This window comes from Aliagarivorans marinus DSM 23064 (assembly GCF_000429485.1).
Classification (GTDB): Bacteria; Pseudomonadota; Gammaproteobacteria; order Enterobacterales; family Celerinatantimonadaceae; genus Aliagarivorans; species Aliagarivorans marinus.
In genome coordinates this window covers 1-51,939 of sequence record NZ_AUBY01000028.1, presented here as the reverse complement: position 1 = coordinate 51,939, position 51,939 = coordinate 1, and the positions used below count along the sequence as shown (strand labels likewise).

The following is a 51,939-nucleotide window of genomic DNA, read 5'->3' as shown; positions in this document are numbered from 1 at the left end:
GTTGGGATGTGAGGTCGTCGAGCTCAGCGTCCAAAGTGACCACGTACACTTGATTGTAAAGGTTCCGCCAAAGCTGAGTGTTTCCAAGCTGATGGGGGCGCTAAAAGGGAAGATAGCTCTGAAGCTATTCAACAAGTTTCCGTACTTGAGGAAGAACAAGCTTTGGGGCAACCACTTTTGGCAGCGAGGGTATTTCGTAGATACTGTGGGTATTAACGAAGAAATCATACGCCGATATGTAAGACATCAAGAGAAAGTTGAGCGTCAAGAGCAAGGTGAGTTGGCGCTGCACTAGACAAAGGCCCCCTTCGAGGGGGCTCATTCAAAGCCACCTTCTTTAGAAGGTGGATATTTACTTCAGCGCAAACTTTCGAAACTAAGAAGCGCTTCACATTGTTTTTATTTTATACGTTTTTGCTAACCTTATGCTGATGTCAAAACGATAGCCCGGAGATGCGTTTTCTCGACACTGGGCTGAAGGAATAGCTTGGATTCAACCGAACACCGAATAGCGTTAGTTGTCGATAATTGTTACGGCAACTACCAAGTCCCACTTAACCGGGAACTGAAAAAAGTAGCGAAACAGCAAGGATGTCAGTTGGTGATATTCGAAGGGCGTCCGCTGTCTTCAGAGCTTCTTAATGAGGAGCGACACAACAAAGTCTACCAGCATATCAATCCTCAGCAGTTCGATGGCATCTTAACCCTTAGTCCCTGTTTGTTTAGCTACTGCTCGAAGTCGATTGCCGAAGCCTTTATGGCGCGCTTATCGGTGGTGCCTGTGGTGAGCTTGTTCCAGCCTTATGCCGGTGCCCACACGGTGCTCATCGACAACCAAAGTGCCATGCAAGCGATGGTTGAGCACTTGATCGTTGAGCATAGTTATCAGCGTATCGCATTCGTCACCGGCCCTGAGGGCAATGTCGAGGCGGAGCTGCGCCTGCAAGCCTATCGCCAAGCGCTTGGCAAACATGGATTGGAGGTGGACAAGCGCTATCTGTTTCGCGGTGATTTCCGCCCAACCAGTGGCGCAAGAGCCTTACAGGACATCGTCGACAGCGGCTTAGTGGTGGATGCCATTGTGTTTGCCAACGATGATATGGCACTGGGCGCTTGGAACTATATGAATAGCCAAGCTCCTAGCTTAATCGGTAAGTACCCAATGGTTGGCTTTGACGATATACCTTCGGCTAGCCTGGTGTCACCGGCGCTGACTACGGTGCGTCAGCCCCGCGCCGAGTTAGCCAAACAGGCCTTTCGTCTGTTACTGGATGACCATCAGGATGCTGAGCAGATCGTAACGCTGCCTGCGGAGCTGGTAATTCGCCAATCATGTGGCTGTCAGGAAGAGCAGCCTTACGATGATATCCATATGCCCTATCTACAATCGTCTTACCATATCTTCGAGAATATCCATGCCTTGGACCGGGAAAGTCTGTTCCGCCAGCTTTCAAGCTCTCTGCCCAGCCTGCACTTGCGGGGTTGTTACCTGTGTCTCTATCCAATGCCGGATTTGCGTTTAGACGACCCGATCCCTGAGCAGTGTGAGCTGGTGTTCGCCCACCAGTCTGGCTCGCGGGTTTACCTGCCTGAGCCGCTCGCCTTTGCCAGCGCTGATCTGCTACCCGCGCGTTTTTATGACGATGTCACCGTCGATTACTGGCTGGTGCGCTCATTGTCGATCAACGACCAGTACATGGGCTATGTGGTGTTCGATATCAGCGAGGGGCAGGAGTCAGAGGTTGAGCTGATCCGCGGCTTTATTAGCCTGAGCCTGAAGGTGATCTTGTCCAACGAAGCCAGAGATATCGCCCAACAAGAAGCCAAGGACTACCTGGCGCAACTCGAGCAGGTGCTAGCCTCGGTGACCGAGCGTAACGCGCAATTGCAAGATCTCTCGGTTACCGATGAGCTAACCGAGTTGGACAACCGCCGCGGATTTAAACAGAAGGTTCGCCAGCGCTTGCAAGGCCTCGCGCCCGGCGAGAGCTTCACCATTGTCAGTATCGACTTTAATGGACTTAAGCCAATCAACGATACCTGGGGACATGCCGAGGGGGATAAAGCCCTAATGGCGATGGCTCAGGTACTCAAGTCCGCGTTTCGTCGCGACGATATCGTCGCCCGCTTGGGGGGCGATGAGTTTGTGGTGTTCCTAGCTCACTGCGATCAAGCACAGCTTGAGTTACTTAACGGGCGCCTAGTCCAAGAGGTTAATCGCTTTAACACCGAGAACGAGCAAGCGTTTAGCATCGACTGCGCCATTGGCTACGTGGGCGATGTGCTGGGAGAACAGCCCGTTGATCTTGACGCGCTGATGCTCGAGTCTGACCGGCAGCTTGCCTACTACAAACGCCAATCACAGCAGATGCGAGAGTGGGTAAAAGGCAGCGGTAAGGCCAAGCCATAACCTGCTTTTCTTGCTTATCCGTCCAATCGTCTATTTTTTGGTTGTTTAGCGCTCAGCTATCCGCTAAAATCGCGCCTCCTAAAACAGTCACCAACAATTTTGTTTCCTTGCCACCAAGGTTTGACTGTACCGAGCGAGTGGCTATTAACCCGTAAGGAGCAATCATGCGTCATTACGAAATCGTATTCATGGTTCACCCGGACCAGAGCGAACAAGTTGCCGGTATGATCGAGCGTTACTCAGCTGTTATCACTGAGAAAGGCGGTCAGATCCACCGTTTGGAAGACTGGGGCCGCCGTCAACTGGCTTACCCAATCGAAAAACTGCACAAAGCGCACTATGTTCTTTTGAACATCGAAGCTACTCAAGAAGTAGTTGACGAGCTGGAAACTGCTTTCCGCTTCAACGATGCCGTTATCCGTAACATGATCATGCGCACCAAAGCTGCTGTAACTGAAGTTTCTCCTATCGCTAAAGCGAAGGATGAGCGTCCAGCACGCCGTGACGACGAGCGTCCAGCACGTCGTGAAGAGCGTCCTGCTGCTGAAGCACCAAAAACTGAAGAAGCTGCAAGCGAAGAGTAAGAATGTCTGACAACCGTCTGGTGTTGACTGGTCGCCTGCTTAGGGCACCAAAACGAAATACCAGTCCGGCGGGTGTTCCTCATTGCCAATTTTGGCTGGAGCACCGCTCAGCTCAAACAGAAGCTGGGCTCAATCGCCAAGCCTATTGCCAAATGGCAGTGGTGCTAAGTGGCGAGGCATTTGAGCAAGATTCATTGCAATTAACAATGGGGTCTGAAGTACGGGTAACTGGGTTTGTATCCAGTCATAAATTGCCCAGCGGCGAATACCGCTTAGTACTGCATGCCCACACTATTGATTTGTTATCACGAGGATAATGTTATGGCACGTTTTTTCCGTCGTCGTAAATTCTGCCGCTTCTCAGCGGAAGGCGTTGTAGAGATCGATTACAAAGATACTGCAACTTTGAAAAACTACATCACTGAAAGCGGCAAGATTGTACCTAGCCGTATCACTGGTACTAGCGCTAAATACCAACGTCAACTAGCACGTGCTATCAAGCGTGCTCGTTACCTGGCTCTGCTGCCTTACACCGACCTACACAAGTAAGTCGAAGGCTCGGCCTAACTCAACCTTTATATTCGAGGAAAGGTAATGGAAATTATTCTACTAGACAAAATCGCTAACCTAGGCGGTTTGGGCGACAAAGTTAACGTAAAAGCTGGCTACGCTCGTAACTTCTTGATCCCTCAGGGTAAAGCAGTTCCTGCGACCAAAGCTAACTTGGAAGTTTTCGAAACTCGCCGCGCTGAGTTGGAAGCTAAACTAGCTGCTGACCTGGGTGCTGCTGAAGCACGTGCTGAGAAGCTGAACGCTCTTGAAGCTGTTGTTATCACTACTAAAGCTGGTGACGAAGGCAAGCTGTTCGGTTCTATCGGTACTCGCGACATCGCTGATGCAGTTTCTGCTGCTGGCGTTGAAATCGCTAAAGCTGAAGTACGTCTACCAAACGGTGCTCTGCGTACCCTGGGCGAATTCGAAATCGCTATCCAGGTTCACTCAGAAGTAACTGCTACCATCAACCTGAACGTTGTTGCTGAAGACTAATCTTCACAATTCGCTTAGTTGATGTAAAACCGCGCTCCGGCGCGGTTTTTTCGTTTTTGTTGAAAGTTTTCACTGTCTTATGCGGTTTTCCTTTAGGGAATTGTTATCATCATGAAGCAAGCTACCGGGAAGGTGGCAAGACTAGACAGGGAGACTTATCGTGCGCGGTCTATTCGCATTCGGGCTATTTACGTTAATCATTAGCATTACAGCGGTGTTGCCGGCTCAGGCAAATTGGCAAGAGATTGAGCAGCGGGCAGACGGTCAAACCGTGTATTTTAATGCCTGGGCAGGCTCAGAGAACATCAACAGCTATATCCGTTGGGTGGCGCAGCGGGTCAAGCAAGAGCATGGCATCGAACTCAAGCACGTTAAGATCAGCGATACTGCCAACGTGGTCAGTCGGATCATTGCTGAACATGCTAGTGGCCGCGAGCAGGGCGGCAGTGTTGATCTGCTATGGGTCAACGGCGAGAACTTTCGCACCCTCAAACAGGCACAGCTACTGTACGGCCCGTTTGCCGAGCTGCTGCCGAATCTGGCGCTGACCGACCAGCAAAGCGCCTCGCTACAATATGATTTCAGCGAGCCGGTAGCCGGGATGGAATCCCCTTGGGGCGGCGCGCAACTGACCTTTTACTACGATAGCGAGCGGATCAATCAGCCCCCTCGTTTGATGGCGCAACTACTGGAGTTTGCCAAACAGCATCCCGGCCAGTTTAGCTATCCAGCGCCACCAGATTTCTATGGCACCACCTTTATCAAACAAGCGCTGTGGGAGTGGATGGACGATCCGGCGCTGTTGCAGCTGCCCGCCAACCCTGAGCGCTTTCAGCAGCACACCGCTGCGCTGTGGCGCTTCCTTGATCAACTACATCCTCTGATGTGGCGCGCCGGCCAGGTTCAGCCTAATGGTGCGGGGCAGATGCAGCAGTTGGTTAACGACGGCGAGCTAACGCTGGCCTTTACCTTTAATCCGAACGAGCCGGCATCGTCGGTGGAGCAGGGGCGTCTGCCGGACTCGGTACGTAGCTATACCTTTGCGGGTGGCACCATTGCCAACACCCATTTTGTGGCGATCCCGTTTAATAGCTCCGTTCCTCAGGCTGCGATGGTGGTGGCTAACTTCTTATTGTCGCCAGAAGCGCAGGCCCGCAAGGCGGATTTGAACCATTGGGGGGACCCGAGCATTCTGGATATGCGCAAGCTCGATGCCGAGCAACGGGCGCTGTTCGTAGCCCAGCAGCATCCAGCTATGCTGAGTGCCGAGGACCGTGCCCGCACACTGGCCGAACCGCATATCTCATGGTTGGAACTGTTAGAAGCAGAGTGGTTACGCCGCTACGGTAAATGACGCGAATTGATGGACGTTGGCTGGGCGTTTTCCCGGCCCTTACCTTGCTGGTGATGCTAGTGCCGCTATTAAGCGGCTTGTGGTACACCCTACTTCCTTCCTTTGGTTATCTGCCAAGTCTCGGTTTTGAGCAATGGAGTCTGCAGGCGTGGCAAGCGCTATTTGCTCACCCGCTTACTCTGCAGGCGAGTGGCTTGAGTGTGCTAAGTGGCGTGCTCTCCAGCGGCTTGGCGCTGATAAGCGCGCTGTACGTGCTCTCTCACTGTTATCACCGCGCCAGTTGGCGCTGGCTGCAGCGGGCCTTCGCGCCAATGCTAGCGGTGCCCCATGTGGCGCTGGCGATAGGCTTGGTATTTCTGCTCGCCCCTAGCGGCTGGGTGCTGCGCTCACTCTCTCCGTGGCTGACCGGCTTTAGTTACCCGCCGCTTTGGCAAAGTGTGCAAGACCCTTATGGCTTGAGCTTGGTACTGGCGCTGTGGCTCAAGGAGCTGCCCTTCTTGCTGTTTATGCTGGCGGTAGCGGCCGGCCAGCTGCCGCTGAACGCAAGCCTTGCTGTGGGGCAAAGCCTGGGCTATAGCCGGGCGCAAGTGTGGTGGCGAGTGATTATTCCGCAGCTGTTGCCGCGGGTGCGTCTGCCGATGTTAGCGGTGTTAGCGTTTGCCTGTTCGGTGGTGGACGTGGCACAGGTGATCGGGCCCACCAAGCCTCCCACCTTAGCGGTGCTGGTATGGCAGTGGTTCTCCCATAGCGATGTCAGCTTTCGCTTGATGGGGGCCGCTGGCGCGCTTTGGCTGTTAGCCTTGATTGGCTCAGTGCTGCTGGTGTACCTATGGCTGGAGCGACACTATCTACGCTGGAGCCTTGATTGGCAGCTCAATGGTCGCCGTCATCGGCCGCGTAGCGATAAGCCCGCGGGCCTGTTAGTTGCTGCCGCGATGCTGCTAGCGGGTCTGGCAATGGTGGTAATGCTTATCTGGTCGTTTGCTTGGCGCTGGCGCTTCCCGGATATGCTGCCGCAAACCTGGCAGTTAGGGACCTGGCAACAAGCGGCCGAGTTTGCCTATTCTCCCTTTAGCCAAAGCTTGCTGTTGGCGCTGTCCTCTGTGCTGCTCAGCCTGCTGCTATGCATCGGTTGTTTGGAGTACGAGCTACACAGTGACCGCGCCCGTGCGCTGCGATGGTCCAAGCTGTTTTACTTGCCACTGTTGGTGCCACAAGTGGCCTTCTTGTTTGGGCTACAGGTGCAGTTGCTGAAGTGGCAGTTAGATGGACGCTGGCTGGGGGTTATTTGGGCGCATACCGTGTTTGTGCTGCCCTATGTGTTTCTCTCCTTGGCCGATAACTATCGCGGCTTTGACCAGCGCTATATGCAGGCGGCGGTGAGCCTCAATCACCGACCGCTGCTAAGCTTCGTGCAAATCAAGCTGGCCATGCTGGCTAAGCCGATAGCGGTGGCCATAGCGGTGGGCTTCTCGGTGAGCATCGCCCAGTATCTGCCGACGCTGTTTATCGGTGCCGGGCGCTTTAGCACCCTAACCACCGAGGCGGTGGCGCTGGCCTCGGGCGGCGATCGAAGGATTACCGCGGTGATGGTGATACTACAGAGCCTGTTGCCACTACTGGTATTTAGTTTGGCGCAACTGACCACACCCAAGCGCGTGTTTAAGCCTTTTAGTTGGACCTTCCATGTTAGAACTTAATCAGCTGAGTATTCGATTTAGCGGCGATGCTCGCCACCTGTTTTCACCCTTGAGCTTTGAGGTAGCCCCCGGTGAGGTGGCTGCGGTGATGGGACCGAGTGGCTGCGGTAAATCGACCCTGCTGGCGGCGATTGCTGGCACCTTGTCGCGTTGCTTTACAGCCTCGGGCGAGATTGTCCTTAATCAACGGCAACTACTTAAGTTGCCACAAGCGCGCCGGCGGGTGGGGATCTTGTTTCAAGACGACCTACTGTTTCCCCACTTTAATGTGGAGCAGAACCTGCGTTTTGCCCTGGGCGATGTGTCTCGAGATGAAGCCGAACGGCGGATTGCCCAGGTGCTAGAACAGGCCGAGCTAAGTGGCTATCAGCAGCGCGATATCGGCCATTTGTCCGGTGGCCAACGGGCGCGAGTGAGTGTGTTGCGCAGCCTGTTGGCAGAGCCAGAACTGCTGCTGCTTGATGAGCCCTTTAGCAAGTTAGATAAAGCGCTACGGGCGCAGTTTCGCGAGTTCGTATTTGCTCAAATCAAGGCGATGAACATCCCGGCCTTGCTGGTCACCCATGATCATGATGATGTGCCTCACGCCGCACAGGTGCACGCGCTGCAGTGATTGGAGAAAAATCAAAGCCTCTGTTAGGCTCAAAGGGCAGTTGGTCCGTAATCAAGGACCTGAGTGATGGAGCGATATAACTAACAATGAGGATGTTTATGAATAAGTCAGTATTGGCACTATGCTTGGTTCTGCCTTCCCTTAGCCTATCTGCAGCGCCCGCCAAAGCGCCACTTTGCCATAGCTGCCATGGCCCTGATGGCATTGCCGTCATTGATGGCTACCCCAATCTGAAAGGGCAGAATGAAAAGTACCTCTACGACTCGTTGGTTGCCTACAAGAACAAGCAGCGTACCGGCACGACCAATGCCACGGTAATGCAGGGACAGGCTGCAATGTTGACCGATGACGAGATGAAAGAGCTGGCCGCTTATTTCTCGGCCCTGTAATACCCTCCGCTTGAGTGGTGCCGATGGGCACCACTTGCCATCCCGCAACTATCAACTTCCTACCCACTCTTGATGCCCCTTGTTTGAGCGACTGAACGCTTTTGTTCACGCAAAACTCGACGCGAACGATAAACAGGCGCTAGCTCAGTAGCGGCTTATCGCGCATAATAGAGGGCCGAATATTTAACGACGTAATTCCATGGCTCCTTCTGCAAACTCAGCTGCCAATAGTAAGCGACCACGCAACAACACCAAAGGTGATGCTCAGGTCGAGCAGCTTAAGGTTCCACCTCACTCCTCGGAAGCGGAGCAAGCCGTACTTGGCGGCTTGATGCTGGACAATAACGCATGGGATGGCGTCGCTGAGAAGGTGGTGGCTCAGGACTTCTATCAACGTCCGCACCAACACATTTTTAACGCGATGGCGCGTTTGGCCGAGAAGGGTTCACCGGTGGATCTGGTTACCGTTTCGGAAGAGCTGGAGCGCCAAGAACAGCTGGAAGACATCGGCGGCTTTGCCTACTTGGGCGAGATCGCCAAAAACACCCCAAGTGCCGCCAACATTCGCGCCTACGCCGATATTGTGCGCGAGCGCGCGGTGACCCGTGAGCTTATCTCGGTGGCCAATGAGATTGCCGACAGTTGCTACGAGCCGCAGGGCCGAGAGAGTGCTGAGCTGCTCGACTTCGCCGAGAGTAAGGTGTTTAAGATTGCTGAGGCACGTACCAATACCAGCGAAGGCCCACAGGAAGTTAAAAGTATCCTCTCAGATACGATTGACCGCATTGAAGAGCTCTATAAATCTCCTGATTCTGGCGGGGTGACGGGGGTATCCAGTGGGTTTAGTGATCTGGATAGAATGACCGCCGGCTTGCAACCCTCCGATTTGATTATTGTTGCTGCGCGTCCTTCCATGGGTAAAACCACCTTCGCCATGAACCTTTGCGAATATGCCGCAATGACCCAAGACAAGCCGGTGCTAATCTTCAGCTTGGAGATGCCCTCTGAGCAGATCATGATGCGTATGCTGGCCTCCTTAGGCCGCATTGACCAAACCAAGGTCAGAACCGGCCGTTTGGATGATGACGATTGGGCTCGCCTGTCGTCAACCATGGGTCTGATGGCCGAAAAATCGAAGATGTATATTGATGACTCTTCGGGTTTGACGCCGACCGAGGTGCGTTCACGTGCTCGCCGGGTTGCCCGCGAACATGGCGGTATTAGCATGATCATGGTCGACTACCTACAGCTGATGCAGGTACCGGGCCTGAGTGAAAACCGTACCCTGGAGATCGCCGAGATCTCGCGCTCGCTTAAAGCGCTGGCCAAAGAGCTTGAGGTGCCGGTGGTGGCACTATCGCAGCTAAACCGTAGCTTGGAGCAACGTGCCGATAAACGCCCGGTAAACTCTGACTTGCGTGAATCGGGCTCTATTGAGCAGGATGCCGACTTGATTATGTTCATCTACCGGGATGAGGTGTACCACGAGGACAGCGCCAACAAAGGTATGGCTGAGATTATCATCGGTAAACAGCGGAACGGTCCTATTGGTAAAGTGCCGCTGACCTTCCAAGGCCAGTTCTCGCGCTTTGATAATTACGCTGGAGAATTCTTCGACGATGAGTAACCGTGTGTAGTGGTATGGATGTAGCACAAGCTCTGGTGTCGCGAGCAGCCCTGCGACACAACCTCAAGCAACTACGAAGCTATTCGCCCCAGTCCAAGATGATGGCGGTGGTGAAAGCCAATGCCTATGGCCATGGCGTTGAGGGGGTGGTTAACACCCTTACCGAGGCCGATGGCTACGGCGTGGCGCGGGCCAGCGAGGCGGTTGCGCTACGTGAGGCGGGGGTGACCAAGCCGCTGCTAGTGCTGGAAGGCTTCTTCAGCGCTGAGGAAGCACTGCAACTATCCCAACATGGTGTCGCAGTAGCCTTGCACAGCGAAGAGCAGCTGCGCTGCTTGGAGCAAAGCCGCCTGCCAGCGCCGCTGGAGGTGTGGGTTAAGATTGATACCGGTATGCATCGCTTGGGTCTGTTACCTGAGCAGTGGCGCGATCTACAGCCACGTATTCAGGCTTGCCGAAACATCCAGCAGCCGGTCAAACTGATGAGCCACTTTGCCTGTGCCGATGAGCCAGAGCATCCGCTCAATCGCCAGCAGCAAGCCTGCTTCGATGAGCAGCAAGGCGAACTGGCGCTTGAAACCTCCTTCGCCAACTCCGCCGGTATTCTATTTCACCCGCAAAGCCACGGCAGCTGGAACCGCCCGGGGATTGCCCTCTATGGGATCTCGCCACAGGTAGATAGCTTCGGCCGCGACTTTAAGCTCATTCCTGCCATGACCATGCAAAGCACCTTGATAGCGGTGCGCGAGCATCCCAAAGGCGGCTCGGTAGGCTACGGCGCGAGCTGGCAGTCTGAGCGTGCAACCCGATTAGGTGTGGTGGCGATGGGCTATGGCGATGGCTATCCGCGTACCGCGCCCAGTGGCACGCCGGTGTGGGTGAATGGGCGTGAGGTACCGATTGTCGGCCGGGTGTCGATGGATATGCTGTGTGTTGAGCTCGGCCCAGAGGCGCAAGACAGACCCGGCGATCGGGTGGTGTTATGGGGCCCTGAACTGCCTGCGGAAAAAGTTGCGGCCAGCATCGGCACGATTGCCTATGAGCTGGTGACCAATCACACCCAGCGAGTGGCACTGCGCTACCTCGACGATTAGCGCGAGCACACTAATCCACTGATTCGCATCAACTAAATCTCATTTAGATGAATTCTGCCTGAGTGCTGTTGCTTTTGTGTGTTAATTGAGCAATGATCTTGTTAATTGATTGTTTGATAGCACTTGCCTATCAAAATAATCGATTTATTCGATTCGCCATCGGCGTGTCGATACCGCATGATTAGCTACGAAACTTAAGCAACTTCTTAAACAAGGAATTTCAAAATGAGTGTACTAGTAGGTCGTCCCGCTCCTGACTTTACCGCTGCAGCTGTTCTTGGTAACGGTGAGATTGTAGATAGCTTTACTCTAAGCGAGCACATCAAAGGTAAGGCAGCAGTTGTATTCTTCTACCCACTGGACTTCACCTTTGTATGCCCTTCAGAGCTGATTGCCTTCGATCACCGCTTCGAAGACTTCCAAGCCAAAGGCGTTGAAGTAATCGGCGTATCTATCGATTCTCAGTTCTCTCACAACGCATGGCGTAACACTGCTATCGAAGATGGCGGTATCGGTCCAGTTAAATACCCACTGGTAGCTGACGTGAAGCACGAAATCTGTCAAGCCTACGACGTTGAGCACCCAGAAGCTGGCGTAGCCTTCCGTGGTTCTTTCCTAATCGACAGCGAAGGTGTTGTACGTCACCAAGTAGTTAACGACCTGCCACTTGGCCGTAACATCGACGAGATGCTGCGTATGGTTGACGCTCTGAACTTCCACGAGAAAAACGGCGAAGTATGCCCAGCTCAGTGGGAAGAAGGTAAAGAAGGTATGGACGCAAGCCCAGAAGGCGTAGCTAAGTACCTGTCTGCTAACGCAGAAGAACTGTAAGACTTAGTTAACCGAGTTCCTAAGTGTTTAGCCCGGCTGATGCCGGGCTTTTTTGTGTCTGCACTACGAGCTGTTGTACGAGAGTGCTGATCAGTGGAAGGGGAACAGGAAGCTCATCCACGACGACATGCGCAGTAGCATACGCCTGATGATCGCCACATGATGGGCGTGCTCGCTGTATACCGCTGCCTGACCAAAGGCACCACCGGGCAGTTGATACGCCTCGAAGCGCGGATCGCTGATGCTAATAATCACCGGTACCCGACCGGCGGTTTCCGCATAGGGGTTTACCGTTATCAGCGTGCCAGAGGGCTTAAGTTGCCCCTCAGCCATCATCGGCAACACCTCTTCCACCTTACCGGTAAACACCTTGCCGGGGATGGCGTCAAAGGCGATTTCCGCCTCTAGCCCCGGCTCAATGCGCAGCACGTTGTTTTGCCAGAAGAAGGCCACATAGCGAGCATCTTGGTCGTGCACGAACACCATGCTCGGCTGTAGCGGCAATGACACCGCGCGCATCCCCGGATGTAAAATCAGCTGGGTTACGTAGCCATGGCCCGGCGCTCGCACGGTGGTCTCCTCGACGTGAAAGCTGGCCACTTCCAGCTCGCCTTCCAGCCGTTCCATCTCGCTGCGGGCGCGGTCTACATCGCGCTCACTGCCCACGCCGCGTTTTCGCAAGGTTTGGGCCCGATCCAGATCTTCCTCAGCGGCGCTGAGCTGGGCGCGTAGGGCATCTCGCTTGGCGACAAACGGAGCGGCGTCGATCTGAAACAGGATCTCACCCGGCTCAAGCGGATGGTTGGCTTTGATTGGTACATCCACCACATGGCCACTGACCTCCGGCACGATTGGGGTGGTCGGGACATACTTGCGGGCCACCTCTGAGTAGGGGTGGTTGTAGTTCATGGTGACCATGATGGCGCCAAGCAAGACGATGCCGCCGAGCACGGCGGTGGGCACCGTCCATTTGTTGAGCGGGAGCTTGAACACCTTAAAGATGCAGATACAGATAGCGCTGTAAGTGAGGATTAACAGTACTTCCATTAGATATCCTCCTTCTGCTCTAGGGCTTCGATGCGCTCGATCAGTGCCTGTAACTGAGGATCGGGCCGACCATGGCTAAAGCCCCAGCCACGATCCTCGCGATACAGGGTCGCCCAGATCCACAGAAACGGCCACAATACATGCAGGGTGAACAGGCTGACCCAGCCAGCGACGTGAATCGCATCTTGATGCGGGTGATTGCGGTGTTGGGCGATTTCGTAAGGGATGTCATGGATGGCGATAATGCCGTAGAAAAAAACCAAGGCGACAAACAGCAGGACGCCCAACGCTAAATATTCCAACATGGCTCACTCCTTGAGCTCGTGAATGACAAAAATAACGCGGTACTTCGGTAGTTTAGTCTAACTATGCTCGTTATTATTCATCCATCAGGATGTGATTTATGGAACATGCAATGGCGACCCTTTCCTCTTTGCCTTCGACCCTAACAGAACTCGCGGATAAGTACTGGCAGCAACTTGTATCGCTCAACCCGGATGTAGAGCAGCTCGATGACGCCCAGCGTAGCGCCACACTGCAGGCATTTGCGATGAGTGACTTTATCGCGAAGTCCTGTATTGCCGAGCCGCAACTGCTGTTGGATCTATGGCAGCAGCAAGAATTAAGCTCCCCCTTCGATGCCAAGGCGCTTGCCAGCGAGCTACAGCAGCGTTTAGCCACGCAAATCAATGATGTGGCCGCGCAAAAGGTGCTGCGCCAGTGCCGTCGTAAACAGATGGTACGGATTGCCTGGAAAGAGCTGTGCTTGGGCCAAGCGGCGGAGCAGAGCATTGTGCAGTTGAGCGAACTGGCCGATCTGCTGGTGCAGCAGGCCAATCACTGGCTTTATCAGCAATGCAGCAAGGAGTGGGGCACGCCGGTTAACGCGGCGGGCGAGGCTCAGCCCTTGGTGGTAATTGGCATGGGCAAACTGGGCGGGCATGAGCTTAATTTCTCCTCGGATATCGACCTTATCTTTTGTTTTCCCGAGAACGGCGAAACCGAAGGTGCACGTCGTAGTATTGCTAACCAGCAGTTCTTTATTCGCATGGGCCAACGGCTGATCCAGCTGCTCGACCAGCGCACCCGCGATGGCTTTGTGTTCCGGGTGGATATGCGGCTGCGTCCGTTTGGCGACTCTGGCCCGCTGGCGATCAGCTTCTCCGCCTTCGAGGATTACTACCAGCACCACGGGCGTGACTGGGAGCGCTACGCGATGGTTAAGGCGCGGGTACTCAATGGCCAGCATGAGCTGGATGACGAGTTGAAACAGATGCTTCGCCCTTATGTGTACCGCCGCTACATCGATTTCAGTGCTGTACAGTCGCTACGCTCAATGAAGGCGATGATTAATTCAGAAATCCGCCGCAAGGGTTTGAAAGATAACATCAAGCTCGGCAGTGGTGGGATCCGCGAAATTGAGTTTGTGGTGCAGGCCTTCCAACTTATCCGCGGTGGTCGTGAACCCAGCCTGCAAACCCGTTCGCTACTGCAAGCGCTGGAGCAGCTGGCACAATTGGGGGTGTTTACTGACGAAGAAGCGCAGATGCTACGTCGCAACTACCTCTACCTGCGCAGAGTTGAAAACGCCCTGCAGCAGTTCGATGATCAGCAAACCCAGACCCTACCCACCGACGAGATTAATCAGCAGCGATTAGTCGTGGCGATGCAGCAAAACGATTGGGACAGCTTCTACGAACAGCTACAAACGGTGCATCAAGAAGTTAATGACTTCTTCCAGCAAGCGATTGGTGAGGAAGAGCAGCAGGCCGGTAAAGCTGAACCGGTGTATGAAGACCTCTGGCACTGCGGCGCTAAACGCGAGGAGCTGACGCAGGTAATGGCGTCGCTGGTGGATGAGCAAGAACGGATAAATCCGAGGGTAGAGGCGCTCTATCACTTTATGCATGCCTTGGAGCGCCGCCAGATCGGCCAACGTGGCCGCCAGACCCTCGAGCGCTTGATGCCATGCTTACTGCAACAACTGCTGACCCATGAACAGGTGGACTTGGTGCTGCCGCGGGTGATGCAGCTGCTGGAGCGGATCGTCCAGCGTACCGCTTATCTAGAGCTGTTAGCTGAGAACCCCGGCGCGCTGCAGCAGCTGCTGCGTTTGTGTGCCGGCAGCGCCATGTTGGCGGATATGTTGGCTAACTATCCGATCCTGCTCGATGAGTTGCTCGATCCCAAGTTGCTGTTTAGTCCGGTGGAGCCGGAGAGCTATCGCTCCCAGCTGCGCGAGTTTATGCTGCGCATTCCCCCAGAGGATATGGAGCAGCAGATGGAGGCGCTGCGCCAGTTCAAGCAGATCCAAACTCTGCGCATTACGGCTGCCGATATCGCCGGGGCATTGCCGCTGATGAAGGTGAGCGATCACCTGACTGCGGTGGCCGAGGTAATTGTTGAAGCGGTGGTCGAGCAGGCCTGGCTGCAGATCACCGAGCGCTTTGGCAAGCCATCGCACCTTGAGCAAGGAGAGCGCGGCTTTGCGGTGATTGGCTATGGCAAGATTGGCGGCATTGAAACCGGCTACGGCTCGGATCTGGACTTGGTGTTCCTGCACAACAGCGAGAGCAGCCACTATACCGATGGCGAGAAGAGCATCGATGCCAAGCAGTTCTACCTAAAGCTGGCACAGCGGATTATGTTCTTGTTCAACACCCGCACTGCATCGGGGGTGCTGTATGAGCTGGATATGCGCTTGCGCCCATCGGGCAGCTCCGGCCTGTTGGTCTCCTCTTTGGAAGCTTATGCCGATTACCAGCGCCAGCAGGCCTGGACCTGGGAGCATCAGGCCTTGGTGCGGGCTCGGCCGATTTACGGCGATAGCGATCTGTGCGAAGGCTTTGGCAAGGTGCGTGAGGAGATCTTAAGTCGCCCCCGTCAGAGTGCGGAGCTGCAAGCCCAGGTTATCGAGATGCGCGACAAGATGAAGGGGCACCTGAGCCGCGAAAGCGAGCATATCTTCGATCTCAAGCAAAGCGCCGGAGGAATGGTCGATATCGAGTTTCTGGCTCAGTATCTTGTGTTGGCCAATGCGGCCGAGTCTAAGGAGCTAATGCGCTGGAGCGACAATGTGCGGATCTTTGAGGTGGCAGGCGAGTTAGGGCTGCTCACTGCGGAGCAGACCTTGGGCTTGATTCAGGCTTACTTAGATATCCGCGATGAAGGCCACCGCCAGTCGCTGCAGGGCCAGCCAAGGCTGGTGGAGCGGCAGCGCTTTGATTTGGATTTATCGGTGGTGTGTCAGGCGTGGCAGCAGTTTTTGCCACGCGCTAACGCCGATTCGGCGCCCTAGTACAAGCTGTCCTGCCCGTCTGGACGGGACTTGAAGCGCCGGTGGATCCACATGTATTGCTCTGGCGCTTTGGCGATGGCTTGTTCGATATGGCCGTTGATGGTGCGAGCGTCTTGCTCGTCATTACCCACCGGATAGTTCTCGATAGGCGGCTCGATGATCAAGGTGTAGCCGCCTTTGGGTTTGCGCAGGGCGTAGGTGACCAGCAAGTTGGTGTTCTTTACCTTGGCCAGTGTTGCGGTGCCGGTAATGGTCGCCGCTTGCGGCTGGGCGAAGAATGGCACAAACACCGAGGCGTGGTGACCATAGTCGTGGTCCGGTGCGTACCACACCGCGTTTTCTTGGCGCAGTGCTTTAATAATACTGCGCACATCTTTGCGCTCTACCAGGTATTTATTGTTCTTGGTGCGACCATGGTACTGAAAGTACTCGTAAACCGGGTTCTTGTTGGGGCGGTAGATGCCGACCCCCGGGTCAAACAAGCCATAGGCGCGGGCGTGGCTCTCGAGCGTCCAAAAATGCATGCTGACGAGTAAGATACCGCCGGGGTGTTGGCGAAGCTTCTCGATATGCTCCAGGCCCTGTACGTCAACCACGGCTTCAAAGCGCTTAGTCGACCAGAACCAGGCATTCGCGGTGCCTATGACCGCATGGCCCATATTGTCAAAGCAACCGTGCAGGATCTGCTCGCGCTGTTGCTCGGTTTTCTCTGGAAAGCAGAGTGCTAAGTTGCGCCGGGCGATGCGTACCCGTGACTTCAACAGCTTCTTGCCCAGACGGCCGATCCCTAGCCCGAGGTAGTGTTGGGCAACCATCGGCAGCACGCTGATACTGAACATCAAGCCGATCAGCAGCCATGCGCCCCAGTTACGAGGATGAAAGTAGTGGGCCTGTAGTTTTGGCGATGAATTATTAGTCATATTTTGAATTATTGGTTGCCAGATTTCCTGAAGATACGATCAATCCCGGTATTCCTGAGAGCCATCCCGCTATTCCTGAAAGCAATCTAGGGCAATACTAAGGGCGACTATGATAAACTCTCCGGGTTTTTTTTTCGACGAGGCAGAACAATGCGCGTGATCCTTCCTGAATTCTCGCAAGCGAAGGTCTTGGTAGTGGGCGATATTATGCTCGATCGCTACTGGCATGGACCCACTGGCCGTATCTCTCCCGAGGCGCCGGTACCGGTAGTTAAAGTTGAGCAAATTGAGGAGCGCCCGGGCGGTGCTGCCAACGTTGCGCTTAACTCGGTGGCTCTGGGGGCGCAGTCGACCCTGCTGGGTATGAGTGGACAGGACGAAGCGGCGGATGCGCTGCGTGGCAGCCTGGAAGCGATTGGCGTGAACTGCCAGTTTGCTGCCTACGAAGATTATCCGACCATTACCAAGCTGCGGGTGCTAAGCCGTCACCAGCAACTGATCCGCTTGGACTTCGAGGAAGGTTTCCATGGTGTGGATGCCAGCCAGCTACTTAGCCACTTTGATAAGCAGATTGCTGAGCATCAGGTGGTGATCCTGTCAGATTACAACAAAGGTGCTCTGTCGCAGGTGCAGTCTTTGATTAGCAAAGCGCGCGAGCACAAGGTGCCAGTGCTGGTCGACCCGAAAGGCAGCGACTTCAGCAAGTACCGCGGCGCCACCCTGCTCACCCCTAACTTTGGTGAGTTTGAAGCGGTTGTTGGTAAGTGTGTCGATGAAGCCGACATTGTGGCCCGTGGCCTGAAGCTTATCGAAGATCTGGACCTGCAAGCGCTGTTGGTGACCCGTAGCGAAAACGGTATGACCCTGATCCGTAGAGGTCAGGACGAGCTACACCTGCCAGCTCAGGCGCAAGAGGTGTACGATGTCACCGGTGCTGGCGATACTGTAATTTCAACCTTGGCGAGTGCGCTGGCCGCTGGTGCCGAACTGGATGAGGCCTGTGCGATTGCTAACGCCGCAGCGGGTATCGTGGTTGGCAAGCTGGGTACCTCTACTGTGTCGACCATTGAGTTGGCCAATGCTATTCATGGTAGCCAAGAGACCGGCTTTGGTGTACTGACCGAGCAACAACTTAAGTTTGCGGTGGATGCCGCCAAGCGCCGCGGTGAGAAGGTAGTGATGACCAACGGCTGTTTCGATATCCTGCACGCCGGTCATGTGAGCTACCTCAACCACGCTAAAAAGCTCGGCCAACGACTGATTGTGGCAGTTAATGATGACGACTCAGTGCGTCGCCTCAAAGGCGATGGCCGCCCGGTTAACCCGGTGGATCGCCGGATGGCGGTATTGGCAGGCCTGGGCGCGGTAGACTGGGTAGTAAGCTTCTCAGAAGACACGCCACAGCGTTTGATTGGCGGCGTACTGCCGGACCTGCTGGTAAAAGGCGGTGACTACAAGCCAGAAGAGATCGCTGGTGGCAAGGAAGTGATTGCCAATGGCGGCGAGGTCAAAGTCCTTAACTTTGAAGATGGCTGTTCGACCTCTGAGATCATCAATGTGATCCGCCAGCAAAACTGAGCCGAATCAGTAACTGCAGGCAATAAAAAAGGAGAAGCTTAGCTTCTCCTTTTTTGCATCTGATTGCCGCGATTACTGAGGCATCAGACCGTTGTTTACTGCAATCAGGTCTTCTTCACTCAGGGTACCGGCCGCTTGCTTAAGCGCCAGCATATTCAAGATGTAGTCGTAGCGTGCATCGGCCAGCTGTTGCTTGGCAGAGAACAGGTTACGGGTGGCATCTTGTACGTCAACGATGGTACGGGTACCTACCTCAAAGCCGGCTTCAGTCGCCTCTAGTGCACTGTTAGACGACACTACTGTCTGCTCGAAGGCACGTACTGAACCGATGCTGGCACTGACGTTGTTAACTACCGAGCTTACGGTGCTCTGTACAGAGCGGTAGCTTTGCTCAAGGGCTTCTGAGGCCAATACATAGTTAAACTGTGCTTGCTTCACCCGCGAGTTAATCGCGCCACCGGTGTAGAGCGGCATGTTGAACTGCAGGCCGATGTTACCGCTGGTGGTGTCGTTGTTGCTCTGGAACAGGGTTTCGTTGCCGTAGTCGTTACGGTCGTAGCCAATGCCAGCAGCTAAATCCAGAGTCGGGCCATATGCCGATTGCGCCAAGTCGATCTGCTGGTTAGCAATCTCTTTGGCGATACGCTGGGCGTTTAGCTCCAGGTTGCGGTCAGTGGCGGTATCCAGCCAGTACTGGCGGCCGTTATCTAGCGGCGCAGGCGTGAAACGCTCAGTGTTCAAGATATTCAGGTTGCGGTGCTCAACGCCGGTCAGCACGCGTAGCGCTTCATAGCTGTTCGACAGCTGGTTTTGCGCTTGAATCTCAGAGGCCAAGGTACGGTCGAATTCGGCCTGCGCTTCGTGCACATCAGTGATGGCGGTCAAGCCCACGTTAAAGCGCTGCTTGGTTTGCTCGAGCTGGCGGCCAACCGCTTCTTTGTTGGCTTGTACGAAGCTCAGGTTGTCTTGGGCGCGTAGCACGTCAAAGTAGGCGCTGCTGACACGAATAATCAGGTTCTGCAGCTGAGCGGCATAGGCGGCATCGGCTTGGGTGGCTGACTTTTCGCTCAGGCTCAGCGTGGTCCACAAGGTTTTAGAGTAAATCGATTGCGATAGTCCAAGGCTTGCGTTGGTGTTGGTAACGCTATCCACATCGCTGTCTACAGCGGTGAAGCTAAGACCGGCTGATACGGCAACCTGTGGTAACAAACTGGCACGGGATTCGCTGATCTGCTCGAAGGCAATATCTCGCTGGGCTTTACTTTGAAGGATTACCGGATCCTTGGTTTGCGCCAACTGGTAGATTTGCAGCAGGTCATCAGCGTAGGCCTGCCCACCCAGCAAGCCTAGGGCGCAGGCTGCAACAAGAGAGCGTTGTTTTAGGTTCATTACCTTTATCCTTTTCGCCCCCATAAACGGGGCAAAGTTGATTTAAGATGGATTGATATCTGAGTATTTGCTTACACTATCCAGACAGAATCTGCTTCTCGGTGTAAGCACAAAGTGTACAACAGCTTAACTTTTAAAGTTAAGCTGCACTAGCGCTAAACCTCTGTTGAGTAAGTAAAGTTGGGTAAATTATAGAAATATGCAAGGATGAGACAGGAATAGCATGATTGATAACGAGCAGGACGATATCGCGTTTACCCGCCAAGACGTCGAAATCAAAGCAAAAGAAACGGTCTATCAGGGCTTTTTCAAGATGGAACGTTTTACGCTACGCCATCGCTTGTATGCCGGTGGGTGGAGTCCTTGGTTTACCCGCGAGTGTTTGAACCGCGGTCATGCCGCTGCCATTTTGCTCTACGACCCCAAGCTAGATAGCGTGGTACTGATTGAGCAGTTTCGTATCGGTGCCCTCGAGAGCCCTAGCTCGCCTTGGCTGCTCGAGATTGTGGCCGGTATGCTCGACAGCAACCAGCCCCCTCAAGAGGTGGCTCTGCGTGAAGCCGAGGAAGAGGCCGGGCTAAAGGTTGGACGAGTGCTGCCGTTACCGAGTTTTCTACCGGGCGCGGGTGGCCTAAGCGAGCGCATATACTTGTATGTGGGGGAAGTGGACGCCAGCGAAGCGGGCGGTAACTTTGGCTTGGCCCATGAGGATGAAGACATCCAAGTGAAAGTGGTGAGCCGGGAAGAGGCCTTTGCCTGGGTGCAACAAGGGCGAGTGGACAATGCCGCTGCGGTCATCGCGTTGCAGTGGTTGCAGCTTAATTTAACCGAGGTACGAGAGCGCTGGCTGTAAACGCGCAGGTTGTCATAAGAGAGTCACCCAATGGGGAGAAAATACCATGTCAATCTCGACCAGCTAATGCAGCTCTATTCGGCGAACTACATCTTGCTTAACCGCTTGTTCCCAATGGATGAAAAGGCAGGCAGCCGCTTGGATGTCAGCACCTTGGTGGGGAGCCGCTATCTGCTGCACTATCTGGAACAAACACGGTATACTTCGCTACTTCAAATTACCCAGGCGGGCGAGGGCCAGCTGGCGTATTTGCAACCGCATCTGCTGGTTCGGCTGTACCATGATGCGCGTTTGGCTGAAGTGTGTGCAAGTCAGCAGATTTATCGTCTACAGCCGCGCTATGATTACCCGAATAAGAAAATGCTTCATCGGGATGAAAAGCACCAAGTAAATCAGTTCCTTAACGACTGGTTGGCATTTTGTTTAAAACAACGAATTAGCATTGAGCCGAGTACTGGCTCGGATCATTAAATAGTATTGTGACTTTTGAAAAAATAGAGATTAATCAAGCCGATGACGGTGCCGTAAGGTTGTTGCAAGTGACCGACCCGCACCTGTTCGCAAGTGAGCGAACCGAGTTACTCGGGGTTAACACCTACCGGAGCTTCTCTGCCGTCATCGATGCCATTGCAAAAGATCAATCCAATTTCGACTATGTGCTCTCAACTGGTGATCTTTCGCAGGACCATACCGAAGAGTCCTATCGCCGTTTTGCCGATGTGGTAAGCCTTCTTAACAAGCCTTGTTTTTACCTGCCCGGCAACCATGACCAGCAACAGCATATGCAGCGCCTGCCCGAGTGGGGCTTGTTGCCGCAAAAGCACCTGGTTAGCGAGCTTTGGCAAGTGATCATGCTGGATACTCAGGTGAGTGGTAAGCCTCATGGGATGTTGGCAGAGGCCGAGCTGGCGCGTTTGGAAGCGGCCCTAAAGGCCCATCCCGAAAAATATGTGCTGATTGTGATGCATCACCACACCGTGCCGGTCGGCTGCAAATGGCTGGACCAACATGATGTAAAGAATGCCCAAGATTTCTTTAGCATCATCGATGGCTATCCCAAGGTGCGTGGGGTGCTGTGTGGCCATGTCCATCAGAACTTCGAGTTCCAGCGCGGCAAGTTGGCGGTGTTTGCCAGCCCCAGCACCTGTATTCAGTTCTTACCGCTATCGGCGGCGTTTGCCTTGGATCATCAGCAGCCGGGCTGGCGCTATATCAAGCTGTGCCGTGATGGCTCGATCTCTACCCGGGTGCGCCGCTTGCCTGACAAGAGCTTCTTGCCTGACCCGAAATCGAAAGGCTACTAGGTGAGCGCCTCTCCGGTCCTGCTATACCTGCATGGCTTTAACAGCTCGCCACAGTCGCTGAAGGCGGAGCAGATGCGCACCTTGGTGGCGCAGCGGGAAGGCATTGAGTGGTTATGCCCACAGCTGGCCTGTCATCCCATGGATGCCTGGCGGCAGATTGAGCAATTAGTTCGCGCTCATCAGGGGCGGCCATTAGGGGTTATCGGCAGTTCACTGGGAGGCTTTTTGGCGACCCGTGTCGCCGAGCACTTCGGTGCGCGGGCGGTGTTAATCAACCCTGCCGTACAGCCCTATAACCTGCTCAAGGACTACCTTGGGCCGCAGCTCAACCCCTACACCCAGCAGCACTACCAGCTGGAGCCGCAGCATATCGACGAGCTGCGTGCTTTGGAAGTAGCAGAACTTAGCTGCGCTTCGCGGCTGTGGGTGTTGCTGCAAACCGATGATGAAATTTTGGATTATCGTCTGGCCGAGCGCGAATATGCGCGGGCACGTCTCACCATAGAGCAGGGCGGTGACCACAGTTTTCAGGGCTTTCAGCGTTATTGCCCAGATATTCTCAGTTTTTTATTTGATTAAGTTGCTATGGCTGAACAATACAATTCCGATTCGATTGAAGTTCTCAGTGGTCTGGACCCGGTAAAACGCCGTCCCGGCATGTATACCGACACTACCCGTCCTAACCATTTGGCCCAGGAAGTGATTGATAACAGTGTCGACGAGGCGCTGGCCGGCCATGCTAAATCGATTATCGTGACCTTACACCCCGACCAAAGCATTGAGGTTCAGGATGACGGCCGTGGCATGCCCACCGACATCCACCCCGAGCAAGGCATCAGCGGTGTGGAGCTGATTTTCACTCGCCTGCATGCTGGTGGTAAGTTCTCCAACAAGAACTACCAGTTCTCCGGTGGTTTGCATGGTGTGGGGATCTCGGTGGTGAATGCGCTCTCTAGCCGGGTAGAGGTACAGGTTAAGCGCGAGGGCCAGCTATTTGAAATGGCCTTCGAGCATGGCAATACCGTGCAAGCCTTGGAAGTGACCGGCAGCGTGGGTAAGCGCAACACCGGGACCATTGTGCGCTTTTGGCCCACTGCCAGCTACTTTGACAGCCCCAAGTTCTCTGCCTCTCGCCTGCGCCACTTGCTGCGTGCCAAGGCCGTTCTTTGTCCGGGCTTATCGATTAAGTTCAACGACTTGGTGGCCAAGGAAGTCGATGAATGGTGTTTTGAAGACGGCCTGAAAGATTACTTAGCCCAGTCGTTTAGCGAGTACGTCAGTCTGCCGGAAGAGCCCTTTACCGGCGCCTTCTCCAGCAACGAAGAGGCGGTGGATTGGGCGGTCAGCTGGCTGCCAGAGGGCGGCGAAGCGATTACCGAAAGCTACGTGAACCTGATCCCCACCGCGCACGGTGGTACTCACGTGAACGGCCTGCGCCAAGGCCTATTGGATGCAATGCGCGAGTTCTGTGAGTTCCGCAATCTGCTGCCGCGCGGGGTGAAGCTCAGCCCCGATGATGTATGGGATCGCTGCTGCTACGTATTGTCGGTGAAGATGCAAGACCCACAGTTTGCTGGTCAAACCAAAGAACGTTTATCGTCACGCCAGAGCGCCGCCTTTGTCTCCGGGGTGGTGAAAGATGCCTTCAGTCTGTGGCTAAACACCCATACCGATCAGGCTGAGCTGCTGGCGGAGATGTGTATCTCCAATGCTCAGGCGCGGATGCGTTCACGCAAAAAGGTTGCTCGCAAAAAAGTGACCAGTGGCCCGGCTCTGCCCGGTAAGCTGACTGACTGTTCTACCCAAGACCCGCTCGAAGGTGAGCTGTTCTTGGTGGAGGGTGACTCGGCAGGCGGTAGTGCCAAGCAAGCGCGTGACCGCGAGATGCAGGCGGTAATGCCGCTGCGCGGTAAGATCCTCAATACCTGGGAGGTGGACGCCGCTGAAGTGCTTGGCTCACAGGAGGTACACGATATCTCGGTGGCCATCGGTATCGACCCAGATAGCCAAGACCTAAGTGGCCTGCGCTACGGCAAGGTCTGTATTCTGGCCGATGCCGACTCGGATGGTCTGCACATCGCCACCTTGCTGTGTGCCTTGTTTACCCGCCACTTTCGGGCGTTGGTGGAAGGCGGGCATGTGTATGTGGCGATGCCGCCGCTGTACCGCATCGATGTCGGCAAAGAAGTGTTCTATGCGCTGGATGAAGAAGAGAAGCAGGGGATCCTCGACCGGATCGAAGCCGAGAAAAAGCGTGGTAAGATAAATGTTCAGCGCTTCAAAGGCTTAGGTGAGATGAACCCGCTTCAGCTGCGCGAAACCACCATGGATCCCAATACCCGTCGCTTGGTTCAGCTGACCATCGATGATGAAGGGGCAACCTTGGCGTTAATGGATATGTTGTTGGCCAAGAAGCGATCCTCAGATCGCCGCTCGTGGTTGGAAACCAAGGGCAATATGGCTACCGAACTTAACTAAATACTAGGGATGGCGATGCAACCGTTGCGATTAGGTTTGGCAAACAAGGCGCTGCTGGTGTTATTCAGCGTGCTGCTTATTGCGCAGATCGGCATGATCAGCTTCAACAGGGATAACCTGAGCGAGTTGTTTCAGGTGCATCGTCAGCAGCAACACCAAAGCAATGCGGTGCGCTTAGAGGCCTACTATCGCGAGCTGTCTGAGCGTCTTCAATCCCTGACTGCGGCGCAGCAGGTGATGTTCGAAGGGACAAACCGCAGCGCCAAGCAGGCGATGGCCGATTACTGGAATAGTCTGCTAACTCACTCCAATCTTCCCGTATCTGGCATGCTCACCCTCGATCATAGCGCTGGGCAAGCCCTGCAGTATGGCGACTTTGAACAAAGCGAAGGAGCGGGGCGCTGGATGCATGCGGTAACTTACCAGCCGGAGCAAGTGAACTGGCTGGTTGACTGTCAATCCTACTGCTCGATGCTGTATGTGGCAAAGCTGGAACGGCCTAACGCTGCGCCCTTAAAGGTGTTTTACCGGGTTGATTTGGCCAAAATGCTGCGTTATCAGCCCGCCATCGATGCCGCCTATTATTTAATTGTCTCTGAGGATGACGCGGGCAAGCCGCGCCTGCTCTATAGCAACGTACCCAATGAGGATCAGTCCTTCTTGGTGGAGTTGCTGCAGCGTTATCAATTGAGCGAGATTGTCGATGGCTCACCGGTAGTGGATACGCCGATAGGTCCGAGTGAGGTGAATAGTCTGGCGATCACCAGCACCAGCTATGAGCAACCTCTTTACTACTTGCTGCTCAACGATGTGTCATCGGAGCTGGCGCAGTTTGATCAAGCCGACCGTAACAATCTGCTGTTTGGCGCGATGTTGTTGGCCTGTTCATTGCTGATTGTAGCGGTGATCCTGCACCCACCACTGACTAGAATTCGCCGTACTATCATAAGCTTGCCGCTATTGGGGCGCTCTTCCCACAGCTTGTTTCGCAGCAACCTGCAGCGCCACGGTAAGCGCTGGATGAGCGATGAATCCGGCCAGCTAGACAGCGCGCTGATCCGCCTCTCCTACCAGCTGGAAACCCTGGAGCAGCAGCTTAAATCGCGCGCCGAAGAGCTCGACTGGGTGGCCAACTTTGACAGCCTGACAGCATTGCCCAACCGGCGTAAGTTTGAGCGCGAGCTCACCCAGCGGCTGCAAGATGAGTGTTCGGGAAGCTTGCTGCTGATCGATTTGGATAACTTCAAGTTAGTGAACGATATCAGCGGCCATAGCGCCGGTGATGAGCTATTACGCCGGGTGGCGGTGACCTTGAAGCGGATGCTGCCCGATGACGTGCTGATGGCGCGGATCAGCGGCGATGAGTTTGCGGTATTCCTCGAAGATACCGACGAGAACAGTGCCCGCACCGTGGCGCAGCGAATCATCTCGCTGTTCGACCAGGTGCATGTGCCGGGGCATAACATCATCCACAGCGCCGCGGCGTGTGTCGGGATTGTCGCCTCGCCGGAACATGGCGTGTCCTATGAAGAGCTGATGGGCAAGGCCGATATCAGCGTGAATCAGGCCAAAGAGAACGGCAAAAACTGTGTGGTCAGCTTCCAGGTGCGTCATGAAAGCAAGGCGCTGGCCCAGCGTCACTACTGGCTGGACTTAGCTCAGCACTGTATCGAGCGCGATGCGCTGGAGCTGCACTTTCAGCCGATCATGAATAACCTGAGCAACCGGGTGGAGCACTACGAGGTGCTGCTGCGGGTGCGCGACGAAGACGGTGCGCTGCACTCGCCTTATCAGCTTATTCTGGCCGCCGAGAAGAGTGGCAGGGTCGAGCATATCGATCTGTGGGTGGTGCAACGCGCCCTACAACAGATGCAAGACAACCTACAGATGGGCTGCCATGACAAGTTAGCGATTAACCTGTCGGCGCGCTCGTTCTGTAGTGAACGGGTGATCTCGCGGATTGCCCGGGAGTTCGACAGCCGTAACATTCCCGGTGAGATGATTATCTTTGAGATCACCGAGACCGCTGCGCTGCCCAACCTACAGCAGGCCGAAGAGCATATCCGCCGCTTGAAGGAGCTCGGTTGTGCGATTGCCTTGGATGATTTTGGGGTCGGCTACTCGTCGTTCCATTCGCTCAAACAATTGCCGCTGGATTACATCAAGATCGACGGCTCCTTTGTACGGGAAGCCGGGCTGCACCACGCCAACAAGGTGTTTATCCAGGCGCTGGTCAATATTGCCTCCCAGCTGGGCCACAAAACCGTGGCCGAGTTTGTGGAGAGCAGCGAATTAAATCAACAGCTTATCGAACTGGGGGTGGATTACTCCCAAGGCTACTATATCGGTAAGCCCGCCCGTGCCGAGACCTTCTGGCAATATGAACGGGCGGCAGAAGTTTTATCAAGTTAGACAAAAGGTTAGTTTAGAGCATGACAGATGCCAGCACGCTCAGTTTGGAAGGTATTGAACGCCTGCCACTGAGCCAGTTCACCGAACAGGCCTACCTGAACTACTCCATGTACGTGATCATGGATCGGGCCCTGCCACATATCGGCGACGGCCTGAAGCCGGTTCAGCGGCGTATTATCTACGCCATGTCGGAGTTGGGCCTGAGCGCCACTGCCAAATACAAGAAGTCGGCGCGTACCGTGGGTGACGTACTGGGTAAGTATCACCCCCACGGTGACAGCGCCTGTTATGAAGCCATGGTGTTGATGGCTCAGCCATTTTCTTACCGCTATCCGCTGGTTGACGGCCAAGGTAACTGGGGCGCCCCAGATGACCCTAAATCCTTCGCCGCGATGCGTTATACCGAAGCGCGTCTGTCCAAGTTCTCCGAAGTACTACTCAGTGAGCTGGGGCAGGGGACCTGTGAGTGGATCCCCAACTTTGATGGCACTATGAAGGAGCCGCGCTGCCTGCCCGCGCGCCTGCCGCATATTCTGCTTAACGGTGTTACCGGTATTGCGGTGGGTATGGCCACCGATATTCCGCCGCACAATGCCCGTGAGGTCGCCAAGGCCTGTACTGTGCTGTTGGACAAGCCTAAGGCCGAGCTCGATGAGATACTAGAGCATGTGCAAGGGCCGGATTATCCGACCGAAGCCGAGATCATCACCCCGCGCAGCGAGCTAAAGAAGATCTACCAAAGCGGTCGCGGCTCAATCAAGATGCGCGCGGTGTACACCATTGAAGATGGTGAGGTGGTCATTACCGCACTGCCGCACCAAACCTCAGGCGCCAAGATCCTCGAGCAGATCGCCGCTCAAATGCAGGCTAAGAAGCTGCCGATGGTGGTGGACCTGCGTGATGAGTCTGACCATGAAAACCCCACCCGCATCGTGGTGGTGCCGCGCTCTAACCGGGTCGATGTTGAACAGCTGATGAACCATCTGTTCGCCTCCACCGATCTGGAGCGTAACTATCGCGCTAACCTGAATATGCTGGGGCTGGATGGCCGCCCACAGGTGAAGGGGCTGACCCAGATCCTCAGTGAGTGGCTGGAGTTCCGCCGTGATGTGGTGCGCAAGCGTCTGCAATACCGCCTCGACAAAGTGCTGGCGCGCTTGCACATCCTCGATGGTCTGTTGATTGCCTTCCTTAATATCGACGAAGTCATCGAGATCATCCGCAACGAAGACGAGCCCAAACAAGCGCTGATGGCGCGCTTTGGCCTGTCTGACAAGCAAGCCGAAGCCATCCTCGAAATCAAGCTGCGCCAATTGGCCAAGCTGGAAGAGATCAAGATCCGCGCCGAGCAAAAAGAGCTGGCCGAGGAGCGCGATAAGCTGCAGCTTATTCTGGGTAGTGAGCGTCGCCTCAACACCCTGATCAAAAAAGAGCTTATGGCCGATGCCGAGACCTACGGCGATGATCGCCGCTCGCCATTGGTTGAGCGTGAAGAGTCGAAGGCGCTCAGCGAAAAAGACCTGATGCCGAATGAAGCCATCACAGTGGTGTTGTCTGACAAGGGCTGGGCGCGTAGCGCCAAGGGCCACGATATCGACCCGCAAGCGCTTAACTACAAAGCCGGTGATAGTTACTTGGTGAGTGCCCGCGGGCGCAGCAACCAACCAGCAGTGTTCCTCGATACCGCAGGGCGTTGCTATGCGCTCGACTCCCACACCCTGCCTTCGGCCCGCAGCCAGGGCGAGCCGCTGACTGGCCGCTTTAATATCGCTGCCGGTGAGCTGTTCTGTAATGTGCTGATGTCAGAGCCGGAGCAGTTGTTCCTGGTAAGCTCCGATGCCGGCTACGGTTTTATCGGTAAGTTTGCCGATATGCTCAGCAAGAACAAAAACGGTAAGGCCTACCTGACCCTGCCGAGCGGCAGCAAAGCGATGGCGCCGATTGCAGTTGCTGACTTAGACAACAGCCACGGCCTGGCTATTTCTAACGAAGGACGGATGCTGCTGTTCCCGCTAGCCAGCTTGCCGCAATTGGGTAAAGGCAAAGGCAATAAAGTGCTGAACATTCCGGCTGCTCGCGCCAAGAATCGTGAAGAGTTCGTGAAGTTGGTGGCGGTGGTGCCTGAAAATGCCGCAGTCACCCTACATGCCGGTAAGCGCAAGCTGACACTCAAACCGAGCGATCTGGACCACTACCGTGGCGAGCGCGGTCGCCGTGGTAACAAGCTGCCACGCGGTCTGCAGCGGGTTGATGAGATCCAGATTGAGCTGCCTGACTCTGGTGAGCCAGAACCGCAACAATCGTAACGTTAGTGAGTGATAAACGGTAAGGGCAGCATTGCTGCCCTTTTTACTGGCTGGTCGGAACAGGGCATAGTGTTCAGCTTACGCTTGTTCACTAAAAAACCAGCTTGTATACTGCCTGCGATTTTTAGGGGGTAACATGTTAGCCGTAGTTCGAATTATTATTATTGTGAGCCTGATTTTGTTGGGCTTCCCGCTGGTGATGCTGTATTGCCTGACCCGGCCTCGTCACCCCGATCTGGTGCATCAGATTGGCGTACTGATCGCTAAGCTGGGCAAATTTGTCGGTATCAAGGTTGAGGTGCGCTACAAGACCAAGAACCTACCAGACAAAGGCGTGTGGATCGCTAACCATCAGAACACCTACGACATGTTGACCTTACCGTTCGCATTGAAATCAGGTGTGGTATCGATTGGTAAGAAAAGCCTTAAATGGATCCCGCTATTTGGCCAGGTCTATTGGCTAACCGGCAATATCCTGATTGATCGTCAGCGCCGTGCTAAGGCGGTCGGCACGCTTAATCAAGCGGCAGAAGCCATCGAGAAGCGCAATATCTCGGTGTGGATGTTCCCCGAAGGTACTCGTAGCTATGGTCGTGGCTTGCTGCCGTTTAAAACTGGCGCTTTCCATCTGGCCATGCAGGCCAAGGTGCCGATCTTGCCGATCGCTTGCTCGTCTACCCATGGGCAAATCAAGCTTAACCGCTGGAACAATGGCAAGGTAATCGTTGAAGTTGGCGAGCCGATGGACGTCAGCACCTGGGCGAAGGCAGAAATGCGCGAGCAGATCGTGCGGGTGCACGATGAGTTAGAGCAACGAATTTACCAACTGACCATGGAAGCACGTGGCGAAGCGGCCGACTATGCTAAGCTGGCAGAGAAACCACAACCCGCATCCATGGCAAAGGAGCAAGAGGCATGAGCCTGAAGAATGTGATTGCTGACTGGCAACAAGAAACCGACCTGATTATTCAGGAGCTAATCAACGATGGCAGCGATCCCGATGCGGAGTATGCCATTGAGCACCACCTTGCCAGCAAAGATTTTAAGATCCTGGAAAAAGCCGCGGTAGATGTGTTCAAAGCCGGCTTTGAGGTGACCGATGCAGAAGAAGCCGAGTTGGACGATGGCTCTGCAGTATGGTGTTTTGATGTGGTGGTGGATGCGCCACTGAACGCGGATGCCATCAAGATCGATATCGAAAAGCTAGCAACCATCGCCGATAAACATCGAGTGATCTACGATGGCTGGGGCACCTATTTTATCCCGCTAGATGGCGAGGAAGACGACGAGTAATCGACGTTCTCTATGACAACAACAAGAGCCTACGGGCTCTTTTTTTTTTGCCCTCAGCTTATCATTTGCGAGCAGGTGGCTTTGCAACTCAAGGTGTTAGCCTGCCGCTGCTCTCTGCTAACAGGCTTAATATCGCCGAGCCGCACTGCCTAAGGCCTGTTCGCTAATCTTAGCTCTGACTCGCATTTCGTGAGCAAGGCTGACTTTGTCGGCTTGATCACAGCTTTAGTTTCATATGTTTCATAAGACGATGCTTTCTATTGAAGAACTTCATAGACTGGCAGTTCCCACTTTGCTGTCAGTAAAGCAATTCGCATACAGTGTGCAGCATAAAGGGAAAGCGCTTACATTTTGGTGATAATTTCACCGCTTGCGATCCCGTCCAACCTTCTTCAGGAGCTGTTATGAAACTAAAAGATACCTATTTCCACGCACATCACTCTCCCATGGGAGCGCTTTCAAGCTTTACTGTGGGTGATCAGGGTGGCGTTGGCGGCCTGGGCCTGGAGTTGGGCGAGGCGTACGGTGGAAATGTGTTCGTTGGCTATGTCGACGACCAACAGGTGGTGCAAACCTTCCCCTTCTTCCAGGGAGCGAACGATCAAAGCGAACGCTACGTGCAAAAAGATGACGTATCACAGCTACAAGAGCGCTGCTTCGACGGCGTAGAGCGTGACTATGGCTGGTCTAGCGACTGCTTTAGTGCACCGGGTATTGAGATGAAGATCCTCACGCCGTTCTTCTCGATTGCTGACCCTGAGTTGGCCCAGTTGGACCGTCTTAAGCAGGCCTCGTGCCCAGCGGTATACCTGGAACTGAGCTTTGATAACCAAAGTGAGCAAGAGTGGACTGGCTTCTTTGCGCTACAAGGTGAAGAGCTGCGTTGGAACCGCATTGTCGACCAACAGGCCTTGCCGCTTAAAGGGGTAAGCAACCAAGACCGTATGGGGATTGCCACTTTGGATGCGCGCGCCGAAGCCTTCTCTCACTTTTCGGTGAGAAGCTCGATGGGTGAGATGGGCGATCGCGACTGCTTTATGCTTGGCCCCACCGGCGGTCTGAAGGTGAAGGTGCAGCCTGGTGAGCGCTACACCCTGCGTATTGCTCTGGGTGTCTACATTGAAGGCAACGCTACCTACAACCGCCAGATGCGCTATTACTACACCCAGCACTTTAACCACCTTAATGATGTGCTGCGCTATGGCTTGGAGAACTTCGATAGCTACGCACAGCTGGCGCAAGACAACGACCGAGAGCTGGCAGAATCAGGCCTCAGTGACGATCAGCAGTTCCTGATTGCTCACGCCACGCGCTCTTACTATGGTTCGACCCAGTGGCTGTATGACGGCACTCAATCGGTATGGGTGGTGAACGAAGGGGAGTATCTGATGATGAACACCCTCGACTTAACCGTGGACATGCTGTTCTTCGAAATGAAGATGAACCCGTGGACCGTGCGCAACGTGCTCGAGCAGTTGGTGTCTTACTACAGCTACTACGATGAGACCTTTGACCCGGCTAACCCAGAGCAGATGCTGCCCGGTGGACTAAGCTTTGTGCACGATATGGGCGTGGCGAACAACTGGAGCCCGAAAGGCCATAGCTCCTATGAGATTGGTGGGCTGGACCGCGCCTGTTTCAGCTATATGACCTACGAGCAGCTTACCAACTGGGTACTGTGCGCTGGTGTGTATGTTACCAAGAGCGGCGACAACGAGTTCCGCACCCGCTACAAAGGCATCTTGCTAGACTGCCTGCAATCGCTGCTCAACCGTGACCATCCTGATGCAGCCAAGCGCGATGGCATTATGAGCATGGAGTCGTCACGCACCCATGGCGGCGGTGAGATCACCACCTATGACTCGCTGGACCACAGCTTGGGTCAGGCACGCGGCAACATCTATCTGGCTGGTAAGGCGTGGGCCTCGTATCTGGTGCTAGAGAAGCTACTGTCGGAAGAAGGGCTGCAGGCGCAAGCTGATGAAGCGCGCCAAGCGGCTACGATGTGTGCTAATAAACTGGCTGCCAGCTTTGATGAGGAGTTGGGCTTTATCCCGGCTGTGCTCGACGGTGAGTCGAAGAGTGCGATTATCCCGGCTATCGAGGCGTTGGTGTACCCCTATGAGTTAGGCTTGCTTGACGCAGTGGCTGAAGACGGCCCGTTTGGCGATTACATCAAGACCCTTAAGCGCCACCTGCTGTTTGTGCTAAATAGCGATTACTGCTTGTACCCTGACAACGCTTGGAAGCTCTCCTCGACCGCGGATAACTCCTGGGCCAGTAAGATTTTCTTGAACCAGTACGTCGCCCGCGAAGTGCTAGGTATGGCGCTCCCTGTGGACGCTGAGAGCGATGCAGCCCACTTGCGCTGGCAGACCCACGGCGCCCATGCCGATGCCTGCTGTGACCAATTCAGCTCCGGTAAGCCGATTGGCAGCAAGTATTACCCGCGCTGTGTCACCAACATCCTGTGGATGCAGGAGAGGTAACAAACGCAACAACTTCGCAACATGCAGGGTGAATGTGTGATCCAACCCCCGGAATCGATGTGATCTCGGGGGTTTTTTGTGGGTGAAAGCAGGTGTGGATATGCGCAAGCTCACAAAAATTATGAAATCATGTTTCAACAGAGAAACTGGCAGAAAAATTGGCGGCGGCGATTTTTCCTTCTAATTAGGTAACTCCCATGAAACAACGCCAAAATTATTTCATCTCTATCAGTGTCTTATGTGTTGCTTATGTAATTTACCTACAATATTACGAGATCTTGCGCACAACTTTCCGCGATTTTCCCCGATATTTATGTTTTGTTGTTTGTTGTTTTTCATATTTCTTGATGAAAATGAATTTTATGACCTGATTCAAATCTTACCACTCCCGCAATTGAACCCCCCCAACCCCTCAGCTACAGTGACCGACATGCTGGAAAGCGCTTACATGGCGCTCAATTGTTAAATTTACGGAAGCAGAAACTATGGCGGCAGTCACGTTCAGTAACTTAAAAAAACGCTTTGGCGAAACTGAAGTTGTAAAGAGTTTCGACTTGCACATTGAAGACGGCGAATTCGTTGTTCTACTTGGCCCATCGGGCTGTGGCAAGTCAACTACATTGCGTATGCTTGCAGGCCTGGAAGAGATCTCGGATGGTGAGATTTTCATTGGTGAGGAGCTGGTAAACGAGCTTCACCCAATGGAACGCAACATCGCGATGGTATTCCAGAGCTATGCGCTTTATCCCCATATGACGGTTAAGGAAAACATCGCTTTCGGTCTGAAAATGACCAAGGTGGACAAGGACGAGATCGAACGTCGAGTGAAATTGGCGGCCGATATGTTAGAACTAACCCCTTTACTTGACCGTTTCCCGAAAGCGCTTTCGGGCGGTCAGCGTCAGCGTGTAGCCATGGGCCGCGCAATGGTACGTACCCCGGAAGTGTTCCTGTTCGATGAGCCTCTGTCTAACCTTGATGCCAAACTGCGTGGCTCGATGCGTGCAGAGATCAAATCCTTGCATGAGAAGCTGGGCACCACCACCCTGTATGTAACCCACGATCAGGTTGAAGCGATGACCTTGGCTGACCGCGTGGTTATCCTCAAAGACGGTTTCATTGCTCAGGTAGGTACTCCAAAAGATATCTTTGAGCAGCCCGCCAACAAGTTTGTGGCTACCTTTATTGGTGCGCCAGAAATGAACTTGGTAAACGCCAAGCTTGAAGACAATCAAGTGATTATTGGTGAGCAAACCCTGGCCCTGCCAACCACTTACCAAGATCAAGCCGATTGCGCACTGGGCGTTCGTCCTAGTGATCTCTACCTTAACCCGCGAGCCATCGAGTCAGATGCGATTGGCAAACTGACCGTCAACATCGACGGCATCGAACTACTGGGCGCCACCTACCACATTCAAGGAACGCTAAACGGTTCTCGCTTCGTGGCAGATATTGCGACCTCTGATGAGACCGATGTGACCCAAGAAACGGGTGAGGTTGAGCTGTTCTTTGATTTACACCGTGTCCACCTCTTTGACAATCAAGAAGGTAATGCAATTCGCCCAAACCTGAATTAAGGGCTGTGCTTGGTCGGTGAAAATCAGGATTGAAATTAAAGGGCCTCGAGCCCGATATAACAACTAGGAGTACAACATGTCTGCTGTCGAGTCTGCGGAAAAAATTCCAGCAGTAAGCAAAAAGCGGAGCCTGAAGCAGCGCTTAAACGCGAAAGGTTACAAATGGGCACCTTACCTGTTTGTTAGTCCGTTCTTTGTTCTATTTGCTGTATTTGGATTGTTTCCATTACTGTTTTCTATTTACTTGTCACTGCACTACGGAGATGCGACCGGTGGTATCGACCGCATGGAATTCGTGGGGCTGGCAAACTACATCTACCTGTTCCGAGATGATGCGTGGTTCCATCAGTCTCTGATCAATACCGGTTGGTTGGCTCTGGCCTCGGGTATTCCACAGCACGTTATTGCTATCCCGCTAGCGTTCTTCCTGCACACTAGCTTTAAGAAGACCCGTAACACGGTAATCGGTGCCTACTTTGTGCCGTTCATTACCTCGTCGGTGGCAATCTCGCTGGTATTTACCTCGCTGTTCTCACGCGACTTTGGTGTGATCAACATGATTTTGACGCAGATTGGTAACGTTGAAATCTTTGGCTTCCAACCTTTAGGCTGGCTGTTCCCCACCGAGAATGTCGATTGGGCGAGACCGCAGTACATCAAGCCGATGATTGCCTTTGTTGTATTCTGGCGCTTTGTGGGCTGGAACACCGTTCTGTACCTCTCTGCGATGCAGACCATTCCAAAAGATCTGTATGAGGCGGCTACCGTTGATGGTGCGAAACCTTGGCAGCAGTTCTTCTACATTACCTTGCCACAGCTTAAGCCAATGATGTTCTTTGCGGTAACGCTGACCATTATCGGTAACCTGCAGATGTTCGAAGAACCGTTCATCATCACAGGTGGTACCGGTGGTATTGAGCAAGCAGGTAAAACAGCAGCAATGCACCTATACCTGACCGCATTTACTGAAGGTGATTTCGGAACTGCGTCGGCCGTATCTTGGTTACTGTTCTTCATCATTGCCATCCTGACGTGGCTGAACAACAAGATTCTGGGCGAGAAGGACTAAGAGGTTTCTCATGAATAAACTTAAAAAATCGACTATTTTCGCTTATATCGTGGTTGGCCTTGGTGCCATGATCATGTTGGCCCCGTTCTACTTTATGTTTATCTTTGCTACCCACAGCAACGGTGACATTCTCTCGGTGCCACCGCCACTATGGTTTGGTAGCGAGCTGATGAACAACATCGATTACCTACTGAACGCGCTGCCTTACTTCTGGCACAACGTGGGTATGAGCTTCTACATTGCGATTATCACCACTGCACTGAACTTGTTGTTCTGTTCAATGGCGGGCTACGCACTGGCGATGTACGACTTTAAATACCGTAATGTTATCTTCGCATTCATTATGGGTACCATGTTGATTCCACCGTTCCTGGGCATGATTCCTACTGCTCTGGTAATGAAGTATCTGGGTTGGTTGAACACGCCTAAAGCGCTGTACATTCCAATGGCCTGTGGCGCGATGGGTATCTTTATGATGAAGCAGTTCATCACCAGCGCGATTCCAAAAGAGCTGATTGAAGCGGCACGTATGGATGGTTGTAATGAGTTCTCCATCTACTGGCGTGTGGTTGTACCGCTGATTAAGCCAGCGTTCGGTACCTTGGGTCTTATCGTGTTCATCGGCCAATGGAACAACTTCATGGGCCCACTGGTGGTAATGAACGACATGAAGATGTTCACCATTCCACTGGCTCTGCGCTCGCTGCAGGGTACCGGTATGACTCCATGGGGTGCGATCTGTGCGGGTGCTGCCATTGCGGTTATCCCACTACTGATTATGTTCACCCTAAGCTCACGCCGCCTGATCGACGGCCTGACTGCGGGGGCTGTGAAAGGTTAATCACACCTTTTGTCCTACTCCTTTGTAACTTTAAGCCAGCTGTTTCAGCTGGCTTTTTTTGTCCTTAGCGCAAGCAGTTAGTGGCTTTGGGCTAATTGCATGATTGCACTAGGAGAGGGCCCTGCAAGGGGGAAATGGTTAACTCGCACATTTTCCATGCAACCGGATGAAAACGCAGTGGCATCAATTCCTGAAATCCAGCCTGATTCGCTTTCCTGACTAATGAGAGTTTTCTCATATTGTGGCGGGCTGCTGGGCAATGCGCCGGCTCAGCGCGTGACTGGTCACTACCCTCTAAAAGCTTGATATATAAGGCATCAGCTTGGTTATTTGCGATCTTGAGCAAGCCGCTTTTATCAAATAGGGCAGGCCTTTGTTACGTTATTTAGTTCGCGATTTGATAAAACACTTCGTCGATATTTTTTTTATGACAGCCTTCAAATCTTAAACCATAGGTGTTTGAACCGCTCATGGCACTTGGCTACATTGACTACACGAAAGCGCTTACACGCTAATCGAATTGGGCCACATAAAAACAACGCAATGTGGCCTCGCGGCAGCAAGTGGGTCGGCAGGGAAAATCCTGTTGTTTCTTCTCCAAGGGCAAGTTTGGAAAGGACATGACTCATTTACCGCTCTCTGGACTCGATGCGTCCTTGATGGCTGATAAAGCATAAACGACTCGCGATTAACAGGGATGGGGCAACCCACGCAAGGAACGACGCTCTAAAAAATGAAAGCGTATTCAAACGCGAAATTGAGATAAAAAACTCAAGCACTAAGGAGACTAGGATGACTATTAAAACTAAGCTCGGTTCAATTGCTGTTGCAGCAAGCCTTGCGCTAGGCGCAGGAAGCGCTGCCGCGGAAACAGTAACCCTAAAAGTTGCTTCTTTCCCAAGCTTTGACTTGGCTGTTCAATCAGCGATTCCTCTATATAAGGAAATTAACCCGAATGTAGAGATCGAGCTGGTTTCACTGGCGTTTATGGATCACCACAACGCAATGACCACCGCACTATCTACCGGCGCTAACCTGCCTGACGTTATGGCTATCGAAGTAGGCTTCGTAGGTCGTTTTGCTCAGTCTGGTGGTCTGGAAGATCTGCGTAAGGCACCTTACAACTCAGGTGAGTTCGAAGACAAGATGATTGGCTTCTCAGTTGCTTTGGGTCAAAGCCCAGACGGCGGCCTGATGGCATTCCCTGCAGATATCGGCCCAGGTTCAATGTTCTACCGTAAGGACATCATGGACTCAGCTGGCGTATCTGCTGACGACCTGACCCGTTCTTGGGATTCGTTCCTGGAAGCTGGTGCGAAAGTAAAAGAAGCGACTGGTAACTACATGGTGACCAACGCGACTGCGGTTGCTGGTATTCTAATCCGTACTGGTCTAAAAGACGGTGAAGGTATCTACTTCGACAAAGACGGCAACGTAACCGTTAACAACGACCGCTTCAAAGAAGCCTTCCGCCTAGCGAAGAAAACTCGTGAACTGGGTATCGATGCGCAAGTAGGTGCATGGAGCTCTGAGTGGACTGAAGGTCTGCGTCGCGGCACCATCGCTACTGAAATGATGGGCGGCTGGTTGGGTGGCCACTTGGCAACCTGGATTGCTCCTGAGTCTGACGGCGCATGGCGTGCATCACAACTACCTGGCGGTTCTTTCGCTAGCTGGGGTGGTTCGTTCTACGCAATCCCATCTGACTCTGCCAAGAAAGCAGAAGCTTGGGAATTCATCAAGTTCATGGCTCTGAACGAAGAGATGCAGATCGCTGCGTTCCGCGACCTGGATGCCTTCCCTGCACTGGTTGAAGCTCAAGAAGATGATTTCGTGAACCAGCCTGTTGCTTACCTGGGCGGTCAGAAAGCTCGTCAAATCTACAAAGAGTCTGCTGACAACATCGCAGGTCTGGCTGTACACCGCAACGACCCAATCGCTGAGCAAATCATTAACGATGCGCTAGAAGCGGTACTGGAGCGTGACGCCGACATCGACGAAGAACTGGCTAAAGCTGAGAAAGCTATCCAGCGTCGTACTCGCCGCTAAGAATCCTTAACACTCGTAATTCGAAGGGGGCGCAAGCCCCCTTTTTTGTATTTTGTGCACAATCTGATTGCCTTTAATTTGCTCAGCTATATAATTTGATTTCTTGATACATGAGTATCTCTTTTAGTTACAAACGATGCTACGTAGTCTTCGTCCTGCCCTATAAGTTACTCACCGAATTCGAGATACACGGCCTTTAGGGCCAACATTAACACTATATATTTGGAAACAGTTATGTCTGATATTAAGACTGGTACCGTTAAATGGTTTAACGAAAGCAAGGGCTTTGGATTCATTGCACAAGACGGCGGTAGCGATGTATTCGCTCACTTCAGTGCAATCAAAGGCAACGGCTTCAAAACCTTGGTAGAAGGCCAAAAAGTACAGTTCACCGTTAGCCAAGGCGCCAAAGGCCCTCAAGCCAGCGATATCGAAGTACTGTAAGTACCAGCTGAATATGAGAAAGGCCGCGATCGCGGCCTTTTTGCTTTCTGGCTCCCGCTTAAATCGCCCGTCGCTTAACTCCCACTCCCTTCAATGGCGCTCGCGCTAATTAAACGCTCTGTCAGCATCTCTTGCTGAGAAAAATTTGCCTGACTGACTTCTTCCACCCGCAAGCCTTGAGGAATACGCGGCCGCAGGAATAACTCGGTGAGCTGCTGGCTTAGTGGCTCCGGTTTGAGCCAATGCTCGAGTTGCTGTTTATTCCACTCCAGCAATAGCGGCATCGATTTCTCATGACAGCTTGCCAACTCGGGATGAGGGGGCAGGGTAATCACCGAACATGAGTAGACTCGCTCGCGCGTTTGCGGGTGCTGCCAGCGGCGGTATAGCCCACCTAACAACAGCGGCCGACCATCACTCGGGTACAGATTAAAGAAACGTTTGCCCTGCTCGCTGGCGTTGCTCTCTCCAAAGCCATGGACGGGAATGATGCAGCGGTTGGTGCGAAAGGCCTGATAGCTGGCGCTGCCTAGCTGCAATAGTTTGTCATAACGGCTATTAAAGCTGGTGAACTTGCTAGGTCGAAAGCCGAATAGGTCGGGCTCCTGCAGCAGCCACCACTGCGCAGACAGACACTCCATCTGCGCGTCTTGGCGTAAGATCAATAAGGGGTCGCAGGGGAGGGGGTTAACGGACACCTTGGGGAGCGGAGGAAACAAGGGGATCTGGAGAAACTCACATAAATCCTTTACTGCACTATCATCGACAACGTTTAAGCGACCGCACATCTATCCTCACTTCCTTTTGTTACAACAGCTCGTCCCTGAACCGCGGGTAAGTTAAGTTTAGATGAGGCTGTAGAGCACGCCAAACAGTGCGCCAAATACGCCGCCCCATACCACCAGCCATCCCAGATGACGGCGGATCATGGTCTGGATGATCTCTTTCACCAGCTGCGGGCTTAGCTCGGCCAAGCGTTGGTCGATGATTTGCGCCACCTTGTGCTGCATATCGTTTAGCATATCCGGGCTTTCCAGCTGCTCGCGCAGCAACTCATTGAACTGCTCGCCCTCGCCAATCTCGATGATTGCCAACTTAAGCTTTTCGGTAAATGGCTGCTCGAGTGGTGCCAGTGCTTGGCTGCCGCCCACCATGGCGAGCATGCCGCCAAATGAGGATTGCTCCACGGCAGCGGTCAGTGCGCCGAAGGCTGGGCTAAAGTCGGTCTGCTCAATGACTGGGCGAACATCGATATGGGCAGCCTGTCCGCTGGCATCGCTAAGGAAGCGGTCGATATTCTCCGGGGTAAAGAACTGTTCCATCATCAGCTGCTTGATACCTGCCTTAAACTCTTGGAAACGGGCCGGGATAACGCCAGAGCCGTATAGGCCGGGGACCTTTTCAAACAACATATGTACCGCTAGCCAGTTGGTCATTGCGCCGGACAGGGCAAACACCCCCATGGTCATAACGAGTGGGGCGTGGGCAAAGTGGCCTGCAAGCACGAGCAAGGCTGCAAGCAGATTGGTAACAAGGCTTTTGTTCACGATTTGACGATTCCCAATGATGAAATTAGCGAGAATTGTCCGTAATTTATCGCGCTTTTCAAGCCCTGTTAGCGCAATAGGTCCTAGAGGTCATTGGGTATTGGCATGGTTTTGAGCGTGTCAGCCAGATGCAGCTTGGCCTCGGTGTGCGCTTGAATCGTTTCCAGGTCGATGCCTGGGGCGAGCTCACGCAGCAACATGCCTTGGCCAGATATCTCAATCACCCCTAGCTCGGTAACCACTAGATTGACCTGCTTGGCGGCGGTGAGCGGCAGATCGCAGCGAGTTAGTAGCTTGGGGCGACCTTTGTTGGTGTGCTCCATGGCGACGATCACCCGCTGGGCGCCCACCACCAGGTCCATCGCTCCGCCCATGCCGGGAACCATTTTTCCGGGAATGATCCAGTTGGCCAGATTGCCCAGTTCGTCGACTTGCAGGGCGCCGAGCACGCTGACGTCAACATGGCCGCCACGGATGATGGCAAAGGAGTCGGCGCTGTTGAAGCTACAGGCACCGATGGCCGCGGTGATCGGTTGGCCGCCGGCGTTAACCAGGTTGGGGTCGTGATGTTCGCTATCGGCCAAGCCATCCATCCCCAACAGGCCGTTCTCCGACTGCAGTAGGATCTCCATGTCTTTAGCGGTTTCATTGGCCACCAACGAGGGTAGGCCAATCCCAAGGTTGACCACATCGCCATCGTGAAGCTCTTGTGCCACCCGCCAGGCAATCATCCGACGGACTTGTTGTTTGCTTAGCTCACGCATCGGTTTGCTCTCTTTGGTAGATGTAATCAACGTAGATGCCGGGGGTGTGGATATGCTCCGGCAGTAGCTCGCCTGCTTCGACGATCTGCTCAGCCTCTACCACCACAGTTTTAGCCGCTGTCGCCATCAAAGGATTGAAGTTTTGGGTGGTGCCTTTGTAGAGCACATTGCCCTTAGTATCGACCACCGAGCCGCGGATCAGGGCTAAGTCAGCGCGCAGGGGTGGCTCTAAGATGTAATCCTGGCCCTCGACTTGAATGATGCGCTTGCCTTCAGCGATGGGTGTGCCCAAACCAGTCGGGCTGAGTACTCCGCCTAAGCCGGCGCCAGCACTGCGGATGCGCTCCGCCAAGGTGCCTTGGGGAACCAGCTCTACCTCGAGCTCGCCGCTGTTCATCTGCGCGCCGGTTTCCGGGTTAGTGCCGATGTGTGAGGCGTATAACTTGGCAATCCGTTTGGCATGGATCAATCGACCCGAGCCTTTTTCCGGTGTCCCCGTGTCGGTGGATATAAGGGTGATGTTTTTAGTGCCTGCCGCAATGATCTGATCGATTAATCCTTCAGGCGCGCCATTGGCCATAAAACCGCCGATCATGATGCGCATGTTGTCGCTTAGCAGCTGGCGAAGCTGGGCGGCGTCTATCCGTTTTCTCATAACCTGTTCCTTGATTGCGACGGCTCGCGCTTTGGTGAGCAAAGCTCGACCGTATTCTAGAAGTTAGCAGAGAGGCGGCGGATTAGGTGTGATCGTGGAGGAAAATATGGCTTAAGATCAGCCTGTTAGCTTTGGCAGGGCTACCGTTCAACTGAAACGAAACAAGCGCCACGCAGGCGCTTGTTTTGCTATGGCGGTTTAAGGCTTATTGCTCGAAGGCTTGGATATACAGCAGCACTCGACGGTTATGAGCACGGCCTTCCGCAGTCTCATTGGAAAACTCTGGGTGATCCTCACCAAACTCTTCGATGATCATCCGCTCACGGGCGATATCTTGAGTTTCCAGGTAGCTGGCAACCGACTCGGAACGACGCTCTGATAGCGCTTGGTTGTACTCATCGCTACCCACGCTGTCGGTAAAGCCAGAAATCAGCACGCTGGTATCTGGGTATTGCTTCATATGGGCAATAATGGCGTCTAGCTTATCGGCTTGGGTTAGCTCGCTGCTGTCGAAGGCAAACTCCACACGGGCGCGAACACTTTCGATCATAACTGGTTCTGGTTCTGGCATTTGCTCTGGTTCTGGCGCAGGCTCTGGCATCTGCTCCGGCTCTGGAGCTGGGGTTGGCACCGGAGCGGCGGCTACACCAAACTTGTAGTTAAGACCAAGGCTGGTGAAGTGCAGGTCGGTATCGATCAGCTTGTCGCCATCGCCGAGATCGTCATAGTACTGATACTCAAGGCGTAAGTCCCAGTTACGGGCCAGCGAGTAGATAACACCCAAGCCAGCGGTCCAGGTCCAGCCATCGTCGCTGACCTTGCTGCCAGCGCCTGAGGTTTCGCCATCCCAGTAGGCTGGGCCAACTTTGGCAAAGCCCTGCCAGCGCTCGGCAAACTGAGCGTAGAGCATCGGGCTTATCTCAAACAGGTTGTAGTCGGTGTCGATTGAGCCATTAGTGGTGGCTTCGCCGCTGTACAGGTAAGAGCCTTCCAGACCAAACCAGTCGTTGAAGCGATAGCCGCCGTAGACACCCATACCGAGGTCATCGTCATCACAGCTGTCATACATGTCGCCACAAGGGTCATTGAATTTGCTGTAACCGAGCTTGCCGCCGAGGTAGGGGTAGCTGGTGTCGCTGGCGAAAGAGGGGGCGCTCAAAAGCAGACCGGCAAACGCAACAGGAATTGCCGTTTGGAATAAGGCTTTCATAACAAGTCCTTTTGTAGATTGATTAAGATCGAAATGTTTTTTGTACTTTCCGAAAAAGTATAGCAACGATCACAAAAAGCGCTGGAAAACATCTGCTTAAGCTTTTGTGTCAGTGAGAGGCATTGAGGGCATAAAAAAGCCACGGCGATTGCCGTGGCTTGGTAAGTACTTGCTTGCGCTGTTTGGCGTTACAGCGCAGCGATGGTGGCTTGCTGCTCAAGCAGCTTGGCTTTAGCCACTTCCATCTCTTCTTGCTTGGCGCGCTCTTTGGCGATAACCGCTTCTGGCGCCTTCGAAACAAACTTCTCGTTGGCCAGTTTGCCTACCACGCGAGCCAGATCTTTTTCCAGCTTCTCCAGCTGTTTGTTGATCCTCGCCAGCTCTGCATCTTTGTCGATAAGACCTGCCATTGGGATTAGCAGTTCCATCTCGCCCAGCAAGGCTGTGGCAGAAGCGGGGGCTTCGTCGCCGTCGGCCAGAATGGTGCTGCTTTCCAGCTTGGCCAGTGAGGCCAGGAAGGCTTGGTTCTCAGACAGGCGACGCTGGTCTTCACTTGAAGCGTTCTTCAGCAATACGTTCAGCGGCTTGTTCGGGCTGATGTCCATCTCACCGCGGATGTTACGGATAGCAACGATGAACTGCTTCAGCCACTCCAGATCGCTCATGGCTTGCTCGTCCACTTGCGCAGCGTCGAACTCAGGCATGGCTTGCAGCATGATGGTTTGCTCTTCACCGCCTTTGCCGGCCAGTGGCGCGATTTGCTGCCAGATGGTTTCGGTGATGTATGGGGTGATCGGGTGCATCAGGCGCAGCAGCGATTCCAAGATGTTAATCAAGGTGTGACGGGTACCGCGTTGCTGGGCTTCACTGCCTTTGAACAGTACCGGCTTGGTCAGCTCCAGGTACCAGTCGCAGAACTGGTTCCAGGTGAACTCGTACAGGGTTTGCGCAGCGATATCGAAGCGGTAGCCGTCTAGCGCTTCACGGTAGGCCTTCACGGTTTGCTGAAATTGGCCCTTAATCCAACGGTCGGCCAGTGATAGTTCCATGTCGTCTGACGCGCTGCAGTCGTGCTCTTCGCAGCTCATCATTACGTAGCGGCTGGCATTCCACAGCTTGTTACAGAAGTTGCGGTAACCTTCCAGGCGGTTCATGTCCCAGTTGATATCACGACCGGTGGTGGCCATCGCGGCCAAGGTGAAACGCAGCGCATCGGTGCCGTGGGCTTCGATGCCGTTCTCGAAGGTCTTGCGGGTGTTCTTCTCGATCTTCTTAGCCAGCTGCGGCTGCATCATGTTGCCACAACGCTTGGTGACCAAGCTTTCCAAGTCGATGCCGTCGATCATATCCAGTGGGTCAAGAACATTACCCTTGGATTTAGACATCTTGTCGCCGTTCTCATCGCGGATAAGGCCGGTGACATACACGGTTTTGAACGGTACCTGCGGCTTGCCATTGTCATCTTTACAGAAGTACATGGTCATCATGATCATCCGGGCAACCCAGAAGAAGATGATGTCGAAGCCAGTAACCAGCACATCCGATGGATGGAAGGTTTTCAGGTCGTCAGTTTGTTCTGGCCAGCCTTGGGTGGCAAAAGTCCATAGCGCAGATGAGAACCAGGTATCCAGTACGTCGTCGTCACGGCGCAGCACGGTAACGCTGCCCAGGCCGTGTTTCTTGCGCACTTCGTCTTCGTCGCGGCCCACGTAGACGTTGCCGCTTTCGTCGTACCATGCCGGAATGCGGTGACCCCACCACAGCTGACGTGAGATACACCAGTCTTGGATGTCACGCATCCATGAGAAGTACATGTTCTCGTACTGTTTAGGTACAAACTCGATCTCGCCGTTTTCAACGGCCTCGGTGGCGGTTTTAGCCAGCGGTGCTGCGCGCACATACCATTGGTCGGTCAGCATCGGCTCAATCACCACGCCACCACGGTCGCCGTAAGGCACGGTGTTGTTGTGATCGGCAATTTCTTGCAGCAGGCCTAGCTCGTCGAACTTGGCCACAATGGCTTTACGCGCTTCGAAGCGCTCAAGGCCACGGTATTCTTCAGGCAAGGTGGTGTCGTAAGCGTCAGAAGGTTCACCGGTGGTGGTGAAGACTTCGGCCTCTTGGCGGACCATCGCATCCAAGGTCAGGATGTTGATCATCGGTAGGCTGTGACGTTTACCGACTTCGTAGTCGTTAAAGTCGTGGGCTGGGGTGATCTTCACACAGCCGGTGCCTTTTTCCATATCGGCGTGCTCATCGCCCACGATAGGAATGCGGCGGCCAACCAGCGGCAACTCGATAAACTTGCCGATCAGGTTGTTGTAACGCGGATCTTCTGGGTTAACCGCAACACCGGTATCGCCCAGCATGGTTTCTGGACGGGTGGTTGCTACTACCAAGTAATCTTTGCCTTCGGCGGTGGTTTCGCCATCGGCCAGCGGGTAGCGCAGGTGCCACATGTGGCCCTTTTGCTCTTTGTTCTCTACTTCCAGATCCGAGATGGCGGTGTGCAGCTTTGGATCCCAGTTCACCAGACGCTTACCGCGGTAGATCAGGTCGTCTTCATACAGGCGTACAAACACTTCTTCTACCGCTTTAGACAGGCCCGGGTCCATGGTGAAACGTTCGCGATCCCAGTCTACCGATGCGCCGAGGCGACGTAGCTGTTTGGTGATGGTGCCGCCAGATTCGGCCTTCCAATCCCAGACCTTGTCGATAAAGGCGTCACGGCCGTAATCGTGCTTGGTCTTGCCTTCTTCGGCGGCGATCTTACGCTCAACCACCATTTGGGTGGCGATACCGGCGTGGTCGGTACCAACCTGCCACAGGGTGTTCTTGCCCTGCATACGCTGGTAGCGGATCAGGGTATCCATGATGGTGTCTTGGAAGGCGTGGCCCATGTGCAGGCTGCCGGTGACGTTTGGCGGTGGGATCATGATGCTGTAGGCATCTTTGCTGGTGTCACCGTGAGGCTTGAAGTAGCCTTTTTGTTCCCACTCTTGATACAGAGCTTGCTCAATGGCACTGGGGTTGTAAGTCTTTTCCATCGGATCTGTTGACTCTAATTCGATTGATGCTTTGTGTAGGCCTCGGTCTCCAAGTTTAGACCGTGCTGGCGGTACACTCGATAACGCTCTCGTGCCGCTGCTTTGCCGTCATCGTCGGCGGGCACAAAATCAATGGTTAACTGGTACTGTCTGGCAAACTCGGGTGCGTTTTCGCACAGGTTTACCAAGATTTGACGCCGTTGTGTCGGCGCCTGCCAGCCGATTTCGACTGGCGCCCCGCCTCGCGGACCTTCGCCGCTAAGGTTGTGGGGAACGAACTGGCTGGCTTCAAACTGCCAGAGCTGTTCGTCGATACGCTCTGCTGCGGCCTGATCGGGCGCGAGAACATAGATGCGTGCACCTTGTTGGTAATGACTGGCGATCAGCTCGCAGGCATGGTGGTACAAGGCTTCGCTGTCGGCATGCACCGAATCGGGCATGATATAAAATTTCGCATTCATAGGCTACTTTTCTAGCACTGGTTCTGCCCGTCTTTACGGGCGTAAGTTAGCAAGCATAAAAACGAAAACAGGGAGCAAAAGCTCCCTGTTGTGTTCCAGCCCGTGTTACTCGTCAATTTCCTGGCCGGAGCGACTCAGCAGGAACTGGGTCAGCATCGGAACCGGACGGCCGGTGGCGCCTTTGTCTTTACCCGACTTCCAGGCGGTGCCGGCAATGTCGAGGTGGGCCCAGTTGTACTTCTTGGCAAAGCGCGATAAGAAGCACGCGGCAGTAATGGTGCCCGCGCCTTTGCCGCCAATATTGGCCATATCGGCAAAGTTAGACTGCAGCTGCTCTTGGTACTCTTCACCCAGCGGCAGGCGCCACGCTTTATCACCACTTAAATCAGAGCTGTTGATAAGCTCATGGGCCAGCGGGTTGTGTGGGCTTAGCAGGCCCGAGGTATGATGGCCCAAGGCAATCACACAGGCACCGGTTAGGGTTGCGGTATCAATCACCAATTCTGGTTCGTAGCGCTCCACATAGGTGAGCACATCACACAGTACCATGCGGCCTTCGGCGTCGGTGTTGAGCACCTCAACGGTTTGGCCCGACATGGTGGTGATGATGTCGCCGGGGCGGTAGGCATCGCCTGCAGGCATGTTTTCACAGCCAGCCAGAATACCGACAACCTTAATGGGCAACTGCAACTCAGCCAGTGAGCGCATGGTGCCCAAGATACCGGCGGCGCCGCCCATATCGTATTTCATCTCATCCATGCCAGCGCCTGGCTTGAGCGAGATACCGCCTGAGTCGAAGGTCAGGCCTTTGCCGATCAGTACAATCGGTTTGTCGTTCTCATGGCCCGGCGCGCAGTACTCCATCACGCTCATTACCGACTCGTTGGCGCTGCCTCGGCCAACCGCTAAATAAGAGTGCATGCCGATCTCTTCCAGCTCTTTCTCGCCGAAACGGCTAAAGCTTAGGTTGTCGAAATCTTTACATAGCTGCGCGGCTTGAGTGGCCAGGTACTCTGGGTTGCACACGTTCGGTGGCTGGTTGGCCACGTCTTTGGCTTGCTCCACGCCCTTGGCTACCGCCAGGCCGTGTTGAATGGCTTTTTCACCCACTGCCAGCTCGCGGCGAGTCGGTACGTTAAAGACCAATTTGCGCAGCGGACGGCGAGCTTCTTCAAAATTGCTCTTGTAGTTGGTGAAGCTGTACAGGCTTTCTTGAGTGGCCTCAACCGCTTGGCGCACTTTCCAATAGGTGTTGCGCGACTTAACGTGCAGTTCTGGCAGGAAGCATACCGCTTCCATCGAACCTGTCTCGTTTAGGGTGTTAATGGTTTTGGTGATGATCTGACGGTACTGACGTTCATTCAGTTCGCGTTCTTTACCACAGCCCACTAATAGTACGCGCTCACTCAGCACGTTCGGTACATGATGCAGCAGCAAAACTTGTCCGGCTTTACCTTCAAGATCGCCACGGCGTAGTAGTGCGGAGATGTAACCGTCACTGATTTTGTCTAGCTGCTCGGCTACTGGAGACAGTCGACGGGGTTCGTACACGCCGACGACAATACAAGCGCTTCGTTGTTTTTCTGGGCTACCGCTTTTTACGCTAAACTCCATGAATACTCCTACAATCACCAAATCTGGGTTAAGATAGCTTGCCTGCTAACTGATAGGTGCGGCATCTGACTATTTGATTCTTCAATATGGGCGAGCTGGCCCTGTTTTGCTATACAAAACTATCAAAAACACAAAGTTTAACGTAATTTTTTGCCATTGGCAGCATAGATACATATTTTGAGTGGGCCGCTGAGTGCTTGTTTTCCGATACTTATTTAGAGAAACCTTTAAAACCCAGATAGCTGTTCTGGCGATTCTACTGCTGATCTTCTCCTCGCAAAAATTTGTCCGCATCCTTGGCCAAGCTGCTGATGGCAGCATTCCCGGCAACATTATTGCTCAGCTGATGCTTTTCAACATGCCTAGCTTCTTAGTGCTCATTTTACCAATAAGTTTGTTTATTGGGGTGTTGCTGGCGCATGGGCGCTTATACGCAGAAAGTGAGATGGTTGTGTTACAAGCCTGTGGCTACAGCACCAGCCAATTATTGCGCGATACCATGGTGTTGGGGCTTATCTCGATGGCGTTTTCTGCGGCCAATACCCTCTATGTAAGTCCCTATACCCAAGAGCTGGAGCAGCGCCTGTTTGATCAGGTAAAGGCTGAAGCCGGCTTGGCAACCTTAGTACCCGGGCGCTTCACCTCGCTGGGCGGCGGCGCGGTTACTTTTGTTGAACAGATCACCAACAAGGGCCGCCAACTAGAGAAGGTGTTTGTGGCGCACAGCCCTGACGATGAGGATGCCCGCGCATCCATCGTGATGGCCAGCAAGGGCGAGATCGAAGAGCACGACGATGGCTCGTTGTGGCTGGTACTGCGTGATGGCAAGCGCTTCGAGCAGGCGCCAGAGCATCTCGATCACAGCGTATTGCACTTTGAAGAATATCAGGCGCACATCTCCGAGCGCGGCGATGTGCAAACCCAGCGACGTCTGCGGGCGTTGCCCACCGAGCAGCTATTAGCTAATCGCGAAGACCTGCGCACCGAAGCCGAGTTGCAGTGGCGGATAGGTCTGCCCTTGTCAGTACCGATTCTGGTGATGCTGGTGGTGCCGCTGGCGGCGGTGAACCCACGCCAAGGGCGTTACGCCAAACTGCTGCCAGCTATATTGCTCTACCTTAGCTACTACCTGCTGCTGAGTGCCGCGCGTAGCGCCTTAGAAGATGGCAAGTTGCCGCCGCAGATCGGCCTATGGGCGGTGCATGGATTGATGTTCACAATTGGTTCGGTCTACCTGTTCCTGCGCAGCGAATGGTTCTTGATCGGGCGCCAATGGTTAAAGGGTAAATAAGTGTTTCGAATTCTAGATTGGTACGTGGGTCGTACCATCCTATTTGCCAGCTTTATGGTGCTGCTTACCCTGCAGAGCCTAAGCATGATCATCAAGTTTGTAGAGCAACTTGGTGCGGTCGGTCGTGGCGACTACCAGATTGTTGATGCCCTGTGGTATGTGGTACTCAGTGTGCCCAAAGAGCTGGAGCTGTTCTTCCCGGTAGCCGCCTTGCTCGGCTCTCTGATTGGCTTGGGCACCCTTGCCAGCTCGTCGGAGCTGACGGTAATGCAAGCGGCGGGCTTGTCGCGCTTTAACATCTCGGTGTCGGTGCTGAAAACCGCCGTGCCGATGATGATCCTGATGATGCTGCTCGGCGAATACGTAGCCCCAGATACCGAGGTGATGGCCAAAGAGCTGCGCTCCAGCAAGATCTCTGGCGGTTCGATGATGGCGGTGCAGCGCGGGGTATGGGCCAAAGACGGCGATAGCTTCGTGAACATCTCCGAGGTGCGTGATAACCAGCGTCTGCTGAATATCACCATCTACCATCTGAACGATGACAACGACTTGTACCGGCTGGTGGAAGGCGATGCCGCCTACTTCAAAGACGGACAGTGGTGGATTGAAACCGCTCGGATCACCGAGTTCGATGATGAGCAAATCAAACGCGCAGAGGTGAACGATCTACCTTGGGCCAGCACCCTGACCCCGGAGAAACTGAGCGTGGTAGCGGTTAAGCCGCTTGATCTGTCGATTACTGGCCTAGTGTCGTACATCGATTATCTCAAGATGAACAAGCAAGACCCGGCCCGCTATGAGCTGGCATTGGCGCGTAAGATAATGATGCCCATCGTTACTGCGATTATGATGCTGCTGTCACTTTCATTTGTATTTGGTCCGCTACGCAGCTCCAGCATGGGGGTGAAGATCATCCTTGGTGTGGTGGCAGGCTTTAGCTACTACATCGCCGATCAGGTGTTGGGCTCGGTGAGTCTGGTGTATGGTGTGCCGCCGTATATTGGCGCGGCGCTGCCCAGTGTGTTTGTGTTGGCCTTGGCCTTGGTGTTGATTAACCGGCGGGCCTAACAGAGTTAGCGACGAAATGGATAAGGCGCCGCGTGCAATACGCAACGCCTTTTTTGTGTATTTCGCGTTGGGTCTTATTTGTTGGGTTTGGGCAGGCTGACCACAACGCAGCGCGCCCATAAATCTTGAAACGCGAGGTTCTCGCGGGTCACCAGCACCATCAGGTTGCCAAGGCCAAAGGCGGCGGTAAACAGGCGTAAGCAGGCTTGGGAGATGGAGATATTGCTGCCGTCTTTGTTTTGCACCCGTAAGCGCCATGCGCGCATGCCGATGGTTTGCCCCGCGCGAGTCCAAAACCAGATAAAAAACACCACCACGCCGCCCCAAATTAGCAGCTGCGACCACCACTGTTGGGTTAGATAGGTGGAGTGCTCCATCCCCTCCGGCAAGCTAATCACTCCCAGCGCATTGGCGATAGCGGTCAGCGCCAGGCTGAGCATGGTCATCACCAAGGCGATCGCCGAGGCCATAAAGAAGTCGTAGATAAACGCAGCGAGGCGGCGAAAGAAACCGGCATTGGGCAGCGCGGCATACTGGGCTTGGCTAGTCATTGGTTACACTGATAATCATCCTGGATGGAGGCATTCTAACAGAGGCGTCAGACAACGGAATGGCAACTTGCTGCAAGATTAAACAAACAGTCATAAAGCGGTAAAAAAGCACTTGCCAATCTAAGCGCGCTCCTTATAATGCCAGTCACTCGCTAACGCGAGAACACAATATGATGCCAGTGTGGTGAAATTGGTAGACACGACGGATTCAAAATCCGTTGCCTTTGCGGGCGTGGCGGTTCAAGTCCGCCCACTGGTACCATTCAACAAATTAACCAGCCTTTAAGAGCTGGTTTTTTTGTATCTAAAATTTGTATCGGTATTAAAGTGAGCTCGGTGTCAGCCACGCCCGGGGTGGCGGCCAACGGTTGGTCCCATCAAGTCCGCCCACTGGTACCATCACAAATTAACCAGCCAACGAGCTGGTTTTTTTGTTATCAGTATTAAACCACCTCCTATGGAGGTGGTGATCGTTCTTGTGGGCTTTGCCCGAAGAGCGCTCATGTTAGAAGGTTCAACCTGTTTGTAACCAGCAAGTAGGAGAACAACTAACATGAGCAGATATGAATCCGCTTCACACGTATTCTATCGTTGTCAGTATCACATCGTCTGGGCGCCAAAGTACAGATTCAAGCTCCTGAAGGGGAGCTTAGGCAAAGAGCTGCATAGAGGGATCTACATCTACAGCTCAATGAAGAAATGCAAAATCGTTGAGCTAAATGTTCAAATTGACCA

46 protein-coding genes and 1 tRNA gene are annotated in these 51,939 nt (G+C 53.9%); 34 read left to right on the top strand and 13 right to left on the bottom strand.

The features are described 5' to 3' along the window. The 13 genes from tnpA to G461_RS0112590 all read left to right on the top strand — a co-directional run. Positions 1-295, top strand: a 295-nt coding sequence (tnpA, locus tag G461_RS0112645) for an IS200/IS605 family transposase (protein ID WP_026972120.1), incomplete at its 5' end; no start/stop codon positions are given. 192 nt (positions 296-487) lie between these two features. Then, positions 488-2,410: a diguanylate cyclase domain-containing protein gene (locus G461_RS0112640; RefSeq protein ID WP_084429219.1), complete on the top strand. Its 1,923-nt coding sequence runs from the start codon at positions 488-490 to the stop codon at positions 2,408-2,410. A 164-nt stretch (positions 2,411-2,574) separates the two neighbouring features. Then, entirely contained in the window at positions 2,575-2,994 is a 420-nt protein-coding gene (rpsF, locus tag G461_RS0112635; RefSeq protein WP_026957892.1) for a 30S ribosomal protein S6, read from the top strand. Positions 2,995-2,996: 2 nt separating this feature from the next. Beyond that, positions 2,997-3,311 carry a primosomal replication protein N gene (priB, locus tag G461_RS25900; RefSeq protein ID WP_084404926.1) on the top strand — a complete coding sequence of 105 codons (315 nt, stop codon included), beginning with the start codon at positions 2,997-2,999 and terminating at the stop codon, positions 3,309-3,311. Positions 3,312-3,315: 4 nt separating this feature from the next. Next, positions 3,316-3,543, top strand: a complete 228-nt coding sequence (rpsR, locus tag G461_RS0112630; protein WP_016400825.1) for a 30S ribosomal protein S18 — start codon at positions 3,316-3,318, stop codon at positions 3,541-3,543. Between the two features lie 45 nt (positions 3,544-3,588). After that, positions 3,589-4,041, top strand: coding sequence for a 50S ribosomal protein L9 (gene rplI / locus G461_RS0112625; RefSeq protein WP_026957891.1), 453 nt, complete (start codon positions 3,589-3,591; stop codon positions 4,039-4,041). Positions 4,042-4,201: 160 nt separating this feature from the next. Next, complete coding sequence (locus G461_RS0112620; RefSeq protein WP_035480236.1) at positions 4,202-5,395, top strand: ABC transporter substrate-binding protein; 1,194 nt, start codon at positions 4,202-4,204, stop codon at positions 5,393-5,395. Then, a complete protein-coding gene (locus G461_RS0112615; protein WP_035480231.1) occupies positions 5,392-7,095 on the top strand; it encodes an ABC transporter permease in 1,704 nt (567 codons plus the stop codon). Before G461_RS0112620 ends, G461_RS0112615 begins: the two co-directional genes overlap by 4 nt. Continuing rightward, entirely contained in the window at positions 7,082-7,708 is a 627-nt protein-coding gene (locus tag G461_RS0112610) for an ATP-binding cassette domain-containing protein (protein WP_026972116.1), read from the top strand. The genes G461_RS0112615 and G461_RS0112610 overlap by 14 nt, the downstream gene beginning before the upstream one ends. A 98-nt stretch (positions 7,709-7,806) precedes the next feature. Continuing rightward, positions 7,807-8,097, top strand: coding sequence for a c-type cytochrome (locus G461_RS0112605; protein WP_245587177.1), 291 nt, complete (start codon positions 7,807-7,809; stop codon positions 8,095-8,097). Between the two features lie 199 nt (positions 8,098-8,296). After that, positions 8,297-9,724: a replicative DNA helicase gene (dnaB, locus tag G461_RS0112600; protein ID WP_026957886.1), complete on the top strand. Its 1,428-nt coding sequence runs from the start codon at positions 8,297-8,299 to the stop codon at positions 9,722-9,724. 14 nt (positions 9,725-9,738) lie between these two features. Continuing rightward, complete coding sequence (gene alr, locus G461_RS0112595; protein WP_026972114.1) at positions 9,739-10,818, top strand: alanine racemase; 1,080 nt, start codon at positions 9,739-9,741, stop codon at positions 10,816-10,818. Between the two features lie 225 nt (positions 10,819-11,043). Continuing rightward, complete coding sequence (locus G461_RS0112590; protein ID WP_026972113.1) at positions 11,044-11,649, top strand: peroxiredoxin C; 606 nt, start codon at positions 11,044-11,046, stop codon at positions 11,647-11,649. A 90-nt stretch (positions 11,650-11,739) separates the two neighbouring features. Here G461_RS0112590 and G461_RS0112585 read toward each other — a convergent pair whose 3' ends face one another. Together G461_RS0112585 and G461_RS0112580 are read right to left on the bottom strand one after the other, a co-directional pair. After that, positions 11,740-12,696: an HlyD family secretion protein gene (locus G461_RS0112585; RefSeq protein ID WP_026972112.1), complete on the bottom strand. Its 957-nt coding sequence runs from the start codon at positions 12,694-12,696 to the stop codon at positions 11,740-11,742. Continuing rightward, on the bottom strand, positions 12,696-13,001 hold the full coding sequence (locus tag G461_RS0112580; RefSeq protein ID WP_026972111.1) for a DUF3302 domain-containing protein: 306 nt from the start codon (positions 12,999-13,001) through the stop codon (positions 12,696-12,698). Before G461_RS0112580 ends, G461_RS0112585 begins: the two co-directional genes overlap by 1 nt. 110 nt (positions 13,002-13,111) lie before the next feature. Here G461_RS0112580 and glnE point away from each other — a divergent pair, with 110 nt between their 5' ends. Further along, on the top strand, positions 13,112-15,994 hold the full coding sequence (glnE, locus tag G461_RS0112575; RefSeq protein ID WP_051333552.1) for a bifunctional [glutamate--ammonia ligase]-adenylyl-L-tyrosine phosphorylase/[glutamate--ammonia-ligase] adenylyltransferase: 2,883 nt from the start codon (positions 13,112-13,114) through the stop codon (positions 15,992-15,994). On the opposite strand, the gene lpxL is transcribed toward glnE, so the two are convergent. Beyond that, on the bottom strand, positions 15,991-16,914 hold the full coding sequence (lpxL, locus tag G461_RS0112570) for an LpxL/LpxP family Kdo(2)-lipid IV(A) lauroyl/palmitoleoyl acyltransferase (protein ID WP_026972109.1): 924 nt from the start codon (positions 16,912-16,914) through the stop codon (positions 15,991-15,993). The two genes, glnE and lpxL, sit on opposite strands and share 4 nt — an antisense overlap. Before the next feature lie 150 nt (positions 16,915-17,064). On the opposite strand from lpxL, the gene hldE reads away from it, so the two are divergent. Beyond that, positions 17,065-18,492 (top strand): bifunctional D-glycero-beta-D-manno-heptose-7-phosphate kinase/D-glycero-beta-D-manno-heptose 1-phosphate adenylyltransferase HldE, encoded by a 1,428-nt coding sequence (gene hldE, locus G461_RS0112565; RefSeq protein ID WP_026972108.1) that lies wholly within the window; start codon positions 17,065-17,067, stop codon positions 18,490-18,492. 72 nt (positions 18,493-18,564) lie between these two features. Here the strand turns inward: hldE and tolC are convergent, their stop codons facing one another. Then, positions 18,565-19,881: an outer membrane channel protein TolC gene (tolC, locus tag G461_RS0112560; protein ID WP_026972107.1), complete on the bottom strand. Its 1,317-nt coding sequence runs from the start codon at positions 19,879-19,881 to the stop codon at positions 18,565-18,567. Positions 19,882-20,104: 223 nt separating this feature from the next. Here tolC and nudF point away from each other — a divergent pair, with 223 nt between their 5' ends. From nudF to G461_RS0112485, 15 genes are all read left to right on the top strand, one after another. Beyond that, positions 20,105-20,734 carry an ADP-ribose diphosphatase gene (gene nudF, locus G461_RS0112555; protein WP_026972106.1) on the top strand — a complete coding sequence of 210 codons (630 nt, stop codon included), beginning with the start codon at positions 20,105-20,107 and terminating at the stop codon, positions 20,732-20,734. A 30-nt stretch (positions 20,735-20,764) separates the two neighbouring features. Beyond that, entirely contained in the window at positions 20,765-21,205 is a 441-nt protein-coding gene (locus tag G461_RS0112550) for a DUF1249 domain-containing protein (RefSeq protein ID WP_026972105.1), read from the top strand. An 8-nt stretch (positions 21,206-21,213) separates the two neighbouring features. After that, positions 21,214-22,038 carry a 3',5'-cyclic-AMP phosphodiesterase gene (cpdA, locus tag G461_RS0112545; protein ID WP_051333551.1) on the top strand — a complete coding sequence of 275 codons (825 nt, stop codon included), beginning with the start codon at positions 21,214-21,216 and terminating at the stop codon, positions 22,036-22,038. Next, positions 22,039-22,617 (top strand): YqiA/YcfP family alpha/beta fold hydrolase, encoded by a 579-nt coding sequence (locus G461_RS0112540; protein WP_026972103.1) that lies wholly within the window; start codon positions 22,039-22,041, stop codon positions 22,615-22,617. It abuts the gene before it with no gap. 6 nt (positions 22,618-22,623) lie between these two features. Then, complete coding sequence (gene parE, locus G461_RS0112535) at positions 22,624-24,516, top strand: DNA topoisomerase IV subunit B (RefSeq protein WP_026972102.1); 1,893 nt, start codon at positions 22,624-22,626, stop codon at positions 24,514-24,516. Positions 24,517-24,531: 15 nt separating this feature from the next. Further along, on the top strand, positions 24,532-26,928 hold the full coding sequence (locus G461_RS25570; RefSeq protein ID WP_026972101.1) for a putative bifunctional diguanylate cyclase/phosphodiesterase: 2,397 nt from the start codon (positions 24,532-24,534) through the stop codon (positions 26,926-26,928). 20 nt (positions 26,929-26,948) lie between these two features. After that, positions 26,949-29,234 carry a DNA topoisomerase IV subunit A gene (gene parC, locus G461_RS0112525; protein ID WP_026972100.1) on the top strand — a complete coding sequence of 762 codons (2,286 nt, stop codon included), beginning with the start codon at positions 26,949-26,951 and terminating at the stop codon, positions 29,232-29,234. A 136-nt stretch (positions 29,235-29,370) separates the two neighbouring features. Beyond that, positions 29,371-30,153, top strand: coding sequence for a 1-acylglycerol-3-phosphate O-acyltransferase (locus tag G461_RS24190; protein ID WP_051333550.1), 783 nt, complete (start codon positions 29,371-29,373; stop codon positions 30,151-30,153). Next, positions 30,150-30,527: a ribonuclease E inhibitor RraB gene (gene rraB / locus G461_RS0112515; protein ID WP_026972099.1), complete on the top strand. Its 378-nt coding sequence runs from the start codon at positions 30,150-30,152 to the stop codon at positions 30,525-30,527. The genes G461_RS24190 and rraB overlap by 4 nt, the downstream gene beginning before the upstream one ends. 404 nt (positions 30,528-30,931) lie before the next feature. Continuing rightward, complete coding sequence (locus G461_RS0112510) at positions 30,932-33,016, top strand: glycoside hydrolase family 52 protein (protein WP_026972098.1); 2,085 nt, start codon at positions 30,932-30,934, stop codon at positions 33,014-33,016. A 485-nt stretch (positions 33,017-33,501) separates the two neighbouring features. Beyond that, positions 33,502-34,593 (top strand): ABC transporter ATP-binding protein, encoded by a 1,092-nt coding sequence (locus G461_RS0112505; protein ID WP_026972097.1) that lies wholly within the window; start codon positions 33,502-33,504, stop codon positions 34,591-34,593. Between the two features lie 76 nt (positions 34,594-34,669). Further along, the gene (locus G461_RS0112500; protein WP_026972096.1) at positions 34,670-35,662 is read left to right on the top strand and encodes a carbohydrate ABC transporter permease; all 993 of its coding nucleotides are present in this window, start codon (positions 34,670-34,672) and stop codon (positions 35,660-35,662) included. Positions 35,663-35,672: 10 nt separating this feature from the next. Continuing rightward, positions 35,673-36,503: a carbohydrate ABC transporter permease gene (locus G461_RS0112495; protein WP_026972095.1), complete on the top strand. Its 831-nt coding sequence runs from the start codon at positions 35,673-35,675 to the stop codon at positions 36,501-36,503. A gap of 792 nt (positions 36,504-37,295) precedes the next feature. Then, the gene (locus tag G461_RS0112490) at positions 37,296-38,552 is read left to right on the top strand and encodes an extracellular solute-binding protein (RefSeq protein WP_026972094.1); all 1,257 of its coding nucleotides are present in this window, start codon (positions 37,296-37,298) and stop codon (positions 38,550-38,552) included. Positions 38,553-38,786: 234 nt separating this feature from the next. Beyond that, the gene (locus G461_RS0112485; RefSeq protein ID WP_026957864.1) at positions 38,787-38,996 is read left to right on the top strand and encodes a cold-shock protein; all 210 of its coding nucleotides are present in this window, start codon (positions 38,787-38,789) and stop codon (positions 38,994-38,996) included. 74 nt (positions 38,997-39,070) lie between these two features. Here the strand turns inward: G461_RS0112485 and G461_RS0112480 are convergent, their stop codons facing one another. The 8 genes from G461_RS0112480 to pepA all read right to left on the bottom strand — a co-directional run bounded on the left by G461_RS0112480 (position 39,071) and on the right by pepA (position 48,294). Then, positions 39,071-39,784, bottom strand: coding sequence for an SOS response-associated peptidase family protein (locus G461_RS0112480; protein WP_026972093.1), 714 nt, complete (start codon positions 39,782-39,784; stop codon positions 39,071-39,073). Positions 39,785-39,841: 57 nt separating this feature from the next. After that, entirely contained in the window at positions 39,842-40,543 is a 702-nt protein-coding gene (locus tag G461_RS0112475; protein ID WP_026972092.1) for a DUF445 domain-containing protein, read from the bottom strand. 83 nt (positions 40,544-40,626) lie between these two features. Beyond that, positions 40,627-41,307, bottom strand: a complete 681-nt coding sequence (locus tag G461_RS0112470; RefSeq protein WP_026972091.1) for a 3-oxoacid CoA-transferase subunit B — start codon at positions 41,305-41,307, stop codon at positions 40,627-40,629. Then, on the bottom strand, positions 41,300-41,962 hold the full coding sequence (locus G461_RS0112465) for a CoA transferase subunit A (RefSeq protein ID WP_026972090.1): 663 nt from the start codon (positions 41,960-41,962) through the stop codon (positions 41,300-41,302). The genes G461_RS0112470 and G461_RS0112465 overlap by 8 nt, the downstream gene beginning before the upstream one ends. Positions 41,963-42,167: 205 nt before the next feature. Further along, on the bottom strand, positions 42,168-43,172 hold the full coding sequence (locus G461_RS24185) for an OmpA family protein (RefSeq protein ID WP_051333549.1): 1,005 nt from the start codon (positions 43,170-43,172) through the stop codon (positions 42,168-42,170). 188 nt (positions 43,173-43,360) lie between these two features. Continuing rightward, complete coding sequence (locus G461_RS0112455; protein WP_026972089.1) at positions 43,361-46,219, bottom strand: valine--tRNA ligase; 2,859 nt, start codon at positions 46,217-46,219, stop codon at positions 43,361-43,363. 14 nt (positions 46,220-46,233) lie between these two features. Further along, entirely contained in the window at positions 46,234-46,680 is a 447-nt protein-coding gene (locus tag G461_RS0112450; RefSeq protein ID WP_026972088.1) for a DNA polymerase III subunit chi, read from the bottom strand. A 105-nt stretch (positions 46,681-46,785) separates the two neighbouring features. Next, entirely contained in the window at positions 46,786-48,294 is a 1,509-nt protein-coding gene (gene pepA, locus G461_RS0112445) for a leucyl aminopeptidase (RefSeq protein WP_026972087.1), read from the bottom strand. A gap of 193 nt (positions 48,295-48,487) precedes the next feature. Here pepA and lptF point away from each other — a divergent pair, with 193 nt between their 5' ends. Then, positions 48,488-49,585: an LPS export ABC transporter permease LptF gene (gene lptF, locus G461_RS24180; protein WP_051326518.1), complete on the top strand. Its 1,098-nt coding sequence runs from the start codon at positions 48,488-48,490 to the stop codon at positions 49,583-49,585. After that, a complete protein-coding gene (lptG, locus tag G461_RS0112435; RefSeq protein WP_026972086.1) occupies positions 49,586-50,653 on the top strand; it encodes an LPS export ABC transporter permease LptG in 1,068 nt (355 codons plus the stop codon). It abuts the gene before it with no gap. Positions 50,654-50,727: 74 nt separating this feature from the next. On the opposite strand, the gene G461_RS0112430 is transcribed toward lptG, so the two are convergent. Continuing rightward, complete coding sequence (locus G461_RS0112430) at positions 50,728-51,204, bottom strand: RDD family protein (protein ID WP_026972085.1); 477 nt, start codon at positions 51,202-51,204, stop codon at positions 50,728-50,730. A 175-nt stretch (positions 51,205-51,379) separates the two neighbouring features. On the opposite strand from G461_RS0112430, the gene G461_RS0112425 reads away from it, so the two are divergent. Both G461_RS0112425 and G461_RS0112420 read left to right on the top strand, forming a co-directional pair. Continuing rightward, a tRNA-Leu gene (locus G461_RS0112425) sits at positions 51,380-51,466 on the top strand. A 291-nt stretch (positions 51,467-51,757) separates the two neighbouring features. Next, the coding region (locus tag G461_RS0112420) for a transposase (protein WP_026972084.1) at positions 51,758-51,939 on the top strand (182 nt) is incomplete at its 3' end.

Excerpts from the sequence above, each read along its gene's own strand:
- parC (WP_026972100.1), top strand. The coding sequence starts at position 26,949 with ATGACAGATGCCAGCACGCTCAGTTTGGAAGGTATTGAACGCCTGCCA.
- G461_RS24190 (WP_051333550.1), top strand. The coding sequence starts at position 29,371 with ATGTTAGCCGTAGTTCGAATTATTATTATTGTGAGCCTGATTTTGTTG.
- tolC (WP_026972107.1), bottom strand. The coding sequence starts at position 19,881 with ATGAACCTAAAACAACGCTCTCTTGTTGCAGCCTGCGCCCTAGGCTTG.
- G461_RS0112470 (WP_026972091.1), bottom strand. The coding sequence starts at position 41,307 with ATGCGTGAGCTAAGCAAACAACAAGTCCGTCGGATGATTGCCTGGCGG.
- rraB (WP_026972099.1), top strand. The coding sequence starts at position 30,150 with ATGAGCCTGAAGAATGTGATTGCTGACTGGCAACAAGAAACCGACCTG.
- G461_RS0112550 (WP_026972105.1), top strand. The coding sequence starts at position 20,765 with ATGGGGAGAAAATACCATGTCAATCTCGACCAGCTAATGCAGCTCTAT.
- rpsF (WP_026957892.1), top strand. The coding sequence starts at position 2,575 with ATGCGTCATTACGAAATCGTATTCATGGTTCACCCGGACCAGAGCGAA.
- priB (WP_084404926.1), top strand. The coding sequence starts at position 2,997 with ATGTCTGACAACCGTCTGGTGTTGACTGGTCGCCTGCTTAGGGCACCA.
- G461_RS0112465 (WP_026972090.1), bottom strand. The coding sequence starts at position 41,962 with ATGAGAAAACGGATAGACGCCGCCCAGCTTCGCCAGCTGCTAAGCGAC.
- G461_RS24185 (WP_051333549.1), bottom strand. The coding sequence starts at position 43,172 with ATGAAAGCCTTATTCCAAACGGCAATTCCTGTTGCGTTTGCCGGTCTG.
- G461_RS0112585 (WP_026972112.1), bottom strand. The coding sequence starts at position 12,696 with ATGGAAGTACTGTTAATCCTCACTTACAGCGCTATCTGTATCTGCATC.
- nudF (WP_026972106.1), top strand. The coding sequence starts at position 20,105 with ATGATTGATAACGAGCAGGACGATATCGCGTTTACCCGCCAAGACGTC.
- alr (WP_026972114.1), top strand. The coding sequence starts at position 9,739 with ATGGATGTAGCACAAGCTCTGGTGTCGCGAGCAGCCCTGCGACACAAC.
- G461_RS0112495 (WP_026972095.1), top strand. The coding sequence starts at position 35,673 with ATGAATAAACTTAAAAAATCGACTATTTTCGCTTATATCGTGGTTGGC.
- G461_RS0112505 (WP_026972097.1), top strand. The coding sequence starts at position 33,502 with ATGGCGGCAGTCACGTTCAGTAACTTAAAAAAACGCTTTGGCGAAACT.
- G461_RS0112580 (WP_026972111.1), bottom strand. The coding sequence starts at position 13,001 with ATGTTGGAATATTTAGCGTTGGGCGTCCTGCTGTTTGTCGCCTTGGTT.
- G461_RS0112455 (WP_026972089.1), bottom strand. The coding sequence starts at position 46,219 with ATGGAAAAGACTTACAACCCCAGTGCCATTGAGCAAGCTCTGTATCAA.
- G461_RS0112510 (WP_026972098.1), top strand. The coding sequence starts at position 30,932 with ATGAAACTAAAAGATACCTATTTCCACGCACATCACTCTCCCATGGGA.
- G461_RS0112590 (WP_026972113.1), top strand. The coding sequence starts at position 11,044 with ATGAGTGTACTAGTAGGTCGTCCCGCTCCTGACTTTACCGCTGCAGCT.
- lpxL (WP_026972109.1), bottom strand. The coding sequence starts at position 16,914 with ATGACTAATAATTCATCGCCAAAACTACAGGCCCACTACTTTCATCCT.
- G461_RS0112605 (WP_245587177.1), top strand. The coding sequence starts at position 7,807 with ATGAATAAGTCAGTATTGGCACTATGCTTGGTTCTGCCTTCCCTTAGC.
- G461_RS0112450 (WP_026972088.1), bottom strand. The coding sequence starts at position 46,680 with ATGAATGCGAAATTTTATATCATGCCCGATTCGGTGCATGCCGACAGC.
- glnE (WP_051333552.1), top strand. The coding sequence starts at position 13,112 with ATGGCGACCCTTTCCTCTTTGCCTTCGACCCTAACAGAACTCGCGGAT.
- dnaB (WP_026957886.1), top strand. The coding sequence starts at position 8,297 with ATGGCTCCTTCTGCAAACTCAGCTGCCAATAGTAAGCGACCACGCAAC.
- pepA (WP_026972087.1), bottom strand. The coding sequence starts at position 48,294 with ATGGAGTTTAGCGTAAAAAGCGGTAGCCCAGAAAAACAACGAAGCGCT.
- parE (WP_026972102.1), top strand. The coding sequence starts at position 22,624 with ATGGCTGAACAATACAATTCCGATTCGATTGAAGTTCTCAGTGGTCTG.
- G461_RS0112480 (WP_026972093.1), bottom strand. The coding sequence starts at position 39,784 with ATGTGCGGTCGCTTAAACGTTGTCGATGATAGTGCAGTAAAGGATTTA.
- G461_RS0112490 (WP_026972094.1), top strand. The coding sequence starts at position 37,296 with ATGACTATTAAAACTAAGCTCGGTTCAATTGCTGTTGCAGCAAGCCTT.
- hldE (WP_026972108.1), top strand. The coding sequence starts at position 17,065 with ATGCGCGTGATCCTTCCTGAATTCTCGCAAGCGAAGGTCTTGGTAGTG.
- G461_RS25570 (WP_026972101.1), top strand. The coding sequence starts at position 24,532 with ATGCAACCGTTGCGATTAGGTTTGGCAAACAAGGCGCTGCTGGTGTTA.
- G461_RS0112500 (WP_026972096.1), top strand. The coding sequence starts at position 34,670 with ATGTCTGCTGTCGAGTCTGCGGAAAAAATTCCAGCAGTAAGCAAAAAG.
- G461_RS0112615 (WP_035480231.1), top strand. The coding sequence starts at position 5,392 with ATGACGCGAATTGATGGACGTTGGCTGGGCGTTTTCCCGGCCCTTACC.
- G461_RS0112610 (WP_026972116.1), top strand. The coding sequence starts at position 7,082 with ATGTTAGAACTTAATCAGCTGAGTATTCGATTTAGCGGCGATGCTCGC.
- G461_RS0112485 (WP_026957864.1), top strand. The coding sequence starts at position 38,787 with ATGTCTGATATTAAGACTGGTACCGTTAAATGGTTTAACGAAAGCAAG.
- rplI (WP_026957891.1), top strand. The coding sequence starts at position 3,589 with ATGGAAATTATTCTACTAGACAAAATCGCTAACCTAGGCGGTTTGGGC.
- G461_RS0112430 (WP_026972085.1), bottom strand. The coding sequence starts at position 51,204 with ATGACTAGCCAAGCCCAGTATGCCGCGCTGCCCAATGCCGGTTTCTTT.
- rpsR (WP_016400825.1), top strand. The coding sequence starts at position 3,316 with ATGGCACGTTTTTTCCGTCGTCGTAAATTCTGCCGCTTCTCAGCGGAA.